This window comes from Streptomyces sp. NPDC104814, from assembly GCF_055583185.1.
The window spans coordinates 286988-343649 of sequence record NZ_JBVJOL010000001.1 but is presented as its reverse complement, the minus strand read 5'-3'; the positions used below and the strand labels follow the sequence as shown (position 1 = coordinate 343649).

The 56662-nt window shown below is 73.0% G+C and carries 50 protein-coding genes and 1 pseudogene (1 of these 51 only partly in view); 30 read left to right on the top strand and 21 right to left on the bottom strand.

What is annotated here, in order from left to right:
* Nucleotides 1-233 precede the first annotated feature (233 nt).
* From ACZ64A_RS01370 to ACZ64A_RS01305, 14 genes are all read left to right on the top strand, one after another.
* The gene (locus tag ACZ64A_RS01370) at nucleotides 234-1523 is read left to right on the top strand and encodes a GAF domain-containing protein (protein WP_469807459.1); all 1290 of its coding nucleotides are present in this window, start codon (nucleotides 234-236) and stop codon (nucleotides 1521-1523) included.
* 137 nt (nucleotides 1524-1660) lie between these two features.
* The gene (locus ACZ64A_RS01365) at nucleotides 1661-2896 is read left to right on the top strand and encodes a hypothetical protein (protein ID WP_469807458.1); all 1236 of its coding nucleotides are present in this window, start codon (nucleotides 1661-1663) and stop codon (nucleotides 2894-2896) included.
* Between the two features lie 115 nt (nucleotides 2897-3011).
* Nucleotides 3012-3584, top strand: coding sequence for a GNAT family N-acetyltransferase (locus ACZ64A_RS01360; RefSeq protein ID WP_469807457.1), 573 nt, complete (start codon nucleotides 3012-3014; stop codon nucleotides 3582-3584).
* A gap of 127 nt (nucleotides 3585-3711) precedes the next feature.
* Nucleotides 3712-3795: a putative leader peptide gene (locus ACZ64A_RS01355; protein WP_343234115.1), complete on the top strand. Its 84-nt coding sequence runs from the start codon at nucleotides 3712-3714 to the stop codon at nucleotides 3793-3795.
* A 127-nt stretch (nucleotides 3796-3922) separates the two neighbouring features.
* Nucleotides 3923-5623, top strand: coding sequence for a nitrite/sulfite reductase (locus ACZ64A_RS01350; RefSeq protein ID WP_469807456.1), 1701 nt, complete (start codon nucleotides 3923-3925; stop codon nucleotides 5621-5623).
* Complete coding sequence (locus ACZ64A_RS01345) at nucleotides 5620-5808, top strand: hypothetical protein (protein ID WP_469807454.1); 189 nt, start codon at nucleotides 5620-5622, stop codon at nucleotides 5806-5808. The genes ACZ64A_RS01350 and ACZ64A_RS01345 overlap by 4 nt, the downstream gene beginning before the upstream one ends.
* Nucleotides 5805-6515 carry a phosphoadenylyl-sulfate reductase gene (locus ACZ64A_RS01340; RefSeq protein ID WP_469807452.1) on the top strand — a complete coding sequence of 237 codons (711 nt, stop codon included), beginning with the start codon at nucleotides 5805-5807 and terminating at the stop codon, nucleotides 6513-6515. The genes ACZ64A_RS01345 and ACZ64A_RS01340 overlap by 4 nt, the downstream gene beginning before the upstream one ends.
* Nucleotides 6512-7075, top strand: a complete 564-nt coding sequence (gene cysC / locus ACZ64A_RS01335; RefSeq protein ID WP_469807451.1) for an adenylyl-sulfate kinase — start codon at nucleotides 6512-6514, stop codon at nucleotides 7073-7075. Before ACZ64A_RS01340 ends, cysC begins: the two co-directional genes overlap by 4 nt.
* 91 nt (nucleotides 7076-7166) lie before the next feature.
* Complete coding sequence (gene cysD, locus ACZ64A_RS01330; protein WP_469807449.1) at nucleotides 7167-8105, top strand: sulfate adenylyltransferase subunit CysD; 939 nt, start codon at nucleotides 7167-7169, stop codon at nucleotides 8103-8105.
* A gap of 2 nt (nucleotides 8106-8107) precedes the next feature.
* Nucleotides 8108-9442, top strand: coding sequence for a sulfate adenylyltransferase subunit 1 (locus ACZ64A_RS01325; RefSeq protein WP_469807447.1), 1335 nt, complete (start codon nucleotides 8108-8110; stop codon nucleotides 9440-9442).
* A 266-nt stretch (nucleotides 9443-9708) separates the two neighbouring features.
* Nucleotides 9709-10821: an aliphatic sulfonate ABC transporter substrate-binding protein gene (locus tag ACZ64A_RS01320; protein ID WP_469807445.1), complete on the top strand. Its 1113-nt coding sequence runs from the start codon at nucleotides 9709-9711 to the stop codon at nucleotides 10819-10821.
* Between the two features lie 37 nt (nucleotides 10822-10858).
* Nucleotides 10859-11644: an ABC transporter ATP-binding protein gene (locus ACZ64A_RS01315; RefSeq protein ID WP_469807444.1), complete on the top strand. Its 786-nt coding sequence runs from the start codon at nucleotides 10859-10861 to the stop codon at nucleotides 11642-11644.
* On the top strand, nucleotides 11631-12563 hold the full coding sequence (locus ACZ64A_RS01310) for an ABC transporter permease (protein ID WP_469807443.1): 933 nt from the start codon (nucleotides 11631-11633) through the stop codon (nucleotides 12561-12563). Before ACZ64A_RS01315 ends, ACZ64A_RS01310 begins: the two co-directional genes overlap by 14 nt.
* Before the next feature lie 5 nt (nucleotides 12564-12568).
* Complete coding sequence (locus tag ACZ64A_RS01305) at nucleotides 12569-13315, top strand: sirohydrochlorin chelatase (protein ID WP_469807442.1); 747 nt, start codon at nucleotides 12569-12571, stop codon at nucleotides 13313-13315.
* A gap of 120 nt (nucleotides 13316-13435) precedes the next feature.
* Here the strand turns inward: ACZ64A_RS01305 and ACZ64A_RS01300 are convergent, their stop codons facing one another.
* Nucleotides 13436-14953, bottom strand: a complete 1518-nt coding sequence (locus ACZ64A_RS01300) for an EamA family transporter (RefSeq protein WP_469807441.1) — start codon at nucleotides 14951-14953, stop codon at nucleotides 13436-13438.
* 40 nt (nucleotides 14954-14993) lie between these two features.
* On the opposite strand from ACZ64A_RS01300, the gene ACZ64A_RS01295 reads away from it, so the two are divergent.
* On the top strand, nucleotides 14994-15914 hold the full coding sequence (locus ACZ64A_RS01295) for a LysR family transcriptional regulator (protein ID WP_469807439.1): 921 nt from the start codon (nucleotides 14994-14996) through the stop codon (nucleotides 15912-15914).
* Here the strand turns inward: ACZ64A_RS01295 and ACZ64A_RS01290 are convergent.
* The gene (locus tag ACZ64A_RS01290; RefSeq protein ID WP_469807438.1) at nucleotides 15907-16539 is read right to left on the bottom strand and encodes a mycothiol-dependent nitroreductase Rv2466c family protein; all 633 of its coding nucleotides are present in this window, start codon (nucleotides 16537-16539) and stop codon (nucleotides 15907-15909) included. The genes ACZ64A_RS01295 and ACZ64A_RS01290 overlap by 8 nt on opposite strands.
* Before the next feature lie 116 nt (nucleotides 16540-16655).
* On the opposite strand from ACZ64A_RS01290, the gene ACZ64A_RS01285 reads away from it, so the two are divergent.
* A complete protein-coding gene (locus tag ACZ64A_RS01285) occupies nucleotides 16656-17516 on the top strand; it encodes an aldo/keto reductase (protein WP_469807436.1) in 861 nt (286 codons plus the stop codon).
* On the opposite strand, the gene ACZ64A_RS01280 is transcribed toward ACZ64A_RS01285, so the two are convergent.
* Nucleotides 17488-18033: a DUF1697 domain-containing protein gene (locus tag ACZ64A_RS01280; protein WP_469807434.1), complete on the bottom strand. Its 546-nt coding sequence runs from the start codon at nucleotides 18031-18033 to the stop codon at nucleotides 17488-17490. The genes ACZ64A_RS01285 and ACZ64A_RS01280 overlap by 29 nt on opposite strands.
* 476 nt (nucleotides 18034-18509) lie before the next feature.
* On the opposite strand from ACZ64A_RS01280, the gene ACZ64A_RS01275 reads away from it, so the two are divergent.
* The gene (locus ACZ64A_RS01275) at nucleotides 18510-20759 is read left to right on the top strand and encodes an MMPL family transporter (RefSeq protein WP_469807433.1); all 2250 of its coding nucleotides are present in this window, start codon (nucleotides 18510-18512) and stop codon (nucleotides 20757-20759) included.
* Nucleotides 20760-20958: 199 nt separating this feature from the next.
* Here the strand turns inward: ACZ64A_RS01275 and mgt are convergent.
* Nucleotides 20959-22241 (bottom strand): annotated as a pseudogene (gene mgt / locus ACZ64A_RS01270) (macrolide-inactivating glycosyltransferase).
* 176 nt (nucleotides 22242-22417) lie between these two features.
* Here mgt and ACZ64A_RS01265 point away from each other — a divergent pair.
* Complete coding sequence (locus tag ACZ64A_RS01265) at nucleotides 22418-23278, top strand: phosphotransferase enzyme family protein (RefSeq protein ID WP_469807431.1); 861 nt, start codon at nucleotides 22418-22420, stop codon at nucleotides 23276-23278.
* Between the two features lie 54 nt (nucleotides 23279-23332).
* Here ACZ64A_RS01265 and ACZ64A_RS01260 read toward each other — a convergent pair whose 3' ends face one another.
* Nucleotides 23333-24247, bottom strand: a complete 915-nt coding sequence (locus ACZ64A_RS01260) for a LysR family transcriptional regulator (RefSeq protein WP_469807430.1) — start codon at nucleotides 24245-24247, stop codon at nucleotides 23333-23335.
* A 94-nt stretch (nucleotides 24248-24341) separates the two neighbouring features.
* Here ACZ64A_RS01260 and ACZ64A_RS01255 point away from each other — a divergent pair, with 94 nt between their 5' ends.
* Nucleotides 24342-25394, top strand: coding sequence for a DMT family transporter (locus ACZ64A_RS01255; protein WP_469807428.1), 1053 nt, complete (start codon nucleotides 24342-24344; stop codon nucleotides 25392-25394).
* Between the two features lie 78 nt (nucleotides 25395-25472).
* Here ACZ64A_RS01255 and ACZ64A_RS01250 read toward each other — a convergent pair whose 3' ends face one another.
* The gene (locus ACZ64A_RS01250; RefSeq protein WP_469807426.1) at nucleotides 25473-26195 is read right to left on the bottom strand and encodes an exonuclease domain-containing protein; all 723 of its coding nucleotides are present in this window, start codon (nucleotides 26193-26195) and stop codon (nucleotides 25473-25475) included.
* 107 nt (nucleotides 26196-26302) lie between these two features.
* On the bottom strand, nucleotides 26303-27571 hold the full coding sequence (locus ACZ64A_RS01245; protein ID WP_469807425.1) for an SAV2148 family HEPN domain-containing protein: 1269 nt from the start codon (nucleotides 27569-27571) through the stop codon (nucleotides 26303-26305).
* A gap of 375 nt (nucleotides 27572-27946) precedes the next feature.
* Here ACZ64A_RS01245 and glgX point away from each other — a divergent pair, with 375 nt between their 5' ends.
* The 3 genes from glgX (at nucleotide 27947) to ACZ64A_RS01230 (ending at nucleotide 33956) form a co-directional block, all read left to right on the top strand.
* Nucleotides 27947-30058, top strand: coding sequence for a glycogen debranching protein GlgX (gene glgX / locus ACZ64A_RS01240; RefSeq protein ID WP_469807423.1), 2112 nt, complete (start codon nucleotides 27947-27949; stop codon nucleotides 30056-30058).
* A gap of 199 nt (nucleotides 30059-30257) precedes the next feature.
* A complete protein-coding gene (treY, locus tag ACZ64A_RS01235) occupies nucleotides 30258-32609 on the top strand; it encodes a malto-oligosyltrehalose synthase (protein ID WP_469807422.1) in 2352 nt (783 codons plus the stop codon).
* A 96-nt stretch (nucleotides 32610-32705) separates the two neighbouring features.
* Complete coding sequence (locus ACZ64A_RS01230) at nucleotides 32706-33956, top strand: M14 family zinc carboxypeptidase (protein ID WP_469807421.1); 1251 nt, start codon at nucleotides 32706-32708, stop codon at nucleotides 33954-33956.
* 192 nt (nucleotides 33957-34148) lie between these two features.
* Here ACZ64A_RS01230 and ACZ64A_RS01225 read toward each other — a convergent pair whose 3' ends face one another.
* The 3 genes from ACZ64A_RS01225 to ACZ64A_RS01215 form a co-directional block, all read right to left on the bottom strand.
* Nucleotides 34149-34556 (bottom strand): SSI family serine proteinase inhibitor, encoded by a 408-nt coding sequence (locus tag ACZ64A_RS01225; RefSeq protein WP_469807419.1) that lies wholly within the window; start codon nucleotides 34554-34556, stop codon nucleotides 34149-34151.
* A complete protein-coding gene (locus ACZ64A_RS01220; RefSeq protein WP_469807418.1) occupies nucleotides 34553-35875 on the bottom strand; it encodes a M14 family zinc carboxypeptidase in 1323 nt (440 codons plus the stop codon). The genes ACZ64A_RS01225 and ACZ64A_RS01220 overlap by 4 nt, the downstream gene beginning before the upstream one ends.
* A 157-nt stretch (nucleotides 35876-36032) precedes the next feature.
* Nucleotides 36033-36584 (bottom strand): FHA domain-containing protein, encoded by a 552-nt coding sequence (locus ACZ64A_RS01215; protein WP_469807416.1) that lies wholly within the window; start codon nucleotides 36582-36584, stop codon nucleotides 36033-36035.
* 187 nt (nucleotides 36585-36771) lie between these two features.
* On the opposite strand from ACZ64A_RS01215, the gene treZ reads away from it, so the two are divergent.
* A complete protein-coding gene (gene treZ / locus ACZ64A_RS01210; RefSeq protein ID WP_469807415.1) occupies nucleotides 36772-38517 on the top strand; it encodes a malto-oligosyltrehalose trehalohydrolase in 1746 nt (581 codons plus the stop codon).
* A gap of 214 nt (nucleotides 38518-38731) precedes the next feature.
* Here treZ and ACZ64A_RS01205 read toward each other — a convergent pair whose 3' ends face one another.
* The 4 genes from ACZ64A_RS01205 to ACZ64A_RS01190 form a co-directional block, all read right to left on the bottom strand.
* Nucleotides 38732-39658, bottom strand: coding sequence for a phosphotransferase family protein (locus ACZ64A_RS01205; protein WP_469807414.1), 927 nt, complete (start codon nucleotides 39656-39658; stop codon nucleotides 38732-38734).
* Between the two features lie 52 nt (nucleotides 39659-39710).
* A complete protein-coding gene (locus ACZ64A_RS01200) occupies nucleotides 39711-40838 on the bottom strand; it encodes an aminopeptidase P family protein (RefSeq protein ID WP_469807413.1) in 1128 nt (375 codons plus the stop codon).
* 192 nt (nucleotides 40839-41030) lie between these two features.
* The gene (locus tag ACZ64A_RS01195; RefSeq protein WP_469807411.1) at nucleotides 41031-41621 is read right to left on the bottom strand and encodes a PDZ domain-containing protein; all 591 of its coding nucleotides are present in this window, start codon (nucleotides 41619-41621) and stop codon (nucleotides 41031-41033) included.
* Between the two features lie 118 nt (nucleotides 41622-41739).
* Nucleotides 41740-42618: a LysR family transcriptional regulator gene (locus tag ACZ64A_RS01190; protein WP_469807409.1), complete on the bottom strand. Its 879-nt coding sequence runs from the start codon at nucleotides 42616-42618 to the stop codon at nucleotides 41740-41742.
* Nucleotides 42619-42694: 76 nt separating this feature from the next.
* On the opposite strand from ACZ64A_RS01190, the gene ACZ64A_RS01185 reads away from it, so the two are divergent.
* Nucleotides 42695-43429, top strand: coding sequence for a CTP synthase C-terminal region-related (seleno)protein (locus tag ACZ64A_RS01185; RefSeq protein WP_469807407.1), 735 nt, complete (start codon nucleotides 42695-42697; stop codon nucleotides 43427-43429).
* Nucleotides 43430-43549: 120 nt separating this feature from the next.
* Nucleotides 43550-44482 (top strand): hypothetical protein, encoded by a 933-nt coding sequence (locus ACZ64A_RS01180; RefSeq protein ID WP_469807405.1) that lies wholly within the window; start codon nucleotides 43550-43552, stop codon nucleotides 44480-44482.
* 61 nt (nucleotides 44483-44543) lie between these two features.
* Here the strand turns inward: ACZ64A_RS01180 and cyc2 are convergent, their stop codons facing one another.
* Nucleotides 44544-46706: a germacradienol/geosmin synthase Cyc2 gene (gene cyc2 / locus ACZ64A_RS01175; RefSeq protein ID WP_469807403.1), complete on the bottom strand. Its 2163-nt coding sequence runs from the start codon at nucleotides 46704-46706 to the stop codon at nucleotides 44544-44546.
* A gap of 156 nt (nucleotides 46707-46862) precedes the next feature.
* Here cyc2 and ACZ64A_RS01170 point away from each other — a divergent pair, with 156 nt between their 5' ends.
* Both ACZ64A_RS01170 and ACZ64A_RS01165 read left to right on the top strand, forming a co-directional pair.
* Nucleotides 46863-47735 carry an alpha/beta fold hydrolase gene (locus ACZ64A_RS01170; protein WP_469807401.1) on the top strand — a complete coding sequence of 291 codons (873 nt, stop codon included), beginning with the start codon at nucleotides 46863-46865 and terminating at the stop codon, nucleotides 47733-47735.
* Nucleotides 47732-48994 (top strand): cytochrome P450, encoded by a 1263-nt coding sequence (locus ACZ64A_RS01165; protein ID WP_469807400.1) that lies wholly within the window; start codon nucleotides 47732-47734, stop codon nucleotides 48992-48994. Before ACZ64A_RS01170 ends, ACZ64A_RS01165 begins: the two co-directional genes overlap by 4 nt.
* Nucleotides 48995-49021: 27 nt before the next feature.
* Here the strand turns inward: ACZ64A_RS01165 and ACZ64A_RS01160 are convergent, their stop codons facing one another.
* From ACZ64A_RS01160 to ACZ64A_RS01135, 6 genes are all read right to left on the bottom strand, one after another.
* On the bottom strand, nucleotides 49022-50203 hold the full coding sequence (locus ACZ64A_RS01160) for a damage-control phosphatase ARMT1 family protein (protein WP_469807398.1): 1182 nt from the start codon (nucleotides 50201-50203) through the stop codon (nucleotides 49022-49024).
* Between the two features lie 128 nt (nucleotides 50204-50331).
* Nucleotides 50332-50988, bottom strand: a complete 657-nt coding sequence (locus tag ACZ64A_RS01155) for a ScbR family autoregulator-binding transcription factor (RefSeq protein ID WP_469807396.1) — start codon at nucleotides 50986-50988, stop codon at nucleotides 50332-50334.
* Between the two features lie 331 nt (nucleotides 50989-51319).
* Complete coding sequence (locus ACZ64A_RS01150) at nucleotides 51320-52276, bottom strand: ABC transporter substrate-binding protein (protein WP_469807394.1); 957 nt, start codon at nucleotides 52274-52276, stop codon at nucleotides 51320-51322.
* A gap of 168 nt (nucleotides 52277-52444) precedes the next feature.
* Entirely contained in the window at nucleotides 52445-53113 is a 669-nt protein-coding gene (locus ACZ64A_RS01145) for an ABC transporter permease (protein WP_469807392.1), read from the bottom strand.
* On the bottom strand, nucleotides 53110-53817 hold the full coding sequence (locus ACZ64A_RS01140; protein WP_469807391.1) for an ABC transporter permease: 708 nt from the start codon (nucleotides 53815-53817) through the stop codon (nucleotides 53110-53112). Before ACZ64A_RS01140 ends, ACZ64A_RS01145 begins: the two co-directional genes overlap by 4 nt.
* On the bottom strand, nucleotides 53814-54944 hold the full coding sequence (locus tag ACZ64A_RS01135; protein ID WP_469807390.1) for an ABC transporter ATP-binding protein: 1131 nt from the start codon (nucleotides 54942-54944) through the stop codon (nucleotides 53814-53816). The genes ACZ64A_RS01140 and ACZ64A_RS01135 overlap by 4 nt, the downstream gene beginning before the upstream one ends.
* Nucleotides 54945-55162: 218 nt before the next feature.
* Between ACZ64A_RS01135 and ACZ64A_RS01130 the strand changes: the two genes are divergently transcribed.
* The 3 genes in view from ACZ64A_RS01130 to pdxR are tightly spaced (at most 24 nt apart) and all read left to right on the top strand, a layout consistent with a single transcriptional unit that may run on beyond the window.
* Complete coding sequence (locus tag ACZ64A_RS01130; protein WP_469807388.1) at nucleotides 55163-55759, top strand: LysE family translocator; 597 nt, start codon at nucleotides 55163-55165, stop codon at nucleotides 55757-55759.
* A 2-nt stretch (nucleotides 55760-55761) separates the two neighbouring features.
* Nucleotides 55762-56463 carry a B3/B4 domain-containing protein gene (locus ACZ64A_RS01125; RefSeq protein WP_469807386.1) on the top strand — a complete coding sequence of 234 codons (702 nt, stop codon included), beginning with the start codon at nucleotides 55762-55764 and terminating at the stop codon, nucleotides 56461-56463.
* 24 nt (nucleotides 56464-56487) lie between these two features.
* Nucleotides 56488-56662, top strand: partial view of a MocR-like pyridoxine biosynthesis transcription factor PdxR gene (pdxR, locus tag ACZ64A_RS01120; protein ID WP_469807384.1) — the 5' end (the start) only. It continues 1280 nt past the right edge of the window; the window shows 175 of its 1455 coding nt (coding positions 1-175); its start codon is at nucleotides 56488-56490; the stop codon falls past the right edge of the window.

Here is a 56662-nt window from a genome sequence, read left to right as displayed (position 1 = left end):
AATGGCCCATGCAAGGCCAGGTACGCCGCTCGGGGACGGCGTGGCTCAATGTTCAACGAAACGGGTGACGGTCCACCAGGGTTGCAGGGGGTTGCAACTTGTCCGGAGTCGGTCCCTCCGTCCCCGGTGCTCGGCAGTATGAATCCGATGCGGCACGAGCAGCGGAACAGACCGGAAAGCGATCCCCGTTCGGGGTTGACATCCGGTGTGCACGACCTTTCCTGGAGGACCCAGTGGCGAACTCGCCGATCAACGTGACGCACCTCGCCGCCGTCGACGCGGCGCGCGCGGCGCGGGTGCTCAGCGAGGTGCGCGCGGCCGCGCTGGCGGGACAGCGGACCCGGGTCGCGCCCCGTCCGGTGATCGAGGAGTCCTGGGGGCGCATGCTGCGCAGCGGGGTCGATCCGGAGCACGACTTCCGCTCCGATCTGCTGAGCGACGAGGAGCTGCGCCGGCGCCGGGAGGCATCGCCGCTGAAGCAGGTGCTGCCGGTCCTGCGTCAGGGGCTGCTGTCGGTGGCGGACGTCGCCCGGCACATCATGGTGGTGGCCGACGCCGACGGCCGGGTGCTGTGGCGGGAGGGGTGCGCGCCGGTGCTGCGCAAGGCCGACGGCCTCGGCTTCCAGCTCGGCGCGGACTGGCGCGAGGACGTCGTCGGCACCAACGGCGTCGGCACCCCGGCGGTGGTGCGGCGGCCGGTGCAGGTCTTCGCCGGCGAGCACTTCGTGCGCAGCCAGACCTCCTGGACGTGTACGGGCGCGCCGATCACCGATCCCCGTGACGGGAAGCTGCTCGGCGTGGTCGATGTCAGCGGGCCGCTGGAGACGATGCATCCGGCCACGCTGGCCTGGGTGGACTCGGTGGCCAAGCTGGCCGAGGCGCGGCTGCGCGAGGTGCACGTGGACGCGCTGGAGCGGCTGCGGGCGGTGGCGGCGCCGGTGCTGGCGCGAGTGGGCGGCCGGGCGCTGGTGGTGGACCGTGACGGCTGGACGGCCGCCGTGACGGGGATGCCGTACACCGGGCGGGTGGCCCTGCCGCGGGGGGTGCGGACGGGGCGGCGGTGGCTGCCGGCGCTCGGGATGTGTTCGCTGGAGCCGATGGCGGGCGGCTGGCTGGTGCGGGCCGTGGACGAGCCGCTGCCGCCGGGCGCGACCCGGATCGTGCTGGACCTCGCGCAGCCGCGCCGCTGGTCGGTGACCGTGTCCTCGTCTGCCGGCAGCTGGAGCCACGAACTGAGCCCGCGGCACGCGGAGTTGCTGTATCTGCTGGCGGTGCAGCGGACGGGGCGCAGTGCGGCGCAGCTGGCGCGGGACATGTTCGGCGACCCGGCGCGCACGGTGACGGTGCGGGCGGAGATGTCCCGGGTACGGCGGTATCTCGGGGGCTTCCTCGCCCACCGGCCGTATCGTTTCAGCGAGGACGCCGAGGTCGAGCTGCTGCTCCCCGGCGACCCGCGGGATCTGCTGCCCCACTCGACGGCGCCGGGTGTGGTGCGCGGGCGCGGCACGTCCGCCGTGCCGTAAGGGGGCTTTTCGGGCAACTGGGCCGTCTGCGCCCGGCGGCGGCCTCCGCTGCCGTAGCATCCCTACGGGTCACCCCACCTGCTCCTGACTCAACGTGAGGATCATCAGGCGCAGTTGGCCCGCCTCGGGAGGACGGCATGGGACATCGAGGACGGCACCGCCGGCGCAGGCGGGGTGCGGCGGTGCGCGCGGTCCTGGCCGGGACCGCCCTCGCGCTGACCGCCGCGGCCACCATGATCAGCGCCTCCCAGGCCACGGTCGCCGACGACCCGGGCGCGCTGAAGCGGCTCGCCTCCCCGGCCGCGTCCGACGCGCCGGCGCTGGCCGCCGAGCCGGTACCGCGGGGCACCCTGGACCGCCTCGCCACGGCCGTGGGACGGCCGGTCGGTGTCGACGCGGTGCTGCGCGGCGCCGACCACACCCTGCGCTCCGCCGACGGCTGCTCGGCGCGGGAGAAGCGGGCGCTGCCCGTCGCGCCCGCCGCCACGCGCGCTTACTGCTTCCCCTCCGCCGACACCGCGGGCTGGCGGCCCGGCGCGGTGACCGTGTCCGGGGACGGCAGCGGGCGGGTGCTGGCCTCCGCCTGGTCGCGCGACGCTCTGGCCAAGGTGGCGTTCGTCGACGCGAGCGACCCGCGCCACCTCGCCTACAGCTGGGCCCTGCTCGCTCTCCCGGTGGACGGCGGCCGCGACTACCGCGCTCTGACCTCGGACGTCTCCGGCATGGTCTGGGACCACGACACGCTGCTGGTCAGTGCCGGCCCGCGGGAGAGGCCGGCGCTGTACGCCTTCGACGTGCGCCGCGCTCTGCGGGCGGGCGTCGACAGCGCGGCCGTCGGCCGGCTGCCCGGCGGCTGGTCGGCGGCCGGGGCCCCGTTCGTGCTGCCGGCCATCGCCTCCTATGTACCGGCGGGCGACGCTCCGCGGGCCGCCGGGCTGGGTCTGGACCGCACCGGGGCGCGGGACGCGCTGGCCGTGTCCGAACGGGTGCCGGCCGGTGAGCACCGTCCGACCCGGCTGTGGCGCTACCGGCTCGGCGCCGACGGGCTGCCGCTCACCGACACCGCCGGCCGGGCCGTGCCGGACGCGGTGTACACGACGAAGGCGACGGAGGTGCGGGGCGTCCTGCCCTACGGCTCCCGCTGGTACGTGGCCCGCGCGGGCGACAGCGCGGACGACGGGCGGGGCATGCTGTGGCGCCAGGACGCGGACGGGGCGCGCACCACGGCGTGCGGCGCCGACGACACCCACCTGTGCTGGAGCGACCCGCCGCGCTCCCTGTCCTACGCCCCCGCCACGGGCGAGCTGTGGTCCGCCTCCGGCACCACGCTCTTCGCCGTCCCGCTGAGCGCGGTGGACTCCGCCCTGCGCTGAGCGACGCCGAGCGCGCGAGCGACCGGCGGTGCTGCGGCGGGCCCGGCCGGGCCGCTGCCCGTGGTGCCCGTACCCGCGTCGACACGGCCGCGGCCGGGATGGTTCCCTGTCCAGCATGGCCAACATCCCCGTGACCACCTGGTCCCTCGAGCAGACGTCCCCGTCCGATCTCCTGCCGGCCGCCGCGCCGGAGGGTGACGTGCGGATCGTGCGCGCCGAGGTGCCCTCGCCCGAGTTCAGCCGTTTCCTGTACGCCTCGGTCGGCGGCGACATCCGCTGGACGGACCGGCTCGGCTGGAGCCACGCGCGGTGGATGGAGCACCTGGACCGTCCCGGGGTCGAGACCTGGGTGGCGTACGACCGGGGGACGCCCGCGGGATACGTGGAGCTGGAGGCGCAGGACGACGGTGTCGTGGAGATCGTCTACTTCGGTCTGATCCCCGCCTTCCGCGGACGGCGCATCGGCGGTCATCTGCTGTCGTACGGCACCGCGCGCGCCTGGGACCTGGCGGAGCGCCGGCCGGGCCTCACGCCGACCAAGCGGGTGTGGCTGCACACGTGCAGCAAGGACGGCGAGTTCGCGATGGAGAACTACCAGCGCCGGGGCTTCACGCTGTTCGACACCAAGGTGGAGGAGGAACCGGATGTGCCCACTCCGGGCCCCTGGCCGGGCGCCTACCCTGCCTGACCTGCGCGGACAAGCCCCCTCGCGCATCTTGTGACCGACGACACCCTTGTCTCGCAGAACGAGACAAGGGTGTCCGCATGATGGACGAAGCTGGACTGTGTCCAGATCGCCATGCCACGCTTCCATCATGTCCGGAACTGGAATCGCCTTGGTGAGTCGGCGTCACGTCGACCTCGGCCGCATGTCCAGCGCCATCTGTCCGATGCGCTGAGAGCACACAGCGCCCCCGGTTCCCCGTCTTCCGTCGCCTCCTCGCGCAACGACGCGCACGCATGCCCGCGTGCGCTCGGACGCGCAGGTCAGACCGCTTTCCGCCTGTCCCGAAGGACGTATCAACCATGGCCGCCACCCCACAGAACCCCGCCGCCTCAGCGCCCCGCCGCAAGGTGAGCCGTCACCGCGGCGAGGGTCAGTGGGCCGCGGGGCACTTCACCCCGCTCAACGGCAACGAACAGGTCAAGAAGGACGACGACGGTCTCAATGTGCGGACACGCATTGAGACGATCTACTCCAAGGCGGGCTTCGACTCCATCGACCCCAGTGACCTGCGCGGACGTATGCGCTGGTGGGGGCTGTACACCCAGCGCAAGCCCGGGATCGACGGCGGCAAGACCGCGATCCTGGAGCCGGAGGAGCTGGACGACCGCTACTTCATGCTGCGCGTGCGCGTCGACGGCGGCGCCCTGACCACGCAGCAGCTGCGGGTGATCGGCGAACTGTCGCAGGAGTTCGCGCGCGGCACGGCCGACATCACCGACCGGCAGAACGTGCAGTACCACTGGATCCGGATCGAGGACGTGCCCGAGATCTGGAACCGTCTCGAGGCCGTGGGCCTGTCCACGGTCACCGCCTGCGGTGACACCCCGCGTGTGATGATCGGCTCCCCCGTCGCGGGCATCGCCGAGGACGAGATCATCGACGGCACGCCGGCGCTGGAGGAGATGAAGCGCCGCGTCCTGAACAACCCGGCCTACTCGAACCTGCCCCGCAAGTTCAAGACCGCCATCTCCGGCTCGCCGGTGCTCGACGTGGTGCACGAGATCAACGACGTCGCCTTCGTCGGTGTCCGCCACCCCGAGCACGGCCCCGGCTTCGACGTGTGGGTCGGCGGCGGCCTGTCCACCAACCCCAAGCTGGGCGTGCGGCTCGGCGCCTGGGTGCCTCTCGACGAGGTCCCGGACGTGTATGAGGGCGTCATCTCGATCTTCCGGGACTACGGCTACCGCCGGCTGCGCAACCGCGCCCGCCTGAAGTTCCTTGTCGCCGACTGGGGCCCGGAGAAGTTCCGCCAGGTCCTCGAGGACGAGTACCTGGGCGGCCGCAAGCTGATCGACGGCCCCGCTCCCGAGCAGCCGGTGCAGCAGTGGCGCGACCACATCGGCGTCCACCGCCAGCGGGACGGCCGCTTCTACGTCGGCTTCGCCCCGCGCGTCGGCCGCGTGGACGGCTCCACCCTGACGAAGATCGCCGACCTCGCGGAGGCGCACGGCTCGGGCCGGGTGCGCACCACCGTCGAGCAGAAGATGATCATCCTGGACGTCGAGCAGGACCAGGTCGACTCGCTCGTGGACGAGCTGGAGGCGCTGGACCTCACGGCCCGCCCGTCCTCATTCCGGCGCGGCACCATGGCCTGCACCGGCATCGAGTTCTGCAAGCTCGCCATCGTCGAGACCAAGCAGCGCGGCTCCACGCTGATCGACGAACTGGAGCGCCGCCTGCCGGACTTCGACGAGCCGCTCACCATCAACCTCAACGGCTGCCCGAACGCGTGCGCCCGTATCCAGGTCGCGGACATCGGTCTCAAGGGCCAGCTGGTCCTGAACGACGCGGGCGAGCAGGTCGAGGGCTACCAGGTGCACCTCGGCGGCGCGCTCGGTCTGGAGGCCGGCTTCGGCCGCAAGGTACGCGGCCTGAAGGTGACGGCCGACGAGCTGCCGGACTACATCGAGCGGGTGCTCACGCGGTTCCAGGCCGGACGCCAGGACGGCGAGCGGTTCGCGACCTGGGCGGCCCGTGCCTCCGAGGAGGACCTGTCGTGAGCGAGCGTGCGGCGCCCTTCTACTGCCCGTACTGCGGCGAGGAGGACCTGCGCCCCAGCGAGGCCGCGGAAGGCCGTCACGGGGCGTGGGAATGCGCGGCGTGCAACCGAGCCTTCCAGCTGAAGTTCCTCGGGCTCCTGGCCCGGGGGCTGAAGCAGGCCGACAACGGAGGGGACCCGATATGACGACGGCTCAGCAAGAGCGCACGGCCGATGAGTTGAAGGCGCTCGCCGAGCAAGCCGGCCGTGATCTGGAGGACGCCTCCGCGCTGGAGATCCTCCAGTGGGCGGTCGACACCTTCGGCAAGGGCTTCTGCGTGACCTCCTCCATGGAGGACGCGGTCGTCGCACACCTGGCGTCCCGCGTGCTCAAGGGTGTGGACGTGGTGTTCCTCGACACCGGCTACCACTTCGAGGAGACCATCGGCACCCGTGACGCGGTGGAGGCGGTGATGGACGTCAACGTCATCACGCTCACCCCGCGTCAGACGGTCGCCGAGCAGGACGCCGAGTACGGTCCGAAGCTGCACGACCGCGACCCCGACCTGTGCTGCAAGCTGCGCAAGGTGCAGCCGCTGGAGGAGGGCCTGAAGAACTACCGGGCCTGGGCGACCGGCCTGCGCCGCGACGAGTCCCCGACCCGGGCGAACACCCCGGTGGTCGGCTGGGACGAGAAGCGGCAGAAGGTCAAGATCTCCCCGATCACGCGCTGGACCCAGGACGACGTGGACGCCTACGTCACCGAGCACGGCGTGCTCACCAACCCGCTGCTGATGGACGGTTACGCCTCCGTCGGCTGCGCCCCCTGCACCCGGCGGGTGCTGGAGGGTGAGGACGCGCGCGCCGGCCGCTGGGCGGGCCGCGCCAAGACCGAGTGCGGGCTGCACGGATGACGACCAACCATCAGGAGACTGACGTGACGAGCGGAGCCACCGTCTGGCTCACGGGTCTGCCGAGCGCCGGCAAGACCACCATCGCGTACGAGCTGGCCGGGCGGCTGCGGGCCGAGGGCCACCGGGTGGAGGTGCTCGACGGCGACGAGATCCGCGAGTTCATCTCGGCGGGCCTCGGCTTCTCCCGCGAGGACCGGCACACCAACGTGCAGCGCATCGGCTTCGTCGCCGAACTGCTCGCCCGTAACGGCGTGACGGTGCTCGTCCCGGTCATCGCGCCGTACGCGGACAGCCGTGACGCGGTCCGCAAGCGGCACGAGGCGAACGGCACGACGTACCTGGAGATCCACGTGGCCACGCCCGTCGAGGTGTGCTCCGTGCGGGACGTCAAGGGCCTGTACGCCAAGCAGGCCGCGGGCGAGCTGAGCGGTCTGACGGGGGTCGACGACCCGTACGAGGAGCCCGAGACGCCCGATCTGCGGATCGAGTCGCAGAACCAGACCGTGCAGGAGTCGGCAGCCGCCGTGCACGCCCTGCTGACCGAAAGGGGACTCCTGTGAGCGACGCACGCGCGGCCGCCGGGCCGCAGACGACCACGAAGGCCGCACGTCTGCGCCGCGCGGGCGGAGAAGCGAACGAAAGGGGTGCAGCGTGACGACCGTCGCCACCACCGCCCAGGAGGGTACGGACACCCCGTACGCCCTCTCGCACCTGGACGCCCTCGAGTCCGAGGCCGTGCACATCTTCCGCGAGGTCGCGGGCGAGTTCGAGAACCCGGTGATCCTGTTCTCCGGCGGCAAGGACTCGATCGTCATGCTGCACCTGGCGCTGAAGGCGTTCACGCCGTCGCCGGTGCCGTTCGCGCTGCTGCACGTCGACACCGGGCACAACTTCCCCGAGGTCCTCGACTACCGCGACCGCACCGTGGCGAAGCACAGGCTGCGGCTGCACGTCGCCTCGGTGCAGGACTACATCGACCGCGGGGTGCTCAAGGAGCGCCCGGACGGCACCCGCAACCCGCTGCAGACGCTGCCGCTGACGGAGAAGATCCAGGCGGAGAAGTTCGACGCGGTCTTCGGCGGCGGCCGCCGCGACGAGGAGAAGGCCCGCGCCAAGGAGCGGGTGTTCTCGCTGCGCGACGAGTTCTCCCAGTGGGACCCGCGCCGCCAGCGCCCCGAGCTGTGGAACCTGTACAACGGCCGGCACGCCCCCGGCGAGCACGTCCGCGTGTTCCCGCTGTCCAACTGGACCGAGCTGGACGTGTGGCAGTACATCGCCCGCGAGGGCATCGAGCTGCCGCAGATCTACTACGCGCACGAGCGCGAGGTGTTCCAGCGCGCCGGCATGTGGCTGACCGCCGGCGAGTGGGGCGGCCCGAAGGACGGCGAGACCGTGGAGAAGCGCCTGGTGCGCTACCGCACGGTCGGCGACATGTCCTGCACGGGCGCCGTCGACTCCGACGCCGACACGATCGAGAAGGTGATCACGGAGATCGCCGCGTCCCGGCTGACCGAGCGGGGCGCCACCCGGGCCGACGACAAGATGTCCGAGGCGGCGATGGAAGACCGCAAGCGCGAGGGGTACTTCTAGAGATGAGCACCATCACCACCGAGGAACTCTCGGCCACCACCCTGCTGCGGTTCGCCACCGCCGGTTCCGTCGACGACGGCAAGTCCACGCTGGTGGGCAGGCTGCTGCACGACTCCAAGTCGGTCCTCAGCGACCAGCTGGAGGCCGTGGAGCGCGCCTCCGCGAGCCGCGGCCAGGAGGGCCCCGACCTCGCGCTGCTCACCGACGGCCTGCGCGCCGAGCGCGAGCAGGGCATCACCATCGACGTCGCCTACCGCTACTTCGCCACGCCCCGGCGCCGGTTCATCCTGGCCGACACCCCGGGCCATGTGCAGTACACGCGGAACATGGTCACCGGCGCCTCCACCGCCGAGCTGACGGTGATCCTCGTCGACGCCCGCAACGGCGTCGTCGAGCAGACGCGCCGGCACGCCGCGATCGCCGCGCTGCTGCGCGTGCCGCACGTGGTGCTCGCCGTGAACAAGATGGACCTCGTCGCGTACGACGAGAACGTCTTCGCCGCGATCGCCGAGGAGTTCACCGCGTACGCCACCGAGCTGGGCGTGCCCGAGGTGACCGCAATCCCGATCTCGGCGCTCGAGGGCGACAACGTCGTGGAGCCGTCCGCGAACATGGACTGGTACGGCGGCCCCACCGTGCTGGAGCACCTGGAGACCGTGCCGGTCGCCCACGACCTGACGCACTGCCACGCGCGGCTGCCCGTGCAGTACGTGATCCGTCCGCGCACCGCCGAGCACCCCGATTACCGCGGCTACGCGGGCCAGATCGCCGCCGGCACCTTCCGGGTCGGCGAGTCCGTGACGGTGCTGCCGTCCGGGCGGGCCACGAAGATCGTCGGGATCGACCTGCTGGGCGAGTCCGTCGACGTGGCCTGGACGCCGCAGTCGGTGACCCTCCTCCTCGCGGACGACATCGACATCTCCCGCGGCGACCTGATCGTGCCCAGCACGGACGCGCCGCCGACCACGCAGGACGTCGAGGCGACCGTCTGCCACGTCGCCGACGCCCCCCTCACCGTCGGCCACCGTGTGCTGCTCAAGCACGGCACCCGCACGGTCAAGGCGATCGTGAAGGACATACCGTCCCGGCTGACGCTGGACGACCTGTCCCTGCACCCGCACCCGGGGCAGCTCGTCGCCAACGACATCGGCCGCGTGAAGATCCGCACCGCCGAGCCGCTGCCGGTCGACTCCTACGCCGACTCGCGCCGCACCGGTTCGTTCATCCTGATCGACCCCAGCGACGGCACCACGCTGACCGCGGGCATGGTCGGCGAGTCGTTCGCCGCGCCCGAGCCGGTCAAGGACCTCGCCGACGACGGCGGTTGGGACTTCTGAGACATGAACTTCTACGACTACTACGGGACGTTCGCCAAGGAGGGCGGCCGCGTCGGCAGCGGCGCCCTCGGCAGCGGACAGGGCGGAGTGACCCGATGTGCGCTCTGACGTACGCGCACCGCTTGCGCGCCCCGTCCCCCCACGCTGGGGATTCCCCCTGCTCGAAGAGCTTCAGGGAGTCCCGGAAGAGACGAAAACCCTTTGCCGACTTCCCGGCCACGACCTAGAAGACCGTGACCGCCGGGCCTCCGAGAGGACACCCTCCCGTGCCTGCCACCCGCTCCACCCTGCTTCGCCGCGGCACAGCCGTGGTCGCCGCCCTTCCCCTTCTCACCCTCGCCGCCTGCAGCTACGGGTCGAAGGCTGACGAGAAGCCCGCCGCCCAGAAGGTCGCCGCCGGCGCCCAGAAGATCGACGGTCTCGACTCCGTCAAGATCGGTTACTTCGGCAACCTGACCCACGCGACCGCGCTGGTCGCCCGTCAGCAGGGCCTCTTCCAGAAGTCGCTGGGCGCCACCAAGGCGGACTACCAGATCTTCAACGCCGGCCCGTCCGAGATCGAGGCGCTGAACTCGGGCTCGATCGACATCGGCTGGATCGGCCCCTCTCCGGCGATCAACGGCTACACCAAGTCCAAGGGCAAGAACCTGCGCATCATCGCCGGTTCGGCCTCCGGCGGTGTGAAGCTCGTCGTGAACCCGAAGAAGATCTCGTCCGTCAAGGACGTCAAGGGCAAGAAGATCGCCACCCCGCAGCTCGGCAACACCCAGGACGTCGCGTTCCTGAACTGGATCGCCGAGCAGGGCTGGAAGGTCGACGCGCAGAGCGGCAAGGGCGACGTCTCCGTGGTCCGCACCGACAACAAGGTCACCCCGGACGCCTACAAGTCGGGTTCCATCGACGGCGCGTGGGTGCCGGAGCCGACCGCGTCCAAGCTGGTCGCCGAGGGCGCCAAGGTGCTGCTGGACGAGTCCGACCTGTGGCCGGACAAGAAGTTCGTGATCACGAACGTCATCGTGTCGCAGAAGTTCCTCACGGAGCACCCGAAGGCCGTCGAGGCGGTACTGAAGGCCTCCATCGAGTCCAACAAGTGGATCAACGCCAACCCTGAGCAGGCGAAGGCCGCGGCCAACAAGGAGCTGGAGGCCGACTCGGGCAAGGCGCTGCCGGCCAAGGTCCTCGACCCGGCCTGGAAGTCGATCCAGTTCATCGACGACCCGCTGGCCGCGACCCTCGGCACCGAGGCCGACCACGCGGTCAAGGCCGGTCTGCTCAAGCAGCCCAAGCTGGACGGCATCTACGACCTCACCCTCCTGAACAAGGTGCTGAAGGCCGAGGGCAAGCCCGCTGTCGCCGACGCCGGACTCGGCGTCAAGTAAGCCCGACCACCCGTTCAGTCCCCAGGAGGTGACGACCATGGCCACCGCGATCTTGAAGGCCGAAGGCGTCCAGGCAGTCGAGTACGCCGCGCGTATCGAGCACGTGTCGAAGTCCTTCGCCGGGCCCGCCGGGCAGCAGCTCGTGCTGGACGACATCAGCCTCGATGTCGCGCCGGGCGAGTTCGTCACCCTCCTGGGGGCGTCGGGCTGCGGCAAGTCGACGCTGCTCAACCTGGTGGCGGGCCTGGAGCGGCCCACCGCCGGCAGCATCGACACCGACGGGCGTCCGGCTCTGATGTTCCAGGAGCACGCCCTGTTCCCGTGGCTGACCGCGGGCAAGAACATCGAACTCGCCCTGAAGCTGCGGGGCGTACCGAAGAACGAGCGGCGTGAGCGCGCCGAGGAACTGCTCGAACTGGTCCGGCTGAAGGGCTCGTACGGCAAGCGGGTGCACGAGCTGTCCGGCGGTATGCGCCAGCGTGTGGCGATGGCCCGCGCGCTCGCACAGGACAGCCGGCTGCTGCTGATGGACGAGCCGTTCGCGGCGCTGGACGCCATCACCCGCGACGTGCTGCACGACGAGCTGACCCGGATCTGGCAGGAGACGGGGGTGTCGGTCCTGTTCGTCACGCACAACGTGCGTGAGGCGGTCCGGCTCGCCGAGCGCGTGGTGCTGCTGTCCTCCCGGCCGGGCCGGGTGGCGCGCGAGTGGCGGGTGGGCATCCCGCAGCCGCGGCGCATCGAGGACGCGCCCGTGGCCGAACTGTCCCTGGAGATCACCGAAGTACTGCGTGGGGAGATCCGCCGTCATGGCCAGCACTGACACGACCGACACGACGGCGGGCAGTCCCGCCCGGGCCGGCGCGGACAGCGCCGGCCGGGCGGGCGGTCTCGGCGGCCTGGAAGCGGGCCTGGACGCCCTGGAGTCCTCGGCGAGCGGCCGTCCGCCGTTCCGGGAGACCTTCGTCAAGAAGATCCTGCCGCCGATCGTCGCGGTCGCGGTGGTCCTGGTGGTCTGGCAGGCCCTGGTCTCCCTGAAGATCGTCGACGACCCGACGAAGCTGCCCACGCCCGCCGAGGTCGGCGCCGAGTTCAAGGACGCCTGGCTGAAGGGCGAACTGCTCGGCTACATCTGGACGTCCGTCTCGCGGGGTCTGCTCGGCTTCCTCTTCGCGCTCGCCATCGGCACCCCGCTGGGGCTGATCGTGGCGCGGGTGAAGTTCGTGCGGGCCGCGATCGGCCCGATCCTGTCCGGTCTGCAGTCCTTGCCGAGCGTGGCGTGGGTGCCCCCGGCGGTGATCTGGCTGGGTCTGGACAACTCGATGATGTACGCCGTCATCCTGCTGGGTGCGGTCCCCTCCATCGCCAACGGCCTGGTGTCCGGCATCGACCAGGTGCCGCCGCTGTTCCTGCGGGCGGGCCGCACGATGGGCGCGACCGGCCTGCGGGGCGCCTGGCACATCGTGATGCCGGCCGCGCTGCCGGGCTATCTCGCCGGTCTGAAGCAGGGCTGGGCGTTCTCCTGGCGGTCGCTGATGGCCGCCGAGATCATCGCCTCCTCCCCCGACCTCGGCATCGGCCTGGGCGCGCTGCTGGAGAACGGCCGCAACGCCAGCTCCATGTCCATGGTGTTCGAGTCCATCATCCTGATCCTGTTCGTCGGCATCGCGATCGACCTGCTGATCTTCAGTCCGCTGGAGCGGTGGGTGCTGCGCAGCCGCGGCCTGCTGGTGAAGAGCTGAGTCCCATGTCCCACTCCCCCGTTCTCCTCGTCATCGCCCACGGCAGCCGCGATCCGCGGCACGCGGCGACCGTGCACGCCCTCGTGGAGCGCGTACGGTCGCTGCGGCCGGGCCTGCGCGTGGAGACCGGGTTCCTGGACTTCAACATCCCCTCGGTGCAGGGAGTGCTGGAGTCCCTGGCGGCAGAGGGTGTGCGGGACGTCGTCGCCCTGCCGCTGCTGCTGACGCGGGCCTTCCACGCCAAGGCGGACATCCCGGCGGTGCTGCGGGACGCCCCGCGCGGCCTGCGGATCCGGCAGGCGGACGTCCTCGGTCCGTCGCCGCTGCTGCTGTCGGCGCTGGAACGGCGGCTGTACGAGGCGGGGCTGACCCCCGCCGACAAGTCCTCGACCGGGGTCGTGCTGGCCTCGGCGGGGTCCACCGACCCGGAGGCGATCGCAGTGATCGCAGCAATCGCGCGGGAGTGGCGGCACACCGGTTGGTGCGCCGTGCGGCCTGCGTTCGCCTCCGCATCCCTCCCCCGGACGGAGGACGCGGTGCGCGAGCTGCGTGCGCAGGGCTGTTCCAGGGTCGCGGTCGCGCCGTACGTGCTGGCTCCCGGGTTCCTGCCGGACCGGATCGCGCGGGGTGCGGCCGCCGCGGACGCGGATGTTCTGGGGGATGTGCTGGGAGCCTCTCCTGAAGTGGCGCGGGTGCTGTTGGAGCGGTACGAGGCGGCTGTCGTGCCGTTGCCTGCGGCGCTGGGGGCGTGAGCGCTGCGCTGCGTCTGCCGGGTTCTGTTGTCCTCCGGCTGCGGCTGCGTTGCCGGCTGGTCGCGCCCACGCGGCGGAGCCGCATATCGGCACAGCCCCGCGCCCCCTTCGGGGCGCGCTTCAGTCGGCCCTCACTGTGATGTGGCGGTCTGTGTCCGGGTTCTCCAGCTCGTCCAGTATCGCCACGGCCAGGTCCTCCGCGCTGATTCCTGAGGTGCCGTCGGGTGCCGTGAGCAGGGTGTCGGTGCCCCGGCGGTAGCGGCCGGTGCGGGGGCCGGGGGCCAGCTCCGCCGGAGGGCTCAGGTAGACCCAGTCGGCACCTCCGTGCTCCCGGCAGGTCTCCATCTGGGCGATCCCGGCGGCCGCCACGGCCCGGTACTCGGCGGGGACGTACGCGGGGTTGTCGGCCACCAGGAGGCCGGCGTTCCCCGGGCTGCGCAGCGCGCCCGCGCCGCCGACGACCAGGACACGTGTCCCGTGCTCCGCGGCGGCGTCCAGCACCGTGCGGGTCGTGCCGCTGAGGAACTCGGGGTCGGCCGGGAAGGTCCGTACGGCCAGGACGACGGCGTCGGAGCCGGCCAGCGCCTCGTACAGGGCGGCCGGGTCGCTCGCGTCGACCGGGACCGGTGTGACGCCGGGGTCGTCGCTCGTGGGCTTGCGGGACAGGGCGCGCACCCGGTGTCCGCGGGAGCGGGCCTCTTCGATCACCCGGCTGCCGACCATCCCGGTGGCGCCGAGCACGGCGATCGTCATGGGGGTCTTCATCGGAACTCTTCTCCTGACATCGAGTTGGGCCGCGAGCATGGCGGCCAGGGCGAGGACGAAACCGGCGGTCTGCGGCCAGGTCAGCGACTCGCCGAGGGCGAGGCCGACGACGGCGGCGACCAGGGGCGACAGCAGCACCAGCGGGGCGGACGCGCCGACCGGGAGCCGGCCGATCCCGCGGAACCAGAGCGTGTAGGCGATGAGCCCGCCCATGCTGCCCAGCCACAGATAGCCGCCGGCCGCACCGGCGTCGATCCGCTCCGGCACTCCCTCGACGGCGAACGTGAGCGGGAGCAGCAGCAGTCCGCCGGCCGTGAGCTGCCAGCCGGCGAAGGCGAGCGGGCCGACGCCGTCGGGGCGGCCCCAGCGCTTGGTGAGGACGACCCCGCCGGCCATCCCGGCCGTGCCGCCCAGGCCGGCCAGCACCCCGACGGTGTCCAGCCGGGCCTGCGGGCCGAGGACGACGAGGGCGACCCCGAGGACGCCGAGGACGCCCCACGTCCAGCGCCAGACCGTCGGCCGGTCGTGCAGTACGGCGATGGCGAGAGCGGCGACGAGGAGCGGCTGGGCGGCGGCGAGCGTCCCGGCGACTCCGCCGGGGAGCCGCTCGGCCGCCACGAACAGCAGCGGGAACAGCGCGCCGATGTTGAGCACGCCGAGGACGGCGGCCCTCCACCACCACTGACCGCGCGGCAGTGTGCGGGTGAGCGCCAGCCCGGCCAGCCCGGCGGGCAGGGCGCGCATCAACGCGGCGAACAGGGGGTGTCCGGGCGGCAGGAGCTGGGTGGTGACGGCGTAGGTCGTGCCCCACGCCGCGGGGGCGAGCGCGGTCAGGGCGACGGTCGCCGCCCGCCGCGTGGACGAGGAGTGCATGTCCAGAAGTCTGGTCGGCGGCCCATCATGCGTCCAACGCATGGTTGTCATGGCAGCCATGAACCAGGACCATGGATCGGTGGACCTCCAGCAGATGCGCTACGTCGTCGCCGTCGCCGACACCCGTAACTTCACCCGGGCCGCCGAGCGCTGTTTCGTGGTGCAGTCCTCGCTCAGTCACCGCATCGCGGCCCTGGAAAGGGAGTTGGGCGTGAAGCTCTTCGCCCGCTCCAGCCGTCGCGTCGAACTCACCAGCGCGGGGGCCGCGTTCGTCGCCGCCGCGCGTGAGTGCCTGGCCGCCGCGGACCGCGCGATCACCGACGCCTCCGCCGCGACCGGGGTGGTACGGGGCCGGCTCGCGGTGGGCGTGATCGTCACCACGGCGGCCGTGGACGTGCCCGAACTGCTCCAGCGCTACCGGGCCCTGCACCCGGACGTCCGGGTCGGCCTGCGCTCCGGCCGCAGCGACGAGCTGGCAGCGGCGATCCGCGACGGCGACCTGGACATCGCCTTCCTCGGCATGCCGGAGGACGAGCGGCCCACCGGGGTGGAGACGGTCGTCCTCGACCGGGACGAGCATGTGCTGGTGGTGCCGGCCGGGCACCGGCTCGCGGGCGCCGGGCGGGTCACCCTCGGGGAGATCGCGGAGGAGACGTTCGTGGACTTCATCGAGGGCACGCCTGCCCGGGCGCAGTCGGACCGGGCGTTCGCCGCCGCCGGGCTGGTCCGTGACGTGGCCTACGAGGCCGGTGTGGTGGAGATGATCACCGGGCTCATCGCGCGCGGCCTGGGACTGGCGCTGCTGCCGTCGGCGTACGTCGGGCCGCTCGCCGCGGGCGATCCCCGTCTGGTGCTGGTGCCCGTGGCCGACGGGCCGCGCCGGGTGGAGTATCTGGCGTGGAGCCGGTTCAACCCCAGCCCGGCGACCCGGGCGATGCTCGACGTGCTCGGGGTCAGGTGAAGGACAGTCCGCCGGTGCGGGTCCGCTTGAGTTCGAAGACGTCGGGGTCGGCGGCCAGGACCCGGAAGCTGTCGAAGAGTTCGGCCGCGCGCTGCCCGCGCGGGATCGCCCGCAGGACGGGGCCGAACCACACCGTGCCGTCGACGTGGATCGTCGGGGTCCCCACATAGGCCCCCGACTCCGCTTCGGCGCCGGCCTCGTGGCTGCGGCGCACCGCGTCGTCCCAGGAGGGGTCGTCCGCGGCGGCGGCGAGGTCGGCGGGCAGGCCGAGTTCGGCGAGGGACTCGGCGATCACCGCGTCGAAGTCCTCCTGGCGCCGCTCGTGGATCCGGGTGCCGAAGGCGGTGTACAGATCGCGCAGGACCTTTTCGCCGTGCCGTTCGGCGGCGGCCACGGCCACCCGCACCGGGCGGATCGACTTGTCGACCAACGTGCGGTACCAGTCGGGCAGTTCGTTGCCGATGTTGTGCAGATACAGGCTCATCACATGGAAGCGGAGGTCCAGCGGGCGCTGCCGTTCGACCTCCAGCAGCCAGCGCGAGGTGATCCAGGCGAAGGGGCAGGCGGGGTCGAAGTAGCAGTCGACGCGGGTGGGCGAGGTGGCGGTGGGCGAGGTGCTCGTCATGGCAGTGACGCTATCGGCCGGGCGGCCCGGAGGAACGGGCCACTTCGGGGCCGATTCCATGGGCCACCTTGGGCAATCGGGCCCCGCATGTGCGGCGCCGGAGGTACGCTGCGCAAATGATCGATCATATATTCGCTCTCGGTGGCGATATGCCGGTCCGGCGTCTGGGCTACGGCACCGCCCAGCTCACCGGCCCCGGCTACTGGGGACCGCGCGGCGATCCGGCCGACGCGGTGGCGGTGCTGCGGCGGGCGGTGGACCTCGGCGTCACACTGATCGACACCGCCGACAACTACGGCCCGTATCTGGCCGAGGAGCTGGTCGCCGAGGCGCTGCACCCCTACCCGGAGCAGCTGGTGATCGCCACCAAGGGCGGCGTCGTCCGCACCGGCGACAGCGCCTGGCACATCGACGGCCGCCCGGAGCAGCTGCGCGCGGCCTGCGAGGCGAGCCTGAAGCGGCTGCGCCGGGACACCATCGACCTGTACCAGCTGCACCGCATCGATCCCGGGGTTCCGCCGGCCGAACAGATGGGCACGCTCGACGAGTTGCGGGCCGAGGGCAAGATCCGGCACATCGGTCTGGACACCGTCACCGCCGACCAGCTCGCCGAGGCCCTCGCCTCGACGCCGGTCGCGTCCGTGCAGAACCGCTACAACCTCTCCGACCGCGCGTCGGAGCCGGTGCTGGCGCTGTGCGAGCAGCACGGCATCGCGTTCCTGCCGTGGTTCCCGCTCGGCAACGGGGCGCTCACCCGGGACCCCGTCTGCGCCTCGGTGGCCGCGGCGCACGGCGTCACCCCGGGCCAGGTCGCGCTGGCCTGGCTGCTGCACCGCTCCCCCGTGCTGTGCCCGACGCCCGGCACGGGCAGCCCGGCGCACCTGGACGAGAACCTGGCCGCGGCCGCCGTACGGCTGACGGACGCGGACCTGGCCCGGCTGGACGCGCTCAGCCCCGGGTCAGCTCCACCAGCTTGACCACGGTGTTCCAGTTCCGGGTCGTGGCGATCAGGCCCTTGTTGACGCGCGGCCGGGAAAGGGCCTCGGCGAGCTTGGAGCGGCCGAGGCCCTCCGGGGCGTACAGATACAGAGCCCGCTCGCCGAGGCGGAACTCCTCCGGGGCGTAAGCGGCCGGGTCGATCTCCGCGAACCGCTCGGGGCCGACCTCCTGGGAGAAGTACGTGACGTGCAGTTGCTTGGCCTCCAGCTCGGCCGCCGGGAACGGGCAGGCGTCGGCGACCGCGCTCAGATAGGCGTGGTCGCGCACGATCACGTCGACCCGGAAGCCGAACTGCCGCTCGATCGCGGCGGTGAGGTCGGCGGCCAGGGAGTCCTCGTCGCCGTGCGCCGAGGAGAACACGGCCTGCCCGCTCTGCAGATAGGTGCGTGCGTCGTCCAGGCCGAGGCCGGTCATCAGGGTGCGCAGGTCGGCCATGGGCAGCTTCCTGCTGCCTCCCACGTTGATACCGCGCAGCAGCGCCGCATACGTCGTCATCCGCTCACCTTAGAGCGGCCGCCGTGCCCCGTGGGGGCGGGCACGACGGCCGGGGTCCCGGGAGGGATTGCGCGAAACTCTGGCCGATGAGGCGGGCGCAGATCAACATCTCCACGCAGCTGTGACTTGTTCAACGACCTTTTGTAATCACAAAGCGGGCTCCTGTCGGCGGATCGGACACGCCCGGGCCTGGGCCTGTCCCCCGGCCTCGTCCGTGCTGCCCTGATCCACGGCCCCACCTGATCCACGGCCCCACCTGATCGACGGCCCCACCCTGATCGACGGCCCCCAGCTCCGGCGACAGATGTAAGGGGCACCCTCCGTCCCTGTGGGGAGGGCGCGGGGGTCCGGGGGGAGGAGCGGGAGCGGCAGCGGTTCACCGGGCAGCACGACGAGATGGCTTTATCCGGCCCCTACCGTCGAGGTGGAAGGTGGCGGCAGGGGGCCGCCACCGTGCACAAGGGGGCAGGCCCGTCATGGACAGAGGAGAATCGCGGGTGCGGGGGTTCGCCGCCCGGGCGGGCGGCTGGAGCGCCCGGCACCGGTGGGCGGCGGTCGGCATCTGGGTGCTGTTCGTCGTCCTGGCGATGGGGCTGGGGTCCGCGGCGGGCCGCGTCGACGTCGACGACAGCGACCAGCTCAAGGGCGAGACGCACACCGCGGCGCAGATCATCAAGGATGCCGGGATCAAGGAGCCCGCGAGCGAGACCGTCCTCGTCCAGGCGAAGGACGGCCGGCTGACGGCCGCCGACGCGGAGTTCAGGTCCGCGGTCGACGCCGTCGTCAAGGCCGTCGACGGCACGGGGCAGGTCACGGGCGTGACGTCGCCGTACACCACGCACACGATCTCCAGGGACCGGCACAGCGCGCTGGTGCAGTTCGACATGCGCGGTGACGCGGAGACCGCGGGCGACCGGGTGGAGCCGGTGCTGAAGGCCGTCGAGGGGGTGCAGAAGGAGCACGCCGGCACGCTGCGGATCGAGGAGATCGGCAGCGCGAGCATGCGGAAGACGTTCAGCGACGCCTTCGGGGACGACTTCAAGAAGGCCGAGTACTCGGCGGTGCCGGTGGCGCTCGGCATCCTGCTCATCGCCTTCGGCGCGCTGGTGGCGGCGCTGCTGCCGGTGGCACTGGCGATCACCGCGATCATGGCGACGATGGGCCTGATGGGCATCGTCAGCCATCTGCAGCCGATGAGCGACACCGCCAACTCCGTGATGCTGCTGGTCGGTATGGCGGTCGGCGTGGACTACTGCCTGTTCTACCTGCGCCGCGAGCGTGAGGAGCGGGCGGCCGGACGGGACCCGCGCACGGCCCTCAGGATCGCCGCCGCGACCAGTGGCCGGGCGATCGTGGTCTCGGGTGTGACGGTGTGCGTGGCCATGGCTGGCATGCTGTTCACCGGGCTCGCCACGTTCGAGGGGATGGGGCTGGCCTCGCTGATGGTGGTGGCCGTCGCCATGGTCGGCTCGGTGACCGTGCTGCCGGCGCTGCTGTCGCTGCTGGGCGAGCGTGTCGACAAGGGCCGGCTGCCGTTCCTGGGCCGTCGCCGGCGCACGGGCAACGGGGAGAGCCGGTTCTGGTCGGCCGTCCTCAAGGGCGTCCTGGCCCGGCCCGCGGTGTCCGTGGTGGTCGCGCTCGGCGCGCTGCTGGCAGTGGCGGCGCCCGCGCTCGGCATGAAGACGCAACAGCTCACCCTGGACCAGGAGTTCGGTGACTCGCTGCCCATCGTGCAGACCTACAACCGGGTCAACGACGCCTTCCCGGGCGGCTCGGAGCCGGCCCAGGTGGTCGTGAAGGCCAGGGACATCGACGCCCCCGAGGTGAAGGCGGCACTCGCCGACTTCCGTGACCGGGCGATCTCCTCGGGCGCCTCGCGCGGCCCGGTCGACATCAGGGTCCACGAGAAGCAGAACGTCGCCTTCGTCTTCGTCCCGCTGGTCGGCGGCTCCGACCAGGACAAGGCGGGTGCCAGCCTGGAGACGCTGCGCGACGACGTGCGCCCGGCGACGCTCGGCAAGGTCGCGGGCGTCGAGGCGCCGATCACCGGTCAGGTCGCGGGCTCGCACGACTTCAACGACCAGCTGGTCGGCTCGGTCGTGCCGGTCTTCGCCTTCGTGGTGGTGTTCGCCTTCGCGCTGATGCTGCTGTCGTTCCGCTCGCTGACCGTCGCGATCACGTCGATCCTGCTGAACCTGCTGTCGGTGGGCGCGGCCTACGGCATCCTCGTCGCGGTGTTCCAGCACGGCTGGGGCGCGTCCCTGGTCGGCGCGGAGGGCGTCGGCGCGATCGTCACCTGGCTGCCGCTGTTCCTGTTCGTGATCCTCTTCGGGCTGTCGATGGACTACCACGTGTTCGTCGTCTCCCGGATCCGCGAAGCGCGGCTGCGCGGCCGGACGACGAAGGACGCGATCACCCACGGCGTGGTCACCACGGCCGGCGTCGTCACCAGCGCCGCGGTCATCATGGTCGCCGTCTTCGCGATCTTCGGCACGCTGTCGATGCAGTCGATGAAGCAGATGGGCGTCGGCCTGGCGGCCGCGGTCCTCATCGACGCGACCGTCATCCGGGGCGTGCTGCTGCCGGCGGTGATGGCACTGCTGGGCGAGCGCAACTGGTACCTGCCGAAGTGGCTGCACCGGCTCCCTGACCTGACCCACGACGAGGCGCCGGAGGCCATCGCGGCCGAACCGGCGCGGGGCGAGGGCGAGCCGCTGCGGGTGTGACACCTCACGGCAGTACGAGGGCCCGCCGGTCGTCACCCGATGACCGGCGGGCCCTCGCACATGCACGGCGTGCCGGGCGGCCCTGGCCCGCGTACGGCGTGACGGGCGGGGCCTGACTCCCGTACGGCGTGCCGGGCGGCCCACCGCGTACGGCGTGCCGGGCGGTGGCGTGACCGGCGAGCCGCCTCCCCGTCGTCGCTCAGTGGCCGCGCGCGGAGAGCTCGGCCTCGATCAGGTCGGCCGCCCGCAGGGTGCCGCCCTCCTCGGCCATGCCGGCCTGGATCTCCTTCAGCCGCCGGGCCACCTCCGCGTCGCCGAGCAGCGCGAGCGCGGTCTCGCGCAGCGCCTGCGCGGTCGCCTCCTCGGTCGCCAACCGCCGTGCCACACCGAGCTGCTCAAGCATCTCGGCGTTGCCGAACTGGTCCACCGCCTGCGGTACGGCGATCATCGGCGTACCGGTGGCCAGCCCCTCCTGGCTGCCGCCGGCCCCGGCATGGGTGACGAACAGGTCGGCCTCCTTCAGGACCGCCAACTGCGGCACCCAGTCCCGGACTTCCACGTTCTGCGGTACGGCGCCCAGCTCGGCGGGGTCGACGTGCTTGCCGATCTGCAGCACCGTGTGCCAGCCGGACAGGTCACCGAAGGCGCGCACGCACTCCCGGTAGAACGCGGGCTGCCGGGTGAAGGCGGAGCCCAGCGACACCAGCACCACCTTCTCGGCGCCTTCGGGCCGCTGCCAGGTGCCCTGTGCGCTGCGGTCGCTCTGGCACGCGCCGACGAAGGTGTACACCCGCTCGTCGACCCGGTCGGCGTGCGGCTGCAGCGCCTTCGGGATCAGCACCAGGGAGCGGGCGGGCCGGCCGGTGAAGTCGTCGGGGTGCTGCGTGATGCCGTTCTCCTCCAGCCAGGCGTGGAAGCGGGCGTAGTACGCCCGGCCGCGTGGCGTCTTCCTGGGCTCCGCCCACATCGGCTCGCCCACCTCCTCCTCGTAGCCTTCCCAGGCGACGAGGTTGGGTGACAGGGAGACGGCGGGGACGCCCCAGCGGTGGGCGAGGACCCGGGCCGGGTAGGACGTGATGTCGTGCAGCACCAGGTCGGGTTCGTCGCCACGGTAGGCCTCGATCAGCTGGGGCAGGGCCTGGATGGCGTCGTTCAGGAACGGTTCGACGTTGTCCAGCAGGGTGTCGCCCCACGCCGACGGGTCGTCGTCGGGTGAGGGCAGGGTGGAGTTCCAGAGTCTGGGTTCGGCGCCGGTCTCGGCGACCAGGTCCGCGAAGACCGGCGGGATGGCGTACGTGACCCGGTGCCCGCGCGCGACGAGCTCCCGGATCACCTCGAGGCTGGGGTTCACATGGCCGTGGGCGGCGATGGAGAACATGGCGATGTGGGCGCGACTGGTCATGGGCAGCACCCTAGTACGAGACGAGACGTCTCGTCCAAGTCTTTTCCTTCGGCGCCTGCCGGGCGATCTGCTGACGGCAGGAGAAGCCGAGCGGCAAATCGCGTACCGGCCGCCGAAGAAGCCGGGCAGGGTGTCGGAGCCGCCGCCGAGGGGGGAGCGCGGGGCCGGCCGCGTCACCTACGCCACTGCCGTCACGGAATCAGAGAATGCGAGACTGACGCACACACGGTTCGGGAACGCGACACGGAGGCGGACGATGGACGAGGCGCGGGCGCGGGAGGTACTGGCCGCGGCGAAGGTGCTGCCGCAGGCCGGGGACGCGCGGCTGCTCGCCCTGGGCGAGAACGCGGTGTTCGCCTGCGCCGACCTGGTCGTCAAGGTGGGCCGGGACGCCGAACTGCTGGACCGCGCCCGCCGCGAACTGGACATCGCGCTGTGGCTCGACGACGCCGGCGTCCCGGCCGTCCGCGCGGCCGAACCGGAGCCGCTGCTGGTCGAGGGGCACCCGGTCACCGTGTGGCACCGGCTGCCGGACGCCGTACGGCCCGCCGAGCCCCGCGACCTGGCCGCACTGCTGCGGATCGTGCACGCCCTGCCCGCGCCCTCCTTCGCGTTGCCGCGCCGGGAACTGCTGGGCGGGGTGGAGCGCTGGCTGCGGCTCGCGGGCGACGCGATCGACCCGGCCGACGCGGCGTATCTGCGCGAGCGGCGCGACGGCTTCGCCGCGGCGGCGGCCGCGCTCACCCCGCACCTTCCGCCCGGCCCGATCCACGGCGACGCCCTCCCCCGCAACGTCCACATCGGGCCCGACGGCCCGGTCCTGGTCGACCTGGAGACCTTCTCCGCCGACCTGCGCGAGCACGACCTCGTCGTCATGTCCCTCTCCCGCGACCGCTACGGCCTGGCCGCCGAGGCGTACGACTCCTTCACCGCCGCCTACGGCTGGGACGTGCGCGAATGGAACGGCTGCGCGGTGCTGCGCGGCGCACGGGAGACGGCCAGCTGCGCCTGGGTCGCCCAGCACGCGCCGAGCAACCCCAAGGCACTCGCCGAGTTCCGCCGCCGGGTGACGTCACTGCGCGAGGGCGACACGACGGTGCGCTGGTTCCCCTTCTGAGCGCGCCGTGGAGAGCCGGGCGGCCGGGGCGCTTCGGCCTCCGCCCGCCCACTCCTAGAGAGTCACCGGATCACGCTGCCGGATGGTCCGTGATGCGCGCCGGAGTTCGGCCACGACCGTGCGGACGGCCGCTCTCGCCGTGCGTTCCGGGCGGCACAGCACATCGATGTGGCGGCTGGCCCGCACCCCGCTGAGCGGTCGCAGCACCAGGTCGGGATGCGGGCGCACGGTCCAGCGCGGCAGCAGCGCGATGCCGCCCCCGGCGGCGACGGCCTCGGCGACCACCGCGAACTCGTTGATGCGGTGCGCGAGGTGCGGCCGGCGCCCCGCTGCCGCGGCGATCGCGTCGATGACCGCCAGGACCGGGAAGCCGTCGTGCACGGTGATCCACGGTTCGTCGGCCACGTCCCGAGGACTCAGCCGCCGTTTGCCGGCGAGCGGGTGCCCGGCGGGCAGCGCCACGTCGAGCGGCTCGCGCAGCAGCGTCGTCGCGGCGACCGTGCCCGGCCAGGGCGGGGCGTGGTCCAGACGGTGGGCGAGCACCAGGTCGTAGAGGCGGGTCAGCCGGGGGAAGTCCTCCTGTGGCACGTCCTCGTCGGCGAGCGCGAGCCGGGGGTCGCCGGGAGCGGCGAGGGCGCGCAGCAGCAGCGGGAAGAAGGCGGAGCCCGCGCTGTGGAACGCGGCCACCGACACCTCCGCGTCGCCCTGCCCCACGAAGTCCTGCACGGCGTGCCGGGCCCGCGCCAGCGCCGTCTCCACGTCGACGGCCGCGGCCGCCAGCGCCTGCCCGGCGTCGGTGAGCACGAGCCGCCGGCCCTGCCGCTCGGTCAGCGGCACCGGCATCGTGCGCTGCAGCAGCCGCAGCTGCTGGGAGATCGCCGACGGGGTCACCAGCAGCGCCTCGGCGACCGCGCTGACGCTCCCCAGTTCCCCCAGCTCCCGCAGGATCCGCAGCTGCCGTTCGTCCATTCCCGCAGTGTAGAGGCATGGTGTAGGACTGCTAAAAGATCGTTGAAGAAGCTGGTGGTGGGCTTCAGGGTCGTCTTCGGTGCACGGTGGGCGGGTGTCCGACGCCCGCCGTACCGATGCGGTACTCCTCCTGGTCGCACTCGTCTGGGGCTCCAGTTATCTCTCCGCCCAGACGGCCACGACCGCGCTGCCCGTCCTGTCCGTCCTCTTCGCTCGCTATGCGCTCTCCTTCCTGGCGTGCCTGGCCTGCCTCGTCCTGGTCTCCGGGCGCCGCGGCGCACTGCGACCGCGTCGGGCCGAGTGGCGTGCCGGGCTGCCGCTCGGCGTCACCCAGGCCGCGGTGCTGGTGGTGGAGACCTACGGCGTCGCCCACACCACGGCCGCCAACGCCGGGTTGATCATCAGCCTGACCATCGTCCTCACCCCCCTCCTCGACCGCTCCGGCCACCCGGGCGGTCTGCCCGGCTCCTTCTACGCCGCCGCCGGCGTGTGCGTGCTCGCCGTCGGGTTGCTGATGTCCGGCAACGGTTTCCACGCGCCCCGTCTCGGCGACCTGTTGATGCTGGCTGCCGCCGGGGTGCGGGCGGTGCACGTGGCTCTCGTCGGGCGGCTCACCGCACGCCGGGCCGTACGTCCGCTGCATCTGACGACCGTGCAGACGGCCGTCGGCACGGCGCTGTTCCTCCCCGTGACCGCCGCCGGACTGCCGGGCCTGGTCCACGCCCCGGCCGCCACCTGGACCCAGCTGCTCTACCTCGCCCTGTTCTGCAGCGTGTTCGCCTTCCTCGCGCAGACCTGGGCGGTGCAGCGCACCTCCGCCAGCCGGGCCAGCCTGCTGCTGGGCACGGAGCCCGTGTGGGCCGCGGTGGTGGGCGTCGCGCTCGGCGGCGAACACCTCACGGCGCTCACGGGACTCGGCGCGGCGCTGATGGTCGCGGGGACGTACTGGGGGCAGGCGGTCGAGCGGCGGCATCGCGCGACCCCGGTGACCGCAGACACCCCACCGAACGCGACGACCGATGGACCGCCGTGCGCGACAGCCGACGCACCATCGAACGCCGCAGACCATGAGCCGCCGAACGCGACAGCCGGCGCACCGCCGGACGCAGGGCTCGCCCGCCCGGCTTCGACGCTCGCCGGAAGCTGACGGCACATCACTCGGTCTGCCGGTCGTCGACGCTCCCTCACCCGGCGAGGGCGGGGCCGACGGCGGGGGCGGGGGCGGTCACACCCGTTCGCCCGCCACCTCCCGCACCGGCCATCTGCCGTCCACCACCGCGTCCGCCTCCCCCTTGCGGCGCAGGAACGCCTGGAAGTCCGCCGCCCACTCCGCGTACCACTCGACCTGGCGGTGGTGCAGTTCCGCCGGGCCCAGGGCCGCGATCTTGGGGTGGCGGTCGGCTATCGCACCGGCCAGGCGGGCCGCGGCCAGGGCGTCGGCGCAGGCGTCGTGCGCAGCGTCGAGCCGGACGCCGTACTCCGCGCAGACCGCTTCGAGGTTGCGCTTGCCGCGGCGGTAGCGGTCGGCCCAGCGGTCGATGGTGTACGGGTCGACGACGGGGGCCGGGGCCTGGCCGCCGAGCCGGTCGCGCAGCGACGGCAGGCCGTGCCGCAGCAGTTCGGCGGAGAGCAGCGTGAGGTCGAAGGCGGCGTTGTAGGCGACGACCGGGACGCCCGTCTTCCAGTATCCGGCGAGGACGTCCGCGATCGCGTCGGCGACCTGGTCGGCCGGCCGGCCCTCGGCCGCCGCGCGCTCGTTGCTGATGCCGTGCACCGCCACCGCGTCCGCCGGGATCTCCACGCCGGGGTCCGCGAGCCATTCCCGCCGCCCGAGCACCTGCCCGGCCCTGACCTCGATGACGGCGCCGGTGACGATGCGCGCCTCACACGGATCCGTGCCGGTGGTCTCCAGGTCGAAGCCGATGAGCAGCTCGCGGTGCCAGGCCATGGCGGCCCCCCTTCTCGGTGGTGCTGTCCCCCAGTGGCCTCCACCATCGCACGGCCCACTGACAATCGACCGGCGGCCCGTTCACCCGGCGCCGATGGAGGGACACTTCAGGACACGGGGCGCGAATCAGCCCAAGCCATCTCGAACTCCTCGCGGTAGGTGGAGAAGAGCCCGCCGTCCTCGACGCCCTCCGACTTCACCACCCGGTTGCCGCCGCGCAGCACCAGCACGGGCGCCTCCATGCCCCGCGCCCGCCGCAGATAGGACTGCACGACGGCGATGCCGTCCGCGCCGTCGCCGTCGACCAGGTAGGCGGTGAAGCGCGGGGTGTCGTCGTAGACCTGGATCTCGAAGGCTCCGGGATCGCGCAGCCGGGCGCGGACCCGGCGCATGTGCAGGATGTTCATCTCGACCGCGCGGCTCAGCTCGCCCCGCTTCATGCCCAGTTCCCGCTCGCGGCGCTTCACGGCGCTGGAGGCCGGGTTCAAGAAGAGCAGCCGGATCCGGGCGCCGGCCTCGGCGAGGCGCACCAGGCGGCGGCCGGAGAAGTTCTGCACGAGCAGGTTGAGGCCGATGCCGATGGCGTCGAGCCGGCGGGCCTGGCCGAAGATGTCCTCGGCCGGGAACTGGCGCATCAGCCGCACCCGGTCGGGGTGCACGGCGACGACGTCCGCGTACCGGTCGCCGACCAGGTCCTCGACGGCGTCGACGGGCAGCCGGCGCGCGGAGGGCACGTCGCCGCTCGTGCCGAGCATCTCCAGCAGCCGTGCGGAGGCCCGCTCGGCCTGGCCGAGGACCGCCTCGGACAGGGCGCGGTTGCGGGAGACGACGTTGCGGGTCACCTCCAGCTCGTCCAGGGCGAGCTCGACGTCACGGCGGTCGTCGAAGTACGGCTCGAAGCACGGCCAGTGCTGCACCATCAGCTCCCGCAGCTGCGGCAGGGTCAGGAAGCTGATGACGTTGTCGTCGGCGGGGTCCAGCAGATAGCCCTTGCGGCGGCTGACCTCGCGGACGGCCGCGGCGCGCTGCACCCACTCCTGTCCGGCGGGTCCGGCGGCGGCGACCACCCAGTCGTCGCCGTGGACGGGCTCGTAGACGGGCCGCAGCACGGCGGCCACGACGGCACGCAGCCGCTGTTCGACGAGGTTCAGCCAGATGTAGGCCCGGCCGGCCCGCTGGGCGCGGGTGCGCACCTCGCGCCAGGCGTCGGCGTCCCAGTCCAGCTCGGGTCCGATGGCGCCCGTCTGCATGGGCCTGGCCAGCGACACCGCTCCGGGCGGGACCTCTGCGGAGTTCCCCTCAGGACCCTCGTCACCAGGGGGTAGCTCCAGCTCTCCCGAGCCCACCCGCGCACCGCCTTCCGCTCCCCCGAGCACTCCCCGCTCCCAACGATCAAGGAAGGGTACTCCGCAAGCGCCCGGCGGTGCAGCCCGATGAGCGCGGTCACTTCTCAACTGCGCGGATTCCCGGGGCCGTTCCGCCTCTCCGTGTGCAGGGAGTGAGCGGATTCATAGCGCCGGCCGACACCCCGTCACATCGCACGCACGTTCCCCTGACCCTCGTCGACCCCATCGCCGACCTGGCGCCCCACCAATCCCACCACCCCCTCGCGCCCCATTTGGCGCACAATCGACGTTTGATCCCGCTCGTCCGGCAAAAAGGGCGTACGTCACAGGTGGTTCCCGCAGTTTGCGGGAGACTCGCTGGCAAGGCGCTCCCTCAGGCGCCATACACCTGAAAGAGTCGTATCCATGCAGGTCTGGCCTGGCGAGGCGTATCCACTCGGCGCCACCTATGACGGCGCCGGAACGAATTTCGCGGTCTTCACGGAGGCCGCGGACCGAGTAGAGCTGTGTCTGCTGCACGACGACGGCTCAGAGACGGCGATCGAGCTGCGCGAGAGCGACGCGTTCGTGCGGCACGCGTACGTGCCCGGCGTGATGCCCGGACAGCGCTACGGCTACCGGGCGCACGGTCCGTACGCGCCCGAGCGCGGGCTGCGGTGCAACTCCGCGAAGCTGCTCCTGGACCCGTACGCACGTGCGATCAGCGGCTCGATCAACTGGGGCGAGGAGGTGTACGGCTACCACTTCGACGCCCCCGACAAGCGCAACGACCTGGACTCGGCGCCCCACACGATGACGTCGGTGGTGGTCAACCCGTACTTCGACTGGGGCGACGACCGCCGGCCGCGCACCGAGTACCACCACACGGTGATCTACGAGGCCCACGTCAAGGGGCTGACCATGCGGCACCCCGGGCTGCCGGAGGAGCTGCGCGGCACCTACGCGGCCCTCGCGCACCCCGTGATCATCGATCACCTGGTGGAGCTGGGCGTGACCGCGCTGGAGCTGATGCCGGTGCACCAGTTCGTCAACGACCACCGGCTGGTCGACATGGGGCTGAACAACTACTGGGGCTACAACACGATCGGCTTCTTCGCCCCGCACAACGCCTACGCCTCCTGGGGCGACCGCGGGCAGCAGGTGCTGGAGTTCAAGTCGGCGGTGCGCGCGCTGCACGAGGCCGGGATCGAGGTGATCCTCGATGTCGTCTACAACCACACCGCCGAGGGCAACCACCTGGGCCCGACCCTGTCCTTCAAGGGCCTCGACAACCCGCGCTACTACCGGCTCGCGGACGACCCGCGCTACTACATGGACACCACCGGCACCGGGAACTCGCTGCTCATGCGGTCCCCGCACGTGCTGCAGCTGATCATGGACTCGCTGCGGTACTGGGTGACGGACATGCACGTCGACGGGTTCCGTTTCGATCTCGCGGCGACCCTGGCCCGGCAGTTCCACGAGGTGGACCGGCTGTCGTCCTTCTTCGACCTGGTCCAGCAGGACCCGGTGGTCTCCCAGGTGAAGCTGATCGCCGAGCCGTGGGACGTCGGTGAGGGCGGCTACCAGGTGGGGAACTTCCCGCCGCTGTGGACCGAGTGGAACGGCAAGTACCGCGACACCGTCCGTGATCTGTGGCGGGGCGAGCCGCGCACCCTGGCGGAGTTCGCCTCCCGGCTGACCGGGTCCTCCGACCTCTACCAGGACGACGGGCGCCGGCCGCTGGCCTCGATCAACTTCGTGACCTGCCACGACGGCTTCACCCTGCACGACATGGTGTCGTACAACGACAAGCACAACCAGGCCAACGGCGAGGACAACCGGGACGGCGAGAGCCACAACCGGTCCTGGAACTGCGGGGCCGAGGGCGAGACCGACGACGCGGACGTGCTGCGGCTGCGCGCGCGGCAGATGCGCAACTTCATCGCCACGCTCATGCTGTCCCAGGGTGTGCCCATGATCAGCCACGGGGACGAGTTCGCGCGCACCCAGAAGGGCAACAACAACGCGTACTGCCAGGACAGCGACCTGTCCTGGGTGCACTGGCCCGAGGACGGCGGGCACCCGATGCTCGACTTCACGCGGGCGATGGTGTGGCTGCGCCGCGACCACCCGGTCCTGCGGCGGCGCCGCTTCTTCCACGGGCGTCCCGTCGAGGGCACCCACGACGATCTCTCCGACATCGCCTGGTTCACCCCCGAGGGCCGGGAGATGACCCAGCGGGACTGGGAGTCCTCGACGGCCTCGGCGCTCGCGGTGTTCCTCAACGGCAACGCGATCTCGGAGCCGGGGCCGCGCGGCGAGCGCATCACGGACGACTCGTTCCTGCTGCTGTTCAACGCCTCGCCGAAGCCGCTGGACTTCGTGGTGCCGGTCGACCACGGCCGCCAGTGGCAGGTCGTCGTCGACACCGCCCTGCCGGAGGGCGTGCCGCCGGACACCGCCCCGAAGGTACAGGCGGGCGAGAAGCTGACCTTGGTCGACCGCAGCCTGACGGTCCTGAGGCGACCGGTCTGACACCGCTGACGCGTGGCCGGGCCGGCCGGCCACGCGCGCGGGAAGGGCGCGGCGCGCGGGAAGGGCGCCTCGATCGGCGGTGCGGGCCGCCGCCATGGTGCCCGTGGTGCCCGCCCCCGCGGTCCGTATCGGGCCACGCGCGCGTACAGGTGGACGAGCCGGTGACACGAAAGGCGGCGGGGCGGGTACGTACGTTTCCATGACACCCGAGCGAAACGCCCCTTCCGTGCCGACGGCCACCTACCGGCTGCAGCTGCAGCCCGCGTTCCCGTTCGCCGCCGCCGCGGCAGCCGTGCCGTACCTGGCCTCGCTCGGCGTCTCCCACCTGCATCTGTCACCCGTGCTGCAGGCGGTGCCCGGCTCCGCGCACGGCTACGACGTGGTGGACCACGCGCGCGTACGCGACGAGCTGGGCGGCGAGGAGGGGCTGCGCGCCCTCGCCCGCACCGCGCGGGAGCACGGCCTCGGGTTGATCGCGGACATCGTGCCGAACCACATGGCCATGGCCCCCCGCCACAACCGCGCCCTGTGGGAGGTCCTGCGGGAGGGGCCGAAGTCGCCGTACGCGCGCTGGTTCGACATCGACTGGGAGGCGCAGGGCGGGCAGCTGCTGCTGCCCGTGCTGGGCGGCCCCCTGGGCGACGTGATCGCGGACCTGCGCGTCGACGGCGATCTGCTGCGCTACCACGACCACCTCTTCCCGCTCCGCGAGGGCACCGAGGACCTGCCGCTGCCACAGCTGCTGGACGCCCAGTGGTACCGCCCGGTGTGGTGGCGGCTGGCCCGCACCGAGCTGAACTACCGGCGGTTCTTCAGCATCTCCGAGCTGATCGGAGTGCGCGTGGAGGACCCGGAGGTCTTCGACGCCACCCACGGCAAGATCCTCCAGCTGCTCGGCGAGGGCGTCCTCGAAGGGCTGCGCGTCGACCACCCGGACGGTCTCGCCGACCCCGGCGCCTACCTGCGGCGGCTGCACGAGGCGAGCGGGGGCCGCTGGACGGTCGTGGAGAAGATCCTCGCCGACGACGAGCACCTGCCGGCGTCCTGGCCTGTCGCCGGCACCACCGGCTACGACGCCCTGCGCCACATCGACGGCCTGTTCGCGGACCCGGCGGGCGCCGCCGACCTCACCGCGGCCTACCGGCGCTTCGCGGCCCCGCAGACCGACCGTGGCGGCGACTGGGCCGCGACGGCCCGCCGGGCGGCCTACGGCGTCCTCACCCACGAGCTGGCCACCGAGGTCGACCGGCTCACCCGGGTCGCGCACCGGGTGTGCGCCGGCTCGCCCGACCCGGCGCTGCGCGACCGCGCCCCGTGGGCGCTGCGCACGGCGTTGCAGGAGCTGCTGGTGCGGCTGGAGGTGTACCGGCCGTACACCACGGACGACGCGGCGAGGGTGATCACCGAGGAGGCGGCCGCGCAGGCCCGGCAGGCGTTCCTCGTCCCCGAGGAGGCGGCCGCGGTGGACGTCGTGCGCGACCTGCTGCTCGGGCGGTACAGCGACGGGCCCGACGAGGTGGAACTGCGCACCCGGTTCGCGCAGACGGCGTCCGCGCTGCGCGCCAAGTCGGTGGAGGACACGGCGTTCTACCGGTACGTGCCGCTGCTGTCGGCGACCGAGGTGGGCGGCGAACCCGATGCCCCGGCGGTGTCCCCGCGGGACTTCCACGGCTACTGCGCGCGCGTGCAGCGGGACTGGCCCGCGACCGGGACAGTGGTCTCCACGCACGACACCAAGCGCAGCGCGGACGTCCGCGCGGCCCTCGCTGTGCTCACCGAGTGCCCGGAGCGCTGGGTGGAGCTGCTCGACGGCGTCACGCGCGTGGAGGAGGGCGTGCCGGACGGGCAGCTGGCGTGGGCGGCCTGGCAGACGGTGTTCGGGCTCGGCCCGGCCGACCCGGGGCGGGTGCGGGAGGCGCTGCTGAAGCATGTGCGGGAGGCGGGCCTGTACACGAGCTGGACCGAGCAGGAACCGCCGTACGAGGAGGCGGTGGCGGCGTTCGTGACGGCGGGCCCCTGCGGGGTGCCGGGTGAGCGGGTCGCCGCCTTCCGCGAGGAACTCGCGGCGCACATCCGGGCCAACGTGCTGGGCACCGCCCTGGTGCAGCTGACCATGCCGGGCGTCCCGGACGTCTACCAGGGCACCGAGGCGGAGTACCGGGCCCTGGTCGACCCCGACAACCGGCGGCCGGCGTCCTTCCCGCCGGCCGACCCGGGTGTCAAGGGCGCGGTGACCGCGGCCGCGCTGCGGCTGCGCCGGCGGCGGCCCGAGGTCTTCGGCACGTCGGCGACGTACGAGGCGCTGCCGGCGGACGGGCCGGCGGCGGACCACTGCGTGGCGTTCGCCCGCTCGGGTCAGGTGATCACGGCTGTGACCCGGTTGTCGCTGCGGCTGGCCCAGGCCGGCGGCTGGCGCGAGACCGTGCTGGCGCTGCCGCCCGGGCGGTGGGTGGACACGCTGGATCCGGAACGGGCGTACGAGGGGCACGCGCGCGTGGCGGAGCTGTTCGGGCAGCTGCCGGTGGTGCTGCTGGAACGGGTCCGGGAGTGAATCCGTGAGGGCGCCGTCACGGCCGCTCCCGGCTCCTTGACAGGGGCACGCGTCCGTGGGGTACTGCCAGGGCGAGGCCGGGACGACGAGTCGGGGGTGAGTCTCCTGCCGGAGCTGCGCTACCCCAGTGTTCCCGAACTGGAGGCGTCCGCACGGGCGCTGGCCGCGGAGCGGCCCGGCCTGTGCGCGCTGCGCCAGGTGGGCGTCTCCCGGGCGGGCCGGCCGCTGCACCTGCTGTCCGTGGGCCACGCCCGGCGCGCCGTCCTGGTCGTCGCGGGCGCCCACGCCAACGAGCCGACCGGCGGCGCCACCCTGCGCTTCCTCGCCGAACGGGTCGTGGAGGACAGATCACTGCGGGACGGCGTCTCCTGGCACTTCCTGCTGTGCGCGGACCCCGACGGGGCGAGCCTGCACGTCACTCCGGCGCCGCGCAGCCTGTTCGACTACCACCTCGGCTTCTTCCGGCCCGCCGGGCACGAGCAGCCCGAGTGGTCCCCGTCCGTGCTCCCGCCGGACCGGCTGCCGCCCGAGACCCGCGCGCTGACGCGGGTGATCGACGAGGTGCGCCCCTATCTGCAGGTCACTCTGCACGGCACCGACCTGGGCGGCACCTGGGTGCAGCTGACGAAGGACATCCCCGGGCTCGCCGAGCCGTTCGCGAAGTCCGCGGCGGAGCTGCACATACCGGTGGAGGCGGGCGCCTCGGACGCGGCGGGCTGGCCCGCCTCGGGGCCGGGCGTGCACGTGATGCCGGCGCCGGGCGCGGGCGCGGCGTACCCGAGCATGCCGGACGACGCCCGGCACAGCACCTGGTACCACGCGCACCGCTACGGCGGGCTGACCGCGATCGTCGAGGTGCCGATGTGGGCGAGCGACCTGGTCGGTGATCCGGCGCCGCACCCGGCGCCGGCCGCCGCGCTGAGCCGGCTCGCGCACCGGCTGCGCGGCGACGCGCTGCTCGTGGAGGACGTACTCGCCGAGGCACAGCCGCGGCTGGCGGGTGAGGAGGGTGCGCTGCTGCGGGCGGCCCGGTGGACGCTGGCCCTGGTGCCGGGCCTGGCCGAGGACTGGGTGCGCACCTCGCCGGCCGACACGACGATGGCGTACGTCGGCAGTGTGGACGCCTTCGGGCGACGGCTGCCGCTGCGGGCGGCGGCGATGCTGCTGCGGGTGCTGCGCGAGGGCGACGACCGCGCGGCACCGCGCCTGGAGCGACTCGTGGCGTACTGGAGCGAGAACTTCGCCCGCCGCTTCCACGCCCGCTGGGTGCCGCTGCGCGACCAGATGGAACACCAGGCGCGCACGGTCGTCACAGCGGCCCAGCAGGCCCGGGAACAGGCGGACTGAACCGGCGGAACGGCACGCGCGTGGCGCCCGGCACGCGCGGGTGCTCCGGCAAGCGCGCTCCCGTCACGCGGCGGTCGTCTGCCGGCCGGGAGCGCCGACCACCCCGGTCGCATGCCGACCGCCGCACCGCCCCGCCCGCCCGCCGACGTGACCACCGCCCCGGTCGCCTGCCGGCGCCGAACGCCGCCCCCGTCACCCGTCGATCGCGAACACCGCCCCCGTGCGTGCCCGCATCTCGCAGCGGTTGGCGAAGGTCTGCCGGTAGGCGACCGGGCGGCCGTGCCAGCGGCCGCGCGCCTCGGCGGTCACCGGGGCGTAGATCATGCTGCAGATGGTGCCCTTGGCGGCCGGGAAGGCACCGATGTCGCCGTCCACGGCGGCCAGCTGCGCGCAGGCCTCCGCCGCGCGCGGGTGGCCCTGGGGCGGGTCGCAGCGCAGCAGGGCGCCCCGGGCGTCGCCGGCCCGGTCCTCGCCGCGGCTGACGGTGATTCGGAGCCAGTCGCCGTGCCGCGTCCGCAAGGCGTCGGCGGGGGCGGTCGCGGTCAGGACGGCGGCCGCCGTGAGGAGTGCGGCCACCGCCGATCGTGTCAGGTACGTCATTCCCGGTGCATCGGCACGGCCCGGCCGGAACACCAGCCCGGCTCACCCGAACGGGAGCGCGCGGACGCCTGTTCGCCTGCCAGCTCGAACGCGGCGAGCACCACGCCGGCCTGGTACTCCGCCTGGCGGGCGACGGGGATCCAGCGCGCGCCGCACTCGTCGTGGTAGTCGGCGCAGCCGGCGTCGATGAAGCGGTCCAGTTCGGGCAGGGCGTGCGCCGGGTCGTGTCCGCTCGCGGCGACCAGCCGGTGCAGCAGCCCGGCGGTGCGCAGGACGAGCCGCCGCCCGGCGATGCGCAGGGCGGTCAGATGGGCGGTGCTCAGCGGCGGCAGCGGACGGTCGGGGACGGCCGTGCCGGGGTCCCAGGCGTCGGCCAGGCCGGGGCAGACGAGCAAGTAGTCGTCCACCGGGGCGAGCAGCCGGGCCGCGTCGGCCGTGCCCGTGACGTGCGGCCGGATCCGGGCGAGGAGGCGCTCCAGGAGCCGCGTCTCGCGCCGCAGCGTGGCGCTGACCGCGCGCAGTTGCGCGTCGGCGTCGGCGGGCGCCGAGCCGTCCTCGACGGCGCTCACACCCCACATGGGCGCCTCGACGACCGCGGTGACGGTGCCGTACCGGTGGGGGTGGAACCACGTGGACTGCACGGCCGCCTCGGTGATCGCGGCGGCCAGACCGCTCGGGCGGGGCGGCGGGATGCGGTAGACGGCCGGGCCGAGGCTCGGCCAGTACAGGGTGTCGTAGGGGCCGAGTTCTCGGGGCACGCCGAGGCGGGCCGCGGCGTGGGCGACCCGCAGGTCGAGGCCGGGCAGCTCGTGGGTCACCTCGACGAAGCCGCCGCCGACGTCGACGCCGTGCAGGGAGGCCTGGAAGAAAGGTTTCAGCTCGTCCTGGAGACCGAGCAGTGCCCGCGTCTCCGGCAACGCGGCGGCCTGCGCGCCGTCCGGCAGCCACTCGGGCTGCTCCAGGAAGCCCGGGCGGAAGAAGTGCCGGAAGTAGCGGCCGAGCGTGTACGGGCCGGACAGCCAGCCCTCGTTGCGGCTGAGCCCGTCGGGGTCGAGGCAGAGCAGCAGGTTCCAGGTGGCGTCCGCGCCCTCGGTGAGGCTCGGGTCGGCGAGCGCCCGCTCGGCCAGGCGCAGCGCGGTGGCGCCGCCGGCGGGTTCGTTGGCGTGCGGTCCGGCGACCACGAGGGCCTGGCGGCTGCCGTGGCCGACGCTGAGCAGCCACAGCGGCCGGCCCGCGCGGGAGGTGCCGACCTCGCGCAGCCGGACGTTCCGGGGGTGGCGGGCGGCCAGCGCGGCGGCGCGCGAGGCCAGCTCGTCCACGCCGGGGTAGCGGAGGAGCGGCGGCAGGGCACACCTCCACGAGTGGGACCGACGGTTCACCTGGTGTCCATGGTGTACGCACAGTCAGTCACGGCTTCGCGGGTACGTCAACACCACCGCCCGGGGGCCCACTTGGCCCCGCAGAAGGTGTCCGTCCTCACTGCCCCGAGAGCCGGAACGCCATCTGCCCGAAGGCCACCAGGTCGCCCTCGCGCACGACCGCGACGCCGATGACCCGGCGGCCGTTGACCGTGGTGCCGTTGGTCGAGCCGAGGTCGCGCAGCACCCACATCCCGCCCTGGCGCCGCAGCTCGGCGTGCACCCGGGAGACCGTCTCGTGGTTCAGCCGCAGACCGCAGGCGGGGTCGCGCCCGATGCGCAGCGGATGGCCCGCGCCGGGATGCGGCAGCAGCAGCTTGGGCAGCCGCTCGGCCTGCCAGGCCCTGCGCAGCCGTACGGTGAAGCCCGAGACGGCCTCCACGGCGCCGAACAGGGCGCGGGAGAGCCGGCCGTCCTGGGGCAGGTCGGCGGTGAGCGCGGCGAGCTCGTCGGCGTGGCGGGCGGCCAGCGCGAGTTCCATGCGCCGCACGAAGGTGTCCTGCGACAGCCGGCCCAGGGCGACGCCGTCACGCAGCACCTTCAGCGCCTGGTCGCGCTCCGCGTCGGACAACCGCGCCGGGTACGTGGGGAACTCGAAGGACGACGTCACGCATGTGATTGTCGGTCAGCGGACACAGGGTGTCCAGAAAACCGTGCATCGGCCGTCACGCGCGCGTGCCCCTCGGCTTCCCCGCGCGGCGACACCCCGCGAAAGGCAGGATTCGAAAGCGGATTCACCGGGTGTGACGCACCATGGACGGGCTACATCACGGTGAGCAGACGAAGGGGAACCGTCCGTGCAGTTCGAGGTGTGGGCACCACAGACCGATCGTGTGACGCTGATGTGCGACGGCGCCACGCGCGCGATGGAGCGTGATCCGGAACGCGCGGGGTGGTGGACCGGCGAGGCGGAGGCGCAGGAGGGCTCGCGGTACGGCTTCGTGCTGGGCGACGGGCCCGTGCTGCCCGATCCGCGCTCGCGGCGCCAGCCGGACGGCCCGGACGGCCTGAGCGCCGTCGTCGACCAGGGGCGGTACGCGTGGCGGGTCCCGTGGGCCGGCCGGCCGCTGCCGGGCGCCGTCCTGTACGAGCTGCACGTGGGCACGTACACCCCCGAGGGCACGCTGGACGCGGCCGCCGAGCGGCTCGACCACCTCGCCGAACTCGGTGTCACGCACATCGAGTTGATGCCGCTGTGCCCGTTCCCGGGCCGGCACGGCTGGGGCTACGAGGGTGTCTCCCTGTGGGCCGTGCACGAGCCGTACGGCGGCCCTGAGGCGCTGAAGCGGTTCGTCGACCGGGCACACGAGCTGGGTCTCGGCGTCGTGCTCGACGTGGTGCACAACCACTTCGGGCCGTCCGGCAACCACCTCCCCGCCTTCGGCCCCTACCTCACCGACACCCACCACACCCCCTGGGGCGCCGCGGTGAACCTGGACGCGCCCGGCTCGGACGAGGTGCGCGCCTATCTGGTGGGCAGCGCGCTGGCGTGGCTGCGCGACTTCCGTCTCGACGGGCTGCGGCTGGACGCGGTGCACGCCCTGATCGACACGCGCGCGTACCACTTCCTGGAGGAGCTGACGGCGGCGGTGGACGCGCTGGCCGAGGAGACCGGCCGCCCGCTGTTCCTGATCGCCGAGTCCGACCTGAACGACCCGCGGCTGATCACCCCGCGCGCGGAGCACGGCCTCGGGCTGCAGGCGCAGTGGAACGACGACTTCCACCACGCCCTGCACACCGCGCTGACCGGCGAGTCGCAGGGCTACTACGCCGACTTCGCCCGCGCCCCGTTCGCCGCGCTCGCCAAGACCCTCGGCGGCGGCTACTTCCACGACGGCACGTACTCCTCCTTCCGCGGCCGCTCCCACGGCCGGCCGCTGGACCGGTCGCGGACGGCCGCGCACCGGCTGCTGGGCTACAGCCAGACCCACGACCAGGTCGGCAACCGTGCCCAGGGCGACCGCCTGTCCGCGTCCCTCTCCCCCGGCCTGCTGGCCTGCGCCGCCACACTGGTGCTCACGGCGCCGTTCACGCCGATGCTGTTCATGGGCGAGGAGTGGGGCGCGTCCACGCCCTGGCAGTTCTTCACCGACCACACCGATCCGGAGCTCGCGGAGGCGGTACGGCGGGGCAGGCGGCGGGAGTTCGCGGCGCACGGGTGGGCCGAGGAGGACGTGCCCGACCCGCAGGACCCGGCGACCCGCGACCGCTCCTGCCTGGACTGGGCCGAGCGGGAGCGCGAGCCGCACGCACGCGTGCTGGCCTGGTACCGGCAGCTGATCGCCCTGCGGCAGACCCATCCGGACCTCACCGACCCGGATCTCGCCGACGCGAAGGTGGCCTACGACGAGGACGCCCGCTGGCTCGCCTTCCGGCGCGGGGACGTCCGCGTGGCGGTGAACCTGGGCAAGGAACCGGCGGCGATCCCGCTGGGCACGCGCCCGGCCCGCGTCCTCGCCGCGTGGGACCCGGTGGAGGGACCGGACGAGCGGGGGGTGCTGCACCTGCCCGGGGAGTCGAGCGTGGTGCTGGAGCAGGCGTAGCCGAGCGCCGCGCCGGAACGGGCGTGGCCGAGCGCGGCGCCGGGGCGGGCGTGGTGGGTGCCGCGCCCGAGCAGGCGTGGTGGGCGCCGTGGCCGAGCAGGCGTGGTGGGCGCCGTGGCCGAGCAGGCGTGGTGGGCGCCGTGGCCGAGCAGGCTAAGCGTTTGCGCGAGCGTTGGCGTGCGGGTTCGGGGCGGGCCGTCGGCGGCCGGCCGTGCTACTCCTCCCGCAGCTCCGTCACCCGCTCCAGCAGGATCGCCTCCCAGGCCCGCTGCAGCTGGGTCTGGAGGAGTTCCAGGGGACTGTCGTCGCGGCCCTCGAGGCGTCCGGCGAGGCGGATGACGGTGTCGCAGCGCGCCAGCCACAGGCCACGCAGGCAGGGGCGGGCGCCGTACCCGGCGAGGGTGGCGGCGCGCACGGCGGCGCCGGAGCCGACGGCGAGCGCGAGGCCCGCGATGTCCTCGGCCGGGTCGCCGAGGACGGCGCCGGTCCAGTCCAGTACGCCGCGCACCCGGCCGTCGGGGCTGACCACGAGATGCTCGCCCCTGAGGTTGTGGTGGACGAGGACGGCGCTGCCCGGCTGGGCGGCGAGCTGGGCCGCGCCGGGCGGGGTGAGCTGTGCCAGGCGCGCGGGGTCGAACTCCTCGGCGGTGGCCAGGGTCCGGGCGGCGGGTACGGCCATCCGGCGCAGCGCCTCCAGGGAGCGGGGGGCGGCGCGCGGCACGCCGAGCGTCTCGGCCTGCCGGGCGGGCACCGCGCGCATCCCGGTCAGGAACCCGGCGAGGTCGGCCTCGCCGATGGCGGACACGTCGTGCTCCTCGGCCGTACCGCCCGGCACCGCGGTGTCGAGGGTGTAGGTCAGGCCGGGACTCCACTCGCCGTGGGACACGCTGGTGGGCACGGCGACGGGCACGTGCGGGCGGACGAGATCCCGCAGCCGCAGTTCACGGCGCTGCCGCAGGGCGGCGTCACGGTCCGGGGCGAGGCGCAGCACATGGCGGGTGCCGACCCACCACGTGCGGTGCTCGCCGCCCTCGGCGACGGGCCGGACGTCGGGTCCGGAGAGGCCGTCCCCGGATTCCTTCAGCAGGGTTCGGACCAGTGCGCGGACGGTGTCCGCGGTGGGTGTCGGTGCCTGGGTCATGGTCGCGCCGTCGTCACTCGTTCGATGGGTGATGGTGGTACCAGTGTCGCCTTCAGTCCACTATGACCATCTCGCGGGTGGTGTTGTTGAGGCGCCGGCCGCCGTCCTCGGTGACGGTGACGATGTCCTCGATGCGCACCCCGAACCGGCCGGGCAGGTAGATCCCGGGCTCCACGGAGAAGCACATGCCGGGCACGAGCGGCTGTTCCTCGCCCTCGATCATGTAGGGCGGTTCGTGCGTGGTGACGCCGATGCCGTGGCCGGTGCGGTGGATGAAGTACTTCCCGTACCCGGCGTCCTCGATGACCCCGCGGGCGGCGCGGTCGACCTCCTGGCAGGCGACGCCGGGCCGTACGGCGGCACATCCCGCCTCCTGCGCGGCGCGCACGACGTCGTGCACCCGGCGTTCCTCGTCGGTGGGTTCGCCGACGTGGACGGTGCGGGTGGTGTCGGAGCCGTAGCCGTCCTTGAGTCCGCCGAAGTCGAGGACGACCATGTCGCCCCGTTCGATGACGCGGTCGCCGACCTCGTGGTGCGGGTTGGCGCCGTTGGGGCCGGAGCCGACGATCGTGAAGTCGACCTGGGAGTGGCCGAAGCGGCGCAGCAGGCCGGCGAGGTCGGCGCCGACCTCGCGTTCCCGGCGGCCCGCGAAGGCGACCTTGCGGATCTCCTCGAAGGCCGCGTCGGCGGCGGCGCCCGCGGCGGCCAGGAGTTCCAGTTCGGCGGCGTCCTTGACGGCGCGCAGCATCGGCAGGGCGTCGGTGAGCGCGGCGTAGGAACTGCCGGGCAGGGTCCGCTGCAGTCCGAGCAGGTGCATCGCCCAGGTGTTGTCGCTGATGCCGAACCGGCCGCCGGAGCCCAGCAGGGCGGCGGTGGCGGCATAGGGGTCGGTGCCGTCGGTCCAGTCGCGCAGGGTCAGGGCGGGGGCGCCGGCCGCGTGGGCCGCGTCCGGGGCCTCCAGGGTGGGGACGACGAGGACGGGATCGCGGCCCGGGACGAGGACCAGCAGGGTGAGGCGCTCGGTGACGGCGGTGGGCGCGTAGCCGGTGAGCCACACCAGGTCGGGACCCGGCGCGACGAGGAGCCCGGCGAGGCCGGCGTCTGCGGCGGTGCGCGCGGCACGCTCCATCCGGGCTCGGTAGTCGTCGGCGCCGAACGGTGCGGGCGCGGTGCCGGTCATCGGCCTCTCCTGTCTGACGAGGGGTCTGCCCGGAAGTCTGGGACCGGACTCCCTGAAGGATCAGTCTCGCCTGCCAGCATCCTGCCCGCACCGCCGTGCCCACGCGAGCCGGTTTCCCCACCCGTGACCAACGGCGACCCACCGTCCCACCGTTCCGTTCGGTGCTTCGATTCCCGGGTCACGTCCGGGTGGTCATGTGACGATCCCGGGTACGGCCGTCAGCTGCTGGTAGCCGCCGCTGCGGTGGCGCACCGTCAGCACGACCGGCGTGCCCGGGCGGGTTCCGGCGACGAGGCGCCCCAGGTCTGCGGCGCAGTCGACGCGGCTCCGGCCCACCGTGAGGACGACGTCCCCGCGGACCAGGCCGGCCGCGTAACCGGGGCCGGGGACGTGGACGCCGACGACGAGGGCGCCCGCCTTCTCGCCGTCCATCACCTCCACCCCGAGGGACGCCCGCGCCGGGCCGGGCGATCCGGCGGGCGTGGGGGACGCGTTCGCGGCGCCCCGGGAGGGGGCCGTGCCGGAGGGGTGGGCGGCGCCGGGCGCGGGGGCGTGTGCGCGCAGGTCGGCGAGTTTGCCCAGGCCGATCACGGTGGCGCCGACGGTGCCGAGTCCGACACCGGTCAGCACCAGGACCGCTCCGACGAACAGTCCGAACAGCCAGGTGGTGAGCCGCCGGCCGCGGCGCCGGGCGGCGTGCGGACGCCGGGGCTGTCCCGCGGGGCGGGCACCGCCGGGGTCGCGGCCCGGCATCGGTTTGGGACGCAACGCGGTGTGTTCCATGGTTCGCCTCCGGCCGGTGACCTACCCGGCGCACCGGCGCGGAACGTGCCACGAACGAGTGAGACTGACCCGGCGTCGGCGGCGGGAAGCAGGGCGCCCGGTCCGCGCTCGCAGCGGCTCACGGCCGTGTCCCGAGGGCGTCGGCCAGGGCCGCCGCCGCGCCCCGGGGTGCCCCCGCGTACAGCAGTTCCGTCCGGTGCACGAGCCGGGGGCTGCTCACCGGCACGGCGGCCGCCCCGGGCACGGCCGCGGCCGCCGAGCGGGGCAGCAGGGTCAGGCCGTGCCCGGCGGCCGCCAGCGCGGTCAGGGCGCGCAGGTCGGTGCCCTCGTAGCGCAGGGAGGGGCGGAAGCCGTGGCCGCCGTGCGCGGCCCGCAGATGGGCGAGCGGCAGACCCGCGTCCGGCGCTTCCAGCCAGCGCGCGTCGGCCAGGTCGCCGAGCCGCACCTGGGGGCGGCGGGCCAGCGGATGCGCCGCCGGCAGCAGCACACAGACGGGCTCCTCCCCGACGCCGTACGCGGTCAGGGGCGCCACGTCGGGCAGCCGGAGCGGGTCGCTTGGCGCGGCGAGGCCGTCGGCCAGTCCCAGGTCGGCCGCGCCGGTGGCGACCGCCGCGGGGACCGCGTCGCGGGGCAGCACGCGCACGGTGACGCCCGCGCTCGGCAGTGCCGCCACGACGGCCGGGCCGAGCGCGGTCGCGGTGGCCGCGAGGGTCAGCCCCTGCTCGGGGGCGGCCGCGATGCGCGCCACGTCGGCGCGGGCGGCGTCCAGGCGCAGCAGCAGCCCGCCCGCGTGTTCCAGCAGCCGCTCCCCGGCCGTGGTGGGGGCGACGGGCCGGCGGGTGAGCAGCGGGGCGCCGAGGTCCTGTTCCAGGGCCGCGATGTGCTGGGAGACGGCCGACTGGGTGTAGCCCAGGTCGCGGGCCGCCGCGGAGAAGGAGGCGAGGCGCGCGACGGCGACGAAGGTGCGCAGCAGGTGCGGGTCCATGCCGCCCAGCATGGCATCAGCGTTCCTTATGGACGGTGCAGGGATCATCGTTGGACGTGAACCGGGCGGCGCGCCCAGGATGAGGCCCATGACCGACACCATCAGCCCCGTCGCGAGGGTCGCCCTGGTCGGCGACCGGTCCCCCGACGTCGTCTCGCACACCCGTATCCCCGAGTTGCTGCACACGCTCGCCGCGCAGGACCGGCTCGTCCTGGACGCCTACTGGATCCCGTCGCAGGACGCCGCGGCCGGGGGAGCCGTGCGCGGCTTCGACGCGGTGTGGGTGGTGCCGGGCAGCCCGTACCGCAGCGAGGCGGGTGTCCTCGCCGCGATCCGCACGGCGCGCACGGAGGGCATCCCGTTCCTCGGCACGTGCGGCGGCTTCCAGCACGCGCTGCTGGAGTTCGCCCGGGGCGCCTGCGGGCTGACGGAGGTGGCGCACGCGGAGAACGACCCCGACGCCGACGACTTGCTCATCGAGCCGCTGGCCTGCTCACTGGCCGGGCACGAGGACACGGTGGTCCTGGAGGCGGGGTCGCTGGCCCAGTCGGTGATGGGTGCGGAGCGGACCGTGGAGCGCTACAACTGCCACTACGGCCCCTCCCGTCACCTCGATACCCTGCGCCGGCACGGGCTGCGCTTCAGCGGTCACGACGCACAGGGGCAGGTCCGCATCGCCGAACTGCCCGGCCACCCCTTCTTCCTGGCCTCCCTCTTCCAGCCGGAGCTGTCCGGCGACGGCTCGCACGCGCACCCGATGATCCGGGCGCTGGCGCGGGCCGCGGTCGACCATGCGGCACGCGGAGCCCGTCGGACCGCGTGAGGCGCAGCCCCTTCGGGGAGAGCCGCCCCGGCGCGACGAACGGCCGCGGGACGGGCGGCCGCGGGACGGGCGGCGTCACGCCGAGCGGCGTTGTCAGTGGGTCCTGTTACGTTCTGTGACATGACCGATCACGCGCTGCGGAAGCTACGGGACGACCCGCGTCTGGCCGAACTGGCCGCCTTCCCCTTCGACTTCGACGTGGACCGCGCGGCCCACGGCCATGTGGAGCCGGTGCGGCTGGCCTCGGGCGGTCCCCTGACCGTGGTGGCCGGGGACGACACGGGGGGCACCTACTTCGTGTGCGCCGACGGCTGCGTGCTGCACGCCGACTCCGAGGGCGGGGCGTGCCTCGTCGGCACGAGCGTCGACGAGGCACTCGAGGTGGTCATCGGGCTCGCCGACTGGGGCGCGTTCGCGGACCTGACGCCCGACGACGGCGAGGAGCGCATCCTCGCGCGCAAGGCGGAGGTCGAGGAGGAGATACGCGAGCACTACGGCATCGACGACGAGCGCGAGGAACTGCTCGCCGGGCTCGGCCTGCCGCGGCGCTCACCGGTGGAGCTGGTGGCCCTGCTGCACCGGGCGCTGACGCACACGGAACCCGACCATGTGCTGCTCAACGCCGCGGAGCTGAACGCCTACCGGTTCCTCCACGACCACGACGGCCTTCCGCCGCTGTGGGAGTACCTGGGCGTCGGCACGCAGGGGTACGCGGACCCGGCCGCGCAGCCGATGTCGACCTGGACCCGCCCGGTCCTCGCCCGGGGAGGGACGGAGGCGGTGCGGGTCGCCCTCATCCGCCGCCTGGACGCCTTCGTCATGAACCAGAGCCTGCTGGGCAGACCGGGAGCGTCCGGGCAGCTGGACACCTCACCGCTGCGGGAGCTCGTGGAGGAGTTCGCGCACCTCGGTGACCTCCCCCAGGCGCTGCGCGCCCAGCGCCTGTACACCGCGCTGCAGGACACACCGGCGGAGCGGGCGGCCGCAACCGCCGTGCGCGACCGCCTGGAGGAGCGGGTACGCCGGTCGCCCCAGGTGCCGGTCGTCGGCTGAGCGGCGGGACGTACAGGGTGACAGTGCAGGTCGCCGGCGGGGTGCGCGGGGTGCCGGGTCGTCAGCCGAGGGTCAGGGCCGGCACGGCGGGCGGGCGGTCCGGCAGGAAGCCGTGGGCGCGGCGGGCCAGCCACTCGGCCTTGTAGCGGTCCACGCTGCGGTGCCAGTTGAGGATGCCGGCCATCCAGTTCTGCAGGTCCGTGACATAGCCGTGCACGGCCGCGCGGGCCTCGGCGGACAGCGCGAAGTCGTCGTACAGCACGGGCAGTTCGTGTGCGACGACATGCTCGAACTGCTTCATGCGCTGGGTCGTCAGGTCGTGGACCACGCCGAGCGCCTGCGGATGGTCACAGCCGAAGAAGTTCTGGACGACAAGGATCGCGTTGTGGATCTCTCCCTCGTACTCGATCTCCTTCTGGTAGGAGAAGACGTCGTTGACCAGGCATCCGTAGTCGATGGCGGCGTTCTCCAGGGAGCGCACCGGGCCGCTGGCGTACACCTCGGGCGGCACGGCGGGGCCGTACCCCATGCGGCACAGGCTGAGGGTGAGGTCGGAGCCGAAGGTCCGGCGGCGCATCTCCAGGTAGTCGACCGGGTCGGGGACGCGGTTCTGCAGCCGGTTGGACAGCTCCCACACCCAGCTCTCGGTCATCACGTCGACGGACGCCTTCATCGTGCGCCGCTGCTCGGGTGTCATCCGGGCCGTGGTGCGGGCCCACAGGTCGACGAGGGCGCGCTCCAAGGCGTTGGCGGGGGTGAGCGGTTCCTCGCCGTCGACGGGCATGCACGCCGACAGCCGGGCGGTGGTCAGCCGTGCCCCGGCCAGGTCGCGGCGGTGGCCGTGGACGAGCGGGTAGTAGTCGTCGCCGTAGGTGCCGAAGGCGAGCCACTGGGCGCTGAGATCGAGGGCCTCGGGGGTGGCGTCGGGGTCGAGGCCGGCCGAGCACAGGGCGGGGTCGAAGGCGCGGAGCTTGTCCTCGTCCCAGACCCCTTCCCCCAGGATGCCCATCGCCCGGCACCAGTCGCCCAGGCTCACCCGCGTCCGGTCCAGATGCGGGCTGAGCCCGAGCGGGAACGGCATGTACAGGTCGGGGATGCGGGACGGCCCGACCTTCCGGAAAGGCGTGTTCCGGTAGGTGCGCAGCCGGTCCTGGGCGGCCGAGGCCAGCAGCGCGCCCACGTCGGCGGCGGAGGTCCCGGGCCCGGTGAGGGCCTGCCACGGCGCGTCGGTCCGGGCGCCCTTGTTCATGTAGCGGCTGGAGCGCATGTGCCACTCGTGGCCGCCGGACTGCCAGTCCTGCAGCCCCTTGGTGTAGGCGGCGACGGCGGCGACCTCGGCCGGGTCCAGCCCCTGATCGAGGGCGAGTGCGGGCACCTCGGTGAGGGCCGTGTGCTCGAACTGGTGCAGCCGCGAGGTGAGGATGTCGTTGACGGTCTCGGCGGCCTCCTGGGTCGTGCAGCCGAAGAAGGTCTCCAGCACGAGCACGCCGTTGCTGTTCTCGCCCTCGTCCTCCACCTCGCGCTGGTAGGAGAAGAGGTCGTTGCGCAGGTGCACGGCGTCGGAGAAGGTCTCCATCAGCACCCGCAGCGGCCGCGCGGACGCCACCGACGCCGGGACCTCCGCCGTCGCGTACTCCACGAGCCCCGCCGACCAGGGCGCGCCGCCCACCTTGCGGCGCATCTCGATGTACTCGACCGGGTTGGCGATCCGCCCCTCGTTGATGTTGGACAGCTCCCACATCGACTCGTTGAGCAGATGCTCGGTGGCGACGGAGAAACGGCGCCGCCAGTCGACCGACATGGAGGGCACGGTGCGCTGCCACAGGTCCTTGAGTCCGGCCTCCACCGGGTTCTCCGGCTCGGGCACGGCCGCGGCGGGGTCCAGCGGCATGAACAGCGGCAGCCGGTCCAGGTGGGCCTTTCCGGCGGCGCGGTCCTGGGTGCGCTTGAACATGTCCAGGAAGTGGTCGTCGAAGAAGAACACCCACACGTACCAGTCGGTGATCAGCGACAGGGCGGGTCCGTCGCAGTCGGGGTGGGTGTAGGCGCAGAGCAGTCCGTAGTCGTGCGCTTCCAGGTCGGGCTGCTCCCAGATCCCCGACCCCTCCAGCATGCCCATCTCGCGCGCCCAGCGCGTGGAGTGCTCCCGGGCCTCCTCCAGATGGGGGTTCAGCCGCGCGGGATACGGCATGTAGAAGTGCGGGAGTTCGAACGGCTGCGTCATGGCCGGGGCCCTACCCAGGGCCCGCGGAGGGCATCCGGGCGGGCGGACATGATCACACCATCGCGTGAACCCCGGCCCGAACAGGCCCGAACGGAGCGCGGAGTTGCCCCCTCGCGCCCCCTGGACGCCGCGCGGCCGTGCGTCCACCGTGGTCGCATGACGACGTTCACGCTCCCGCACGAGTTGCTCGGCGACGGCGCCCACAAGGTGTTCGCCGTGCACGGCTGGTTCGCCGACCGCTCCGCCTTCGCACCCGTACGCGCCGACCTCGACACCGTGTCCTTCACCTACGCCCTGGTCGATCTGCGCGGCTACGGCGGGGCGCGGGACGCCGGCGGGCCGTTCACCACCGGACAGGCCGCCCGGGACCTGGTGGCGCTGGCCGACCGGCTCGGCTGGGACCGGTTCTCGGTGGTGGGCCACTCGATGGGCGGCGCCGTCGGGCAGCGGCTGCTCCACCTCGCCCCGCACCGCCTGCGGCGGCTGGCCGGCGTCTCCCCGGTGCCCGCCTCGGGGCTGGCGCTGCCGCCCGGGCAGTGGGAGCTGTTCGCCGACGCCGCGCACCGGCCGGAGAACCGGCGCGCCATCATCGACATCACCACCGGCGGACAGCGGCCGGCGGCCTGGCTGGAGCGGATGGTGGCGCGTTCGCTGGAACGCAGCGACGACAAGGCGTTCCGGGCCTGGCTGGACTCCTGGGCCGGGGAGGACTTCCACGCCGACGTGCTGGGCGCGGACCACCCCGCGCTCGCCGTCGCCGGGGCACTCGACCCGGCGCTCTCGGCGGACCTGCTGCGCCGGACGTGGGGTGCCTGGTACCCACGCGCGGAGGTCCACGAGCTGCCGGGCGCCGGGCATTACGCGATGGACGAGACGCCGCTGGAACTGATCCGCGTCGTCGAGGACTTCCTGCGCGCCGACGACACACAGGACGGCGACGGCACAGGGGACGCCTCGCGGGACGGCGGCAGCGCGCGGGCCTACGACGCCGGTGCGACGGAAACGGCCGGCGAGGGCGAGGGCGCGTGACCGCTCCCACCGCACCGCCCGTGCCCGACGTGTTCGACCCCGTGCAGTACGCGGACGGCGTTCCGTACGCCGCCTACCGTGTGCTGCGCGACCACCATCCGGTGGCCTGGCAGGCCGAGGCGGAGGTGCTGGGCTGGCCCGCGGGCCCCGGCTTCTGGGCCGTGACCCGGCATGCGGACGTGGTGCGGGTGCTCAAGGACGCGACGACGTACTCCTCACACCTGGGCGCCACCCAGATCCGCGACCCCGACCCTCGGGATCTGCCGTTCATCCGGCGGATGATGCTCAACCAGGACCCGCCCGGGCACGGCAGGCTGCGCCGGCTGGTCAGCCGGGCGTTCATCCCGGGGCGCGTCGAACGCTTCACCCACGTCGCCCGGGACCGGGCCGGCGACCTGCTCGGCCGGGCGTTGGCCGGGGTCCCGGCCGGCGGCGGCACCGTGGACCTGGTGGCGGCGGTGACCGACGACTACGCGCTGCTCAACCTGGCCGATCTGCTGGGGGTGCCGGAGAGCGACCGCGGGCTGCTGCTGCAGTGGACGCAGCGGGTCATCGGCTACCAGGACCCCGACGAGGCGGGCCCGGCGGTGCGGGACGCGGCGGGCCGTCCCGTGAATCCGCGCTCCCCCGCGATGCTCGGGGACATGTTCGCGTACGCCCGGCAGCTCGCCGCGTTCAAGCGCAGCCATCCGGCCGACGACATCATGACGACCCTCGCCCACGACGCCGAACTCACCGGTCCGGAGCTGGAGATGTTCTTCTTCCTGCTCACGGTCGCCGGCAACGACACCGTGCGCAGTGCGGCCCCGGGCGGTCTCCTGGCGCTCGCCGAGCACCCGGAGCAGTACGAGGCGCTGCGCACCGGGAAGGCCGGCCTCACCACGGCCGTGGACGAGTTGCTGCGCTGGCACCCGCCCGTGCTCACCTTCCGGCGTACCGCGCTGCGGGACACCGAGCTGGCCGGGCGGCGCATCCGGGCGGGCGAGAAGGTGGTCGTCTTCCACGCCGCCGCCAACCGCGACGAGCGGGTCTTCGCCGAGCCCGGCCGGCTGGACCTCACCCGCTCCCCGAATCCGCACGTGTCCTTCGGGGACGGCCCTCATGTCTGCCTGGGCGCGCACTTCGCGCGGCTGCAATTGCGGCTGCTGTACGGCGAGGTGCTGCGGACGCTGCCCGCACTGCGGACGGCGGGACCCGCGAGGCGATTGGTGTCGAACTTCATCAACGGCATCAAGGAGCTGCCGGTGCACACGGGATGAGCGGCCCTCCCTTGCCTGGCTCGGGCGTCACCGCCGGACCTGGATGAGCGCATGGGTGCCGCTGGTCCGCCACCGCGGCCCCTCGGCGGCGTCGAGCGCGGCCACGGCGGCGGCGTCGAGGCCGGTCACGACGTCCGACTTCAGGGTGCGCAGCGCGGCGACCGGTCCCGGGAAGTGGGCAGTGACCTCGGCGAACGGGGTGGTGGCGGGCCACATCCGGTCGCCGACCAGGCGCCGGTAGTTGAGGTCGCCCTTGACCACGGTCAGGGTGCAGGCGGCGAACTCGGCACGCAGATCGCCGGGCATCCGCGCGTACGGCAGCGGGCCGGCGGAGAACGGGTGGGCGCGCACGGCGAGGGTCCCGTCGGTCATGGCCTGCCACAGCCGCCGCCCGTGCGTGCCGGCCGCACCCGGAGCGCTGGTGAGCCGGCGCAGGGCGTCGACGACATCGGCGGTGGTGGCGTCGGAGACGTAGTACGGGTGCGGTTTGACGTGCAGCAGGACGCGCGCGACGTGGCCGTGGGCGAGCAGGTGGGAGATCAGCAGCAGGTCGGGGACGAGTTCGCGGCCGGCGTTGTCGGCGACGAGGCACAGCGTGCCGTCCGCGCGGCCGGGCGGGAGCAGTTCCCACAGGGTCGCGCTGTCGTCGGCGAGCAGGGCCGGGGTGGTGTCCCGGGCGGCACCGTCGGCCGTCTGGAGGCGGAAGCTCAGGTCGGCGCGGTTGCCCCACAGGGAGCCGTGCAGCAGCGCGGTGGCCTGCTCGTCGGGGGCGAGGCCGGCGAGCCGGTCGAGCGCGGCGAGTTCCTCGTCGGTCTCGGGGGCGTCGAGTTCGGCGCGTTTGGCGGGCCGGAACGGGTCGATGTCGTGCCAGGGACCGTCGCCGAAGTAGCCGACGCTCTCCAGAAGCAGGCGGTAGAAGTAGCTCTCCGACCACAGCCAGGGCACGTCGAACCAGGAGCGGCCGGTGTACGTCCGGAGCCCCCAGGCCAGCCAGTGGTCACGGTCCGGGGCGTGGGGCGGGAGCGGTTCGATCACGCCGCCCGTGCACTGGGCGAGCAGCGCGTCGAGGGCGGCGTGCTGCTCGGGGCCGTACGGGAAGGAGTCGCGGACCTGCTTGACGATCGCGGGGTGCCGTTCGGCGAGCACGCTGTGCGGGAAGGAGCCGGGCTCGTCGGCGCGCAGCTCCGGGGGCTGCGGGGTGTCGGGCATGCCACTCACCGTACCTCCGGCCCGCCGGCCGAGCCGTACGCGCCGCTCGCCGTGCCACCAGGCCACCAGGCCACCCGGCGTCGGCGGGACGGCCGGGAGACGGGAGACCGGGAGACGGGAGACCGGTGTCAGACGGCGGCGGCCGCCGCGGTCTCGCGCTCCAGGCGGGAGACGAGCGTCAGATAGCGCGGGCGGCGCGGTACGGGCACCAGGCCGCGGATGAGCAGGTGCCACATCTCGGCCATCCGGCGGGGCAGCCGGGCGACGGGTTCCAGGGAGCGGCCGACGACACGGGTGCCGACGAAGAAGGAGACGAGGGAGTGGGTGACGGCATCGATGTCGACGTCCGGGTGGAGGTCGGACTCGCGGACCGCGCCGCGCAGCCGCCGGGAGACCAGCTCTCGCCACTCGGTGAAGGGGTGACGCAGCGGCGGGCGGACCGGGACCGGGCCGGTGGCGAGCCGCAGACCGGCCCGGGCGATCGGGCCCTCCACGGACAGCCGGGCGAAGCCGAAGGTGATGCGCATCAGGGCTTCCAGGGACGGATACCCGTGGCCGTCGACGTCGCCGGCGACCTTGCGGGAGGCCTCGGACTGGATCTCGAGGATGGCGTGCGCCAGGTCTTCCTTGGCGGCGAAGTGGAAGTAGAGGGCGCCTTTGGTGACCTTGGCGTGCTCGACGATGTCGCTGAGGCTCGTCGATTCGTAGCCGTGCCGGTCGAACAGGTCGGCTGCGGCGGTGAGGATCGTCGCGCGGGTCTGTTCGGCGCGTAACTGCCTCGGCATCGACAGGTCACTCCTGGGGGTACGGAAGAGAACGGACCATGCCGTTTGTTTTACTCGTGTTACTCACTCCCCGTACATGCTAGCTCACCGGCCACCCCGGCCCGCGTGGCCACCAGGCCCCCGCGAACCCGGGCACCCCACGTGAGTCCAGCACTCGGCGCGCGGCACGAACGGCGTACCGTCCTCAACTCCCGCTGGTCACAGGGTATTCCGCGCCCCACGAGAAGGGAGCGGCACGCCGACGAGCGTCCCGCTCCCGAGCTGATACCCACTCAACTCCCGCTCGAACGGGACGGAGAATACGGGGCAAGCGGTCTGTTACCCGGGCGGCTCAGCTCAGGCCCACCGACTTCAGCCAGGCCTGAGCCACGTCGAGCGGGTCCTTCTTGTCCAACTGGACCTGGGCGTCCAGGGCGAGCAGCGTCTTGGTGTCCAGCTTGGCGGAGACGGCGTTCAGTGCGTCGACGCCCGGCTGCGGCAGGCCCTTCTTGTAGACGAGGGGCTGCACGTTCTGGAAACCGAAGAGGTTCTTCGGGTCCTGCAGGACGACGAACTTCTCCTTCTGGACGGTGGTGTCGGTGGAGAAGAGGTCCGCGACCTGGACGTCGTTCTGCTTCAACGCCGCCTGGGTCAGCGGGCCGCCCGCGTCGAGCGCCTTGAACGACTTGAACTCCAGGCCGTACACCGACTTCAGGCCCTCCAGGCCCTGCTGCCGCTTCTGGAACTCCGGCGAAGCGCCGACGACCAGGTCCCCCGCGATGTCCTTGAGATCGGCGATGGTCGAGGAGGACGTCAGGTGGTACTTCGCCGCCGTCTCGGCGTTGACCGCCAGCGCGTCCTTGTCCTCGGCCGGCGAGGGCTGGAGCAGCGTCAGCTCCGGATCGAGCTTGCCCGCGATGGCCCGGGTGGTCTCCTCGGCGGACTTCGGCGTGGCCTTGCGGTCGAGGTAGGCGAGCAGCGCGCCGTTGTACTCGGGCAGGACGGTCAGGGAGCCGTTCTTGATCAGGCCGTACGTCGTCTCACGGGTGCCGATATTGGGCTTGTAGGTGACCTTGACGCCCTTGGCCCGCAGGGCCTCGCCGTAGATGTCGGCGAGCAGCGTGGACTCGGGGAAGTTGTTGGAGCCCACGACCACCGTCTTGCCGTCGGAGTCGTTCTGTGCGAGCGGGTTGTCGCCCTTGCTGTCGGAGGAACACCCTGCCAGCAGCACCGACGTCGCGGCGAGCACGACGGCGGCGGCGCCGGGGAGGGTCCTGCGGGGCCTGCTGCGCTGGGCGGTAGTAGTCACCCACTGATCCAATCCAGCCACTTCTCCCCCGTCAAGGCCATTTGTGTTACCAATGCGCTTCGCCATCAGGCCGGTTGCCGACGCCATCCGCCCCGGGCCACCTCAGCAGCGCCACTCCGGCCGCCCGCCTCAGCTGCGTCGCCTCAACCGCCCCTGCCGACCGCCGCCTCAGCCGCGTCGGCGTACCCCCGGCGACACCGCGTAGCGGCCGGCGGCCCAGAACAGCACGAGGGTGACGAGGGCCAGTCCGGCCACGAGGGTGGCGCCGCCGACGACCTTCTCGTAGTCGTGCTGGTAGAGGCCGTCGATGACGTACCGGCCGAGGCCGCCGAAGCTGACGTACGCCGCGATGGTCGCCGTCGAGACGATCTGGATGGCCGCCGAGCGCAGGCCGCTGAGGATCAGGGGAAGGGCGACGGGCAGTTCGACCCGGAAGAGGATGCGTGTCTCGGCCATGCCCATGCCCCGTGCCGCGTCCACCGGGGACGGCTCGACGGAGCGCACCGCCTCGTAGGTGGTGACGAGGATCGGCGGGATCGCGAGGACCACCAGCGGGATCATCACGGGCAGCAGACCGAAGCCGAGCAGGATGAACATCAGCACCAGCAGCCCGAAACTGGGCAGGGCGCGGGCCGCCGTGGCGATCAGGGCGAGCGCGTTGCCGCCGCGTCCGGTGTGCCCGGTGAGCAGGCCGGCCGGCAGCCCGACGGCGGCCGCGATCACCAGCGCGAGCAGGGAGTACTGCACGTGTTCGCGCAGCCGGGTGGGGATGCCGTCGTAGCCGTGCCAGTGGGCGCTGTCGCTGAAGAAGGCGTTCACGAAGTGCAGGACGTTCACCGCGCGGTCTCCTCGGTGGCGGACACGGCCGGTTCGGGGCGCGGCCCGGCGGCGACCGTGCGGGTGCCGCGCGGCATCCACGGCGTCAGCAGCAGGCGTACGGCGACGAGCGCGGCGTCGGCGAGTACGGCGAGGACGGCGGTTCCGATGACCGAGAGCCACACGAGCCGGGGCTGCTGGTAGGTCATGCCGTCGTTCAGCAGGTTGCCGAGGCCACCCTGGTTGCCGATCAGCATGCCGACGCTGACCAGCGAGATGCTGGAGACGGTCGCGACGCGCAGCCCGGCGAGGATCGCGGGCACGGCGATCGGCAACTGCACCGTCAGATAGCGGCGCACCGGCCCGATACCCATCGCGGTCGCGGCGTCCAGGGTCTCCTGCGGCACCGAGCGGACACCGTCGACGACGGCCGGCACGAGCACCACCAGGCTGTAGAGGCCGAGCGGGATCATCACGGTCGTCTCGGTCTGACCGGTGTAGTCGATCAGGAAGACGATGAACGCGAGGGACGGGACGGCGTACAGCACGGTCGCCGCTCCGAGCACCGGCGGGTACAGCCAGCGCAGCCGCACGCACAGCTGGGCGAGGGGCAGCGCCACCAGCAGCCCGGCGAGGACCGGGATCAGCGCCTCGCGCAGATGCATGCCGACCAGGCCGAGGTAGGTGTTCTGCAGATCGCTGGGGAGGTGGAACAGGCCGTTCATCGCAGGGCCTTCGGCGTGCTCGGGGTCTGGGCGTGCGCGGCACGGATCGCCGCCCCGATGGCCTGCTGCGACACGACCCCGCGCACGCGCCCGGTGTCGTCCACGGCGACGGCCCAGCCGGTCGGCGACAGCACGGCGCAGTCCAGCGCGGCCCGCAGCGAGTCGGTGCCGGCGACGAACGGCCGGCCGTACGGCAGCAGCCGGGCCGGATCGACGGACCCGGCGGTCAGCGTGCCGGGCTCGCCCCAGCCGAGCGGCCTGCCGTCGGCGTCGGTGACGAGGAGGTGGGGCGCCTCACCCTCCGCCGCGGCGGCGAGCTGCTCCGCCGAGGCGTCCACGGCGACGACCGGCGCCGTGAGCAGTCCGAGGCCGGCGGAGGGGAAGAAGGACAGGCGCCGGATGCCGCGGTCGGCGCCGAGGAAGTCCTCGACGAAGGCGTCGGCCGGCTGGGACAGCAACTCGGCGGGCGGCGCGTACTGGGCGAGCCGGCCACCGGTGCGCAGGACGGCGACCATGGTGCCGAGTTTGACGGCCTCGTCGATGTCGTGGGTGACGAAGACGATGGTCTTGCCCAATTCGTCCTGCAGGCGCAGCAGTTCGTCCTGGAGGCCCTTGCGGACCACGGGGTCGACGGCGGAGAACGGCTCGTCCATCAGCAGCACCGGCGGGTCGGCGGCGAGCGCCCGGGCCACGCCGACGCGCTGCTGCTGGCCGCCGGAGAGCTGGTGCGGGTAGCGCCGGGCGAGCGAGCCGTCGAGGCCGACGCGCTCCATCAGCTCCCGCGCCCGCTCACGGGACTTCGCCTTGCTCCAGCCGAGCAGGCGCGGGACGGTGGCGATGTTGTCGACGATCGTGCGGTGCTGGAAGAGCCCGGCGTGCTGGATGACGTATCCCATGGAGCGGCGCAGGGTGTGCACCGGCTGCTGCTGGAGGTCGGTGCCGTCGAGCAGGATGCGGCCCTCGCTGGGCTCGACCATCCGGTTGATCATCCGCAGGGTCGTCGTCTTGCCGCAGCCGGAGGGGCCGACGAGGACGGTGATCGCCTTCTCGGGTATCTCCAGCGTGAGCCGGTCGACCGCCACCGTGCCGTCCGGGTACCGCTTGGTGACTGATTCCATCCGTATCAAAACGCCGAACGCCCTTCGGTTTGGCAGCACGTGCCTGGCGGCGGGCGCCGTCCGTACGTGCGTACGGACGCCCGCTGCCGGGAGAGTCTAGACGTCATGGACCTCCCTACCCGGTGATGCCGTTGTTATGGACCGGTGAACGGTGCTGTCTTTGGCCCTGTCCGGGGGGCCAACGCGCGGGCAGGGTGGGACGCCTCGCCCTTTCCGCGGAGGTTTCCTTGAGCGTCACGTTCCTGCTGACCACCCTGGTCGTGGTCGTCACCCCCGGCACCGGCGTGGTGTACACGCTGGCCGCCGGGCTCACCCACGGCCGGCGGGCCGGCGTGGTGGCCGCGTTCGGCTGCACCCTCGCCGCGCTGCCGCACCTGCTGGCCGCGGTGACCGGACTGGCCGCCCTGCTGCACGCGGGCACCGTCGCGTTCACCGTGGTGAAGTACCTCGGTGTCGCCTACCTGCTGTACATGGCGGGGGCGATGCTGCGCGACCGCTCGGCCCTGGTGGTCGACCGGGAGGCCGCGCCGCGCTCCGCCTCCCGGCTGATCGGCTCGGCCGTCCTGGTCAACCTGCTCAACCCCAAACCCGCCCTGTTCTTCCTGGCGTTCCTGCCGCAGTTCGTCGCGGCGGGCGACGTCGGGGCGATGCTGCGGCTGGGCGGCGTGTTCATGGCCCTGACCTTCGTCGTCTTCACCGCGTACGGCCTCGGCGCGGCCGCGCTGCGCGAGCGGCTGCCCCAGCGGCCCGGGCTGCTGACCGGGATGCGCCGGGGCTTCGCCGCCTGCTTCGTCGCCCTGAGCCTGCGGCTGGCGGTGGCGTGACCATGCGTTTCCGGCACGCGGACGCGATCTGGTCCGTCCACCCGCGGCTCGCCGCCGGCGTGCTGTACGCCGACGGGATCGACGCGCACGCGGACACGGGCCCGCGAGCGGCGGCCCACATCGCCCGGGCCGCGGCCCGCCTGGCGGGTGCCCCGGAGGGCGAGTTCCCCGAAGTGGCTGCCTGGCGCCGCGCGTTCTCCCAGCTGGGTCTGCGCCCGACGCAGTACCGCTGTGCCGCGGAGTCGCTGCTGCGGCGGCTGCGCAAGGAGGGCGCGTTGCCGCGCATCCACCCGCTGGTGGACCTGTGCAACGCGCTCTCGGTGGCCCATGCGATCCCCGTCGCCGCCCTCGACGCGGACCGTATCGCAGGCCCGCTGCTCGAAGTGCGGCCCGCCAGCGGCGACGAGGTGTACACGGCGTTCGGCGGTGCAACGGAGCATCCCGCGCCCGGCGAGGTCACGTTCGCCGACTCCGCCGGCCGTGCGCACGCCCGGCGCTGGACCCACCGGCAGAGCGGGTACTCCGCCGTCGGTCCGGACACCCGCCGCGTGCTGGTGGTGACCGAGGCGATGCACGACGGCGGCGAGCAGACCGTGCGGTCGCTGCTGAAGAGCGTCACGCAAGAGCTCGCCGCGCACTGGCCGGTGCGCACCACGGACGCCGTTCTCACCGCCGGGGCGCCGGAGTTCGCCTTCGGGGACTGAACGGCACGTGACAGCATGAGCCCGATGAACGCAGCGCCCGGCGGCTCCGACTTCCTGCAACTGGACATCGGTACGGCACCGGCCGGCGGCAAGGCGCGGTGGCTGACCGAGTGCCTGCGCGGGGCCATCGCCGACGGCCGGCTCACGGTGGGCAGCAGACTGCCGCCCACCCGGGTGCTCGCCGCCGAACTGCGCGTGT

Coding starts and splice junctions, on each gene's coding strand:
- ACZ64A_RS01290 (WP_469807438.1), bottom strand. CDS start 16,539: ATGACGAGCACCTCGCCCACCGCCACCTCGCCCACCCGCGTCGACTGC.
- ACZ64A_RS01315 (WP_469807444.1), top strand. CDS start 10,859: ATGGCCACCGCGATCTTGAAGGCCGAAGGCGTCCAGGCAGTCGAGTAC.
- ACZ64A_RS01365 (WP_469807458.1), top strand. CDS start 1,661: ATGGGACATCGAGGACGGCACCGCCGGCGCAGGCGGGGTGCGGCGGTG.
- ACZ64A_RS01325 (WP_469807447.1), top strand. CDS start 8,108: ATGAGCACCATCACCACCGAGGAACTCTCGGCCACCACCCTGCTGCGG.
- ACZ64A_RS01265 (WP_469807431.1), top strand. CDS start 22,418: ATGGACGAGGCGCGGGCGCGGGAGGTACTGGCCGCGGCGAAGGTGCTG.
- ACZ64A_RS01250 (WP_469807426.1), bottom strand. CDS start 26,195: ATGGCCTGGCACCGCGAGCTGCTCATCGGCTTCGACCTGGAGACCACC.
- ACZ64A_RS01155 (WP_469807396.1), bottom strand. CDS start 50,988: ATGCCGAGGCAGTTACGCGCCGAACAGACCCGCGCGACGATCCTCACC.
- ACZ64A_RS01185 (WP_469807407.1), top strand. CDS start 42,695: ATGACCGACACCATCAGCCCCGTCGCGAGGGTCGCCCTGGTCGGCGAC.
- ACZ64A_RS01225 (WP_469807419.1), bottom strand. CDS start 34,556: ATGACGTACCTGACACGATCGGCGGTGGCCGCACTCCTCACGGCGGCC.
- ACZ64A_RS01205 (WP_469807414.1), bottom strand. CDS start 39,658: ATGACCCAGGCACCGACACCCACCGCGGACACCGTCCGCGCACTGGTC.
- ACZ64A_RS01350 (WP_469807456.1), top strand. CDS start 3,923: ATGGCCGCCACCCCACAGAACCCCGCCGCCTCAGCGCCCCGCCGCAAG.
- ACZ64A_RS01285 (WP_469807436.1), top strand. CDS start 16,656: ATGATCGATCATATATTCGCTCTCGGTGGCGATATGCCGGTCCGGCGT.
- ACZ64A_RS01140 (WP_469807391.1), bottom strand. CDS start 53,817: ATGAACGGCCTGTTCCACCTCCCCAGCGATCTGCAGAACACCTACCTC.
- ACZ64A_RS01280 (WP_469807434.1), bottom strand. CDS start 18,033: ATGACGACGTATGCGGCGCTGCTGCGCGGTATCAACGTGGGAGGCAGC.
- ACZ64A_RS01310 (WP_469807443.1), top strand. CDS start 11,631: ATGGCCAGCACTGACACGACCGACACGACGGCGGGCAGTCCCGCCCGG.
- ACZ64A_RS01275 (WP_469807433.1), top strand. CDS start 18,510: ATGGACAGAGGAGAATCGCGGGTGCGGGGGTTCGCCGCCCGGGCGGGC.
- treY (WP_469807422.1), top strand. CDS start 30,258: ATGACACCCGAGCGAAACGCCCCTTCCGTGCCGACGGCCACCTACCGG.
- ACZ64A_RS01200 (WP_469807413.1), bottom strand. CDS start 40,838: ATGACCGGCACCGCGCCCGCACCGTTCGGCGCCGACGACTACCGAGCC.
- ACZ64A_RS01305 (WP_469807442.1), top strand. CDS start 12,569: ATGTCCCACTCCCCCGTTCTCCTCGTCATCGCCCACGGCAGCCGCGAT.
- ACZ64A_RS01180 (WP_469807405.1), top strand. CDS start 43,550: ATGACCGATCACGCGCTGCGGAAGCTACGGGACGACCCGCGTCTGGCC.
- cyc2 (WP_469807403.1), bottom strand. CDS start 46,706: ATGACGCAGCCGTTCGAACTCCCGCACTTCTACATGCCGTATCCCGCG.
- ACZ64A_RS01125 (WP_469807386.1), top strand. CDS start 55,762: ATGCGTTTCCGGCACGCGGACGCGATCTGGTCCGTCCACCCGCGGCTC.
- ACZ64A_RS01360 (WP_469807457.1), top strand. CDS start 3,012: ATGGCCAACATCCCCGTGACCACCTGGTCCCTCGAGCAGACGTCCCCG.
- ACZ64A_RS01340 (WP_469807452.1), top strand. CDS start 5,805: ATGACGACGGCTCAGCAAGAGCGCACGGCCGATGAGTTGAAGGCGCTC.
- ACZ64A_RS01170 (WP_469807401.1), top strand. CDS start 46,863: ATGACGACGTTCACGCTCCCGCACGAGTTGCTCGGCGACGGCGCCCAC.
- ACZ64A_RS01300 (WP_469807441.1), bottom strand. CDS start 14,953: ATGCACTCCTCGTCCACGCGGCGGGCGGCGACCGTCGCCCTGACCGCG.
- cysC (WP_469807451.1), top strand. CDS start 6,512: ATGACGACCAACCATCAGGAGACTGACGTGACGAGCGGAGCCACCGTC.
- ACZ64A_RS01190 (WP_469807409.1), bottom strand. CDS start 42,618: ATGCTGGGCGGCATGGACCCGCACCTGCTGCGCACCTTCGTCGCCGTC.
- ACZ64A_RS01160 (WP_469807398.1), bottom strand. CDS start 50,203: ATGCCCGACACCCCGCAGCCCCCGGAGCTGCGCGCCGACGAGCCCGGC.
- ACZ64A_RS01195 (WP_469807411.1), bottom strand. CDS start 41,621: ATGGAACACACCGCGTTGCGTCCCAAACCGATGCCGGGCCGCGACCCC.
- ACZ64A_RS01355 (WP_343234115.1), top strand. CDS start 3,712: ATGTCCGGAACTGGAATCGCCTTGGTGAGTCGGCGTCACGTCGACCTC.
- glgX (WP_469807423.1), top strand. CDS start 27,947: ATGCAGGTCTGGCCTGGCGAGGCGTATCCACTCGGCGCCACCTATGAC.
- ACZ64A_RS01260 (WP_469807430.1), bottom strand. CDS start 24,247: ATGGACGAACGGCAGCTGCGGATCCTGCGGGAGCTGGGGGAACTGGGG.
- ACZ64A_RS01295 (WP_469807439.1), top strand. CDS start 14,994: ATGGTTGTCATGGCAGCCATGAACCAGGACCATGGATCGGTGGACCTC.